Below are 56973 nucleotides of genomic sequence, written 5' to 3' on the forward strand. Positions count from 1 at the left end.
AAACTTCCTCCCGGAAATCTGTAGGCTAAACACCTCCAACCCATCAACTCAGACAATAAAGACACAACCACCATAACTAAAGTGATTCCCCCTCAACCGCTCATACAAACACCTTGAAACGGCTGGCTTTAAGCCCTGGGCTTTTTCCCCCACTGACAGAGGAGGCCCAGGGCTAAAAGCCCGTCTACCTTTAAGCTTTTATCAGCGGGCTGAAGCCCGCTGCTCCCACCAGTTTCAGTCATGCTTGTCAGATCAACTGAATTTGTCGATACGCCTTAGCTAAAAAGCCCTTCAACAAACGCTGCCGAGTCAAACTGCAGCAGGTCTTCCATCTTCTCTCCGATACCGCAGAAGACAACGGGCAGCTTCAACTCGTGCGCGATGGCAACGACGATACCGCCTTTGGCTGTGCCATCCAGCTTGGTGAGAACAATACCGGTGACGCCGGCACTCTCTGTGAACAGACGAGCCTGCTGCAGGCCGTTTTGCCCGGTAGTGGCGTCGATGACCAGAAATACCTGGTGCGGAGCGCCTGCAACGAACTTCTGGGCGATACGGCGCATCTTGTCGAGTTCAGCCATCAGACCTGCCTTGGTGTGCAGGCGTCCGGCGGTATCGACCAGTACCACCTGAGTCTCACGCTTCTTTGCGGCATCGAGAGCATCGAAGAGCGCTGCTGAAGGATCGCCGCCCTGGCGTGTCTTGACGATCGGAACTCCCGAGCGCTGTGACCAGACCTCGAGCTGTTCAATGGCGGCGGCGCGGAAGGTATCGGCGGCACACAGCAGGGTGGAACGGTTTTGGGATTGGAAGAAGGCTGCGAGTTTGCCGGAGGTAGTCGTCTTGCCGGTGCCGTTGACGCCCACCATCAGGATGACCTCCGGCGGCGTTGCTGGCGGGCGTACGACGCGCTGCACATCATCCAGGATGGATTTGATCTCCTGCTTGAGCAGATCTTTCAGCGCCGCGCCGGATTCGATACCTTCGCGTTTGGCTCGCTCGCGAAGACGATCGATGATCTCAGTAGTGGTGGAAAGGCCGATATCTGCCGTCAGCAGAATCGCTTCCAGGTCTTCGAGGTCGCTCTCATCGACTGTCCGGGTAAACGAGAGGGCCTGGTCAAGCTGCGCGCTCAGGTTCTCGCGCGTGCGGGTGACCGCCTGCTTCATGCGGCTGAAAAAGCCGCGCGATGTTTCGAGTGCTTCCTCTTCCTGTTCCGGTTTACGGGGTTCGTCGTCCTTCAGCGAACCGAAGAGTGTCTGAATAGCCATCCCTCTTAGTGTATCGCTCCCACAGGGGACCGACGGGCAACCCGGGCAGGCCTTTACTCAGCCCGCAGAGACCGGGTCATCAGCTCGCGGATCGCCTCCATGGGGGCCTTGCCCTCATGCAGAATTGCCTCCATCTGCTGGGTGATCGGCATTTCCACGTCATGCTTGCGCGCCAGACCCAGTGCCGCGGAGGTGGAGAGGACGCCCTCGGCGACTTTGCCGTTGAGCGAGGCGATGATCTCCGGCAGTTTACGGCCCTTGCCGAGCTCGATGCCGACGGTGCGGTTCCGTGAGAGCGAGCCGGTACAGGTCAGCACCAGGTCGCCTACGCCAGAAAGGCCGGCCAGCGTCTCAGGACGTCCGCCACAGGCGACGGCAAGGCGGGTGATCTCAGCGATACCGCGTGTCATCAGGGCGGCGGCGACGTTGTGTCCGAGTTCAAGACCGGCAACGACTCCGGCAGCCAGAGCGATGACATTCTTCAACGCACCGCCGAGCTCGACACCGACGACATCATCATTGGCATAGGTGCGGAAGGTCGAAGAAGAAAAGTCTGACTGTAACCGTTGTGCCAGGTCGCGGTCCTTCGATGCCATGGTGACCACGGTCGGCATCCCCTGGGCAACCTCCTGTGCGAAGGACGGACCAGAAAGTACAGCTAGCTTCGCCGGCGTCAACTCTTCGATCACCTGGCTCATACGCAGGTACGTGCCCTGTTCGATGCCCTTGGTCGCTGAGATCACTGCATGGTCAGGTGTCAGGAGCGAGGCGGCGTCGACAAAGGTGGCGCGCAGGTGCTCAGAAGGAACAACGCACAGCACAATCTCGGAAGAGGGAATCGCCTCCGTCAACGAGGTCGTGATCTTGAGGTCCTCAGGCAACGCAAAGCCGGGGAGAAATCTGCGGTTCTCCTGACGGGCGAGCATCTCTGTCGCGTCCTGTTCCGTATGCGCCCACAGTGTCAGCTCATGGCCGCCACGGCGTGCCAGCGACAACATGAGGGCAGTGCCCCATGCTCCTGCTCCCAGTACAGCGATGCGGCTCATCCTACGCTTCCTTCTTTTTGCCGAAGCGGTTTTCCGTTCCCCTGAGCAGCCGCTGAATATTCGAGTGGTGCTTGAAGATGATGACTGCGGGAATCAAAACGAAACTTGCCGCGACGATGGGGCTTACGTTGCCACGCGAGAACAGGAAGGCGAAGACTGGAAAGACCGCCGCTGCCACAATGCTGGCCAGAGAGACATACTTCCACAGCTGAAAGATCACGATAAAGACAGCCAGGCAGCACAACGTCGTCAGCGGTGAAATGGCGAGAAATACACCCAGGCCGGTGGCCACGCCCTTACCGCCGCGAAAGCCGAGCCACACAGGAAAGATATGGCCGAGTATCGCCATCGCCGCAGCGGCTGCCGCCATGTCCTCTGTATTCATGCCGTAGGCCGCAGCGATATGTCGGGCAATGATCACCGCGGCGACTCCCTTCAACAGGTCCAGCAGCAGGGTGGCAATCGCCAGCCCCTTTTTACCGGAGCGCGCCACGTTGGTGGCGCCGGTGTTGCCGCTGCCGGTCTTACGAATGTCCTGCTTGAGAAAGAGACGGACGAGGATATAACCGAAGGGAATCGATCCCAACAGATAGGCGAGGACGAGAGTGAGAAGCCAGGGGTTCATTGCGTCAGTTGAAAGTGTAGCAATCAACTTCAACTAAGTAATTCTTCTTCCAAAGGGGTAATCTCGGCACCCTCGTAAAGCAAGGCCTGCCTCGATCGCCACGACGGATCAAATCCATCCTCCCATGGGAAGACATTGCTAAGGTCAGGACAGATGCACTGGTAGGCCGGAAAACGGAAATCTCTTCCGTAGAACCATGCGCAAGAGAGCATCGTGGGTTTAACGAATCGTGAGAGCATGGGACGGAAGACAACGTCTGCACCGCCTCCCAGAAAATCCGCATATCGGATATCAGACTGCGGTATGAAGCCATCCGCGTAACGTTTCGCCAGGTGATTGAGGATTGAATGCGCAAGTTCTACTGGGAATCCGGATAGTAAGGCTTCAGGCTGACCAAAGGTGTCGTAGAGACCAATGGAATAGCTGTAGTTCAAGCCTTCTTCATTCTCACGAGGACAGACATGAACAATTGAAAGTCCATAACGGTCGATATTTGTAAGGATATTGGTGAAGTAGGCTCCACTCTTGTCTTCTGATGTGGTTTCGGACTTTAGAGAAGCGAGCCTGTCTGTGAATCGTTGTGCCATTACATCAGCTTTCTGCGCAGCATATCCAGAGCATTCTGCGTGGCCCACCAGCGAATACGCTCACGGTCTCCGCTCAGGTTCAGCTTCTTCACATCGGTGTCCTGTCCATCGGCAAGCGCTACGAAGACCAGACCGACTGGTTTTTCGTCTGTGCCTCCGCCGGGGCCGGCGATGCCGGTAATGCCGATACCAATCTCCGCCCCGGTCCTGGTGCGAATACCTTCCGCCATGGCACGCGCAACGGCACCACTGACCGCACCGAAGGCATCGATGACTGATGCGGGGACATCCGTAAAGCTGCTCTTCAGGTCGTTGGAGTAGGCAACGACTCCCCCGAGAAAGGTACGCGATGCATTGGGAAGCGAGGTCAAACGCTGCGCCAGCCAACCGCCGGTGCAACTTTCAGCGGTGGCCACGCGCACACCTTTCAGACCCAGCAGCAGTTGCACCACCTCTTCCAGAGATTCTCCGTGCGAGGAGAAGACATCATCCCCCATCTCCTGCTCGCACCGGCTGGCCACTTCATCGACGCGGGCCTGCGCCTGGTTCAGAGATACGCCGGCGTACTGAAAGTGCAACTGGATTTCGCCGTTGTGCGCCAGGATCGTGGTCTCCACATCGCTGTAGCCCTTGTAGATCGGGGCGACCCGTGCATCGACGGTCGATTCTGGCACCAGTGCAATCCGCAGCATGCGCTTGGTAATGAACCGTGGCGGCAGAATGGAATGCAGGCGGGGACGGACCTCAGCGTCGTAGAGCGCTTTCAACTCCTTCGGCGGTCCGGGTAGAAGGATGATGAGCTTGCGATGTTTGCCAAAGACGGTGTCCAGAAACTGTCCCGGAGCAGATCCGGTCGCATTGGGCAACACCACTGCGCCGTCGATGACGTCAGCCTGTTTGGCGTTGTTATCCGACATGGCGATGCCGCGTTTGGCAAAGCGTGCATGCAGACCGGCGAGCAGATCGTTATTGCGTTTGAGATTGAGTTTGAGAACCGAGGCGACTGCCTCGCGCGTCAGGTCGTCCTCGGTTGGCCCCAGACCACCGGAGAGCAGCAGGATGTCAACACGCGACAATGCTGTCACAATAGCACCGGTGAGATGGGTGAAGTTATCGCCCACAATCGTTTTGAAGTCGACCGTAACTCCGAGGGAGTTAAGACGGTCAGTGAGAAAGAGCGAGTTGGTGTCCTGGCGATGCGGCGTCAGCATTTCAGAGCCGATCGCGATAATCTCTGCGTTCATGAATTTGTAGATGGAAGAAGCTGTCCTTCGATACCGAGTTCGACGTGATAGAGCGCGTTGTTGGTAGCGATGGCGGCACAGCCGTCTTCCAGGAAACAAAACCCGACAATCGAGTTACCGGAGACAAGCAGTGATGCCTCTCGCCTGGGTGTGATGCGCACAATGCCGCGCTGTCCGTTCAGTGATGCTGCGACATAGAAGTTGCCGTCGATATCAAAGGCAGAACCCTGGGGCCGTCCCAGGCCGGCGTAGAAGGTGTCCACCTCTCCGTTCCGGTTGATGGTGTACACGTGGTCACGGCTGGAGGTCGTCGGCGCCGTCACGAAGAGTGTGCCGGTCGTGTCAAAGGTAAGGTGATAGGCAGCGACGCTGGGTTCCAGCGTGGCATAGACAAAGATCTGGCGCTCGCGATCAATCTTGAAGATGGTTCCGCTGCGGTCGCCTACAAAGAGATTGCCGTCGTTATCGAAAGCGATCCCCGTGGCGACACCCATGCCTTCGGCGTAAACAGCCATCGCTCCAGACGGAGAGATTCGATAGACGATCCCTTCCGCACGAGAGCTGGCGTAGAGGTAGCCTTCGGCGTCGAAGGCAAGGCCGGTGGGGTTCATGAGGTCGCGCACAAAGGGGCGCACCTGGAAGTCGCGATCGATGCGGAAGATCGAGACTGGTGTCTTTTGATTGCGCGGTCCAGAGAGTGTGGCATAGACATTGCCCTGCGCGTCGACTGCCGGATTGGCGACAGGATGCAAGTTGTCCGCCATGGGGACAGCGACCCGCACAGGCAGGGGATTGCTGGTTGTGCCGTGAGAACGGACGACCAGGTCACCGGTGATGGAGCCTTCCGGGACTCGTACCGACAGACGGGAACTCCGCGAGAGAGCAAGCCTTGCAGGCACATCGCCGATGGTAACCGTCGGCAGATGTCCTTCATACACGCCCAGAGCTTTGCCCTGTACCTGGAACTCGCCATTCGGCAGGGCCGCCAGCGGTGTTACCGAGTCGAGGTGAGGAGCTTCGACATTTGACCCAAAACGAAAGGCTGGTGTCATGGATTAAGCCTAACGCAGGTGGGAGCCTTCGCGCCTGCGACAGGTATTCAAGAGGTTTTAGTGGCCCACCCAAACTCTGGGTGCTCCATCCATTGCATATCGGGGTTCCCGACGAACTTTGTTCGTTGGGGACCCCGGTATGTGGGGCATCCAGTTCCGGCGCCTAGAAATTAGGGAAGGTGTAATGTGCAATCAATACAAAGCAGATCAACGCGTATGCACCGGCCATCAGGTCATCGGCCATAATGCCTGCCCCTTTCGGCAGATGCTCCAACTGGCGCACCGGGGGCGGCTTGAGGATGTCAAACAGCCGGAAAAGCACCAGGGCCAGCACGTAGTGTTTCCAGATCGGGGCGGCGAAGAGTAGCGCGATCCACTGGCCGGCGACTTCATCGATCACCACGATCTGCGGGTCTTTCTGGCCGCTTTCGCGCGCAACGCGAGTTGCCGCCGGAATACCGGCCAGTGTCGCCAGAATCGCGAACACAAGGGTCAGGACCGTCAACTGGGGGCGGGTAAGGTCGAGAACATAAGCCGACAGACGCCAGATGAGCACTGCCGCTACCGATCCATAAGTTCCCGGGCCGGGCTTGAGCAGTCCCGCACCGAAGAATGTGCCAAGAATCCAAGCCCAGGGAGTTTTGCGTGTGTTTGCTCTGGCGTTAGTCGTCATCGTTGTCCCGCTGCGGACGCCGGGCATGTTCCGCAAGTCCTTCCAGTACCTCAGGATCCAGGATCGGGGAAGAAATACGGTAGTCTCCCGACGCCCATTTGCCGAGGTCGATACGGCGGCAGCGATCGCTGCAAAACGGGTAATCGGGGTTCTTTTCCAGCACCAGGGTGCGGCAAGTGGGACAGCGGAGTGCCTTCTTCGAAGCCATCGAGTTTCCTTTCTCCAAGGTACACCCTTGCAGGTTCGACCGCCGACCGTGAAAAAACGGCAAAAGAGCAGAAAAATAGCAGCGCCGACGCATTTGGCAACGTCTGTATCCCGGGCGTAGCATTTCACGCCGGAAGTAAAGCAGTGCGCAGTACGTCGTTGTTAGAACTAGAAAGGTAACACCGAATGAAGAAAACAACCCGTTTTATCACGCCGCTCGCAGTAGCGGCTATCCTTGCCAGCTCCTCGGTTATGACGCTGGCCCAGCAGACCCAGTCTCCCGCCACCGCGCAGTACAACGGCTCGTTCGCAGGCTCTCCGGAACAGGAGCAGGCCTACAAGGACGGCATGGAGGCGGCCAAACTGGATACGCTGGCCAAGCGTAAGATCGACGCCACAACCTCGCATCTGTACAAGAACCCGCCTGCCCGCGTGAAGAAGGATCAGCGTGACGCATATCGCACTGCCTTCACCGCCGGCTACAACAAGGCGATCAACGATGCAAAGGCAAACGGCGGTTTTTAAAGCAGGGAACGCAGGTAAAGGAAAAAGGCCCCATTAGGGGCCTTTTTCATATGCTTTGGTGATGTTGTTAGGAGCGCGTGGGAAGTAAGCCGGTGGGAGCAGCGGGCTTCAGCCCGCTGATAATGGACTTCCAAAAAGTTGGGCTTTCAGCCCTGGGCTCTCTCTGAGAACTGGAACAACGGTCCAGGGCTAAAGCCCATTTCCTTGAGGACGATAGACCGTGGGCTGAAGCCCACGGCTCCCACCGGTTCGAGCCGCGCGCTCGAACATTACATTTTGGGTATCGCCAGTTCCCACGTCTTACTCGAGAATGCGGGCGACTACATCGTAGTCATGTGACTCGGTGATCTCGGCGCGATAGAAGGTGCCGGGAACCAGGGTTTCGTGTGGGCCAAAGTCATTGATCAGCACCTTGCCGTCGATCTCAGGAGCGTGCAGCATGGTGCGTGCGTCCCATAGCAGCGGTGTCTCTTCGTTCGGACCCTCGACCAGGACCTCGACTTCACGACCAACCCATGCCTTCTTTGCCTTGGTGCTGAGCTTCTGTTGCAGGCGCATCAGCTTGCGGCGGCGTGATTCGATGGTGCGCGAAGGCACCTTCTCATCCAGATCGAAAGCCTTGGCGCCCTCTTCATCCGAGTAGGAGAAGACACCCAGCCAATCGATCTGAGCCTTCTGGATAAAGTCCATCAGCTCCTCGAACTCGGCATCGGTCTCACCGGGGAAGCCGACGATGAAGCTGGTCCGCAGTACGATGCCAGGCACCGTCGCGCGGGCACGTTCAATCATCTTGAGGAAGATCTCGCCGGAGCCGCCGCGCTTCATACGCTTCAAGGCAGAGGGCGAGGCGTGCTGCAGCGGAACATCGAGGTACTTGGAGATGTTGTCGTGCTTCGCGATGGTCTCGAGGAGAAGCGGTGTGACCTTGTTGGGGTATGCGTAGAGGAACCGCAGCCACTTGATGCCGCCTATGCGGGGCACGTTGATCTGCGCCAGGGCATCGAGCAGTTGCGCCAGGCCATCCTTCAGGCCGAGATCCTCGCCGTAACAGGTGGTTTCCTGGCCGATCAGCGTAATCTCGCGTACCCCCTGTTTCACCAGTGACTCGGCTTCAGTGATGATCGATGACATTCTGCGCGAGCGGAACTTGCCGCGAAGCTGCGGAATGATGCAGAAGGTGCAGGGGTGATCGCAGCCTTCTGCAATCTTGATATACGCCGAGGCCTTCGGCGTGGTGAGAATGCGCGGCGTCTCGTCAGAGTAGAGATACTCGGGCAAGGATGGCGATGCGCCATCCCATGCATCGCGGCTGAAGCGGCCCTGCTCTTCGCGCAGATCGCCCTCGGGGCGAGAGTGTTTCTTGACCGCCGAGGGAGCACGGTCGATCAGCTCAGACCCAACCGACGGCGATGCATTGATGATGTTGAAGGGAGAAGGCTCTTGTTTGATTGGAGCCATGCCTGCGGCTGCGAGTACAGCTTCCAGCTCACCGGTGCCGATGACGGCGTCGACCTCGGGGATGTTCTTGCGGATCTCGTCGCGATAGCGCTCGACCAGGCAGCCGGCAACGATGAGCTTCTGCGCGCGGCCCGAGGTCTTGTGCTGGGCCATCTCAAGGATCGCGTTGACTGACTCCTGCTTGGCAGAGTCGATGAAGCTGCACGTGTTCACGACAATGACTTCGGCTTGTTCTGCATGCGGTGTCAGCTCGGCGCCTGCGTGATGCAGCAGGCCCATCATGACTTCAGAGTCGACAAGGTTCTTCGGGCAGCCGAGAGAGACAAATCCGATGCGTGTTTTTTGCGTTGCGGCGTCGCGGTCGAGCACAGCTTCAGACGCGAAATCGCCAGATTTTACAGGGGTAGACACTTTAATATTCTACCCTGATTTCCACTGCTTCCCGGAGCTCTCAGGTGTGTCATCAGCAGGGTTTGCGAAACACTGCTAAACTAAACAAGTGCCGGGACCTACGCGACGTAATCCCGCGAACCCCGCCAGGTCCGGAAGGAAGCAACGGTAACGGGCCAGTACGTGCGCAGTAGGCTCCCCGGTACTTTTCAAAGCACTCTTCAATTGTCTTCCCCACTCTACAATCCATCGCTGGTCCGATATCCTTCCTATTGGAAGTGTGAGGTGACCGTTTGTCTCTTGAGTTGAAGCCACACGTCAGCGTGCGGGCGAAGATCAGTTCTCTTGGAACCTATGTCCCCCCTCGGCTGTTGACCAACGCCGATCTGGAGAAGATGGTCGAAACCAGCGACCAATGGATCGTGGAGCGCACTGGAATTCGTGAGCGCCACATTGTTGACAAGGGCGTAGCAACCAGCGATCTGGCGGCAGAGGCAGCAAAGAGGTGCCTGGAGGCGCGTGGAGTCTCTCCTGATGAGGTCGACGCCATCATCGTCGCCACCGTGACTCCGGACATGATGTTCCCCTCCACCGCTTGCCTCGTACAGAACAAGCTGGGCGCTCGCGGTGCATGGGGCTTCGATCTCTCTGCAGCCTGCTCCGGTTTTCCATATGCCCTGCAGGTGGGAGCCAAACTGGTAGAAAGCGGTGCTCACAAAAAAGTGTTGGTCATCGGCGCCGACACGATGTCCTCCATCATCGACTACACGGATCGTACGACTTGTATCCTCTTCGGTGACGGCGCCGGTGCGGTCCTGATCGAGCCCTGTGAGGGCGATGAAGTCGGGCTGGTGGACTTCTGGCATGAGGTCGACGGCGCCGGCGGAGTTTCGCTCAATATGCCCGGCGGCGGCAGCCTGCATCCTTCCAGCCACGAGACCATCGACCAGAAGATGCACTATGTGCATCAGGATGGACAAGCGGTCTATAAGTTTGCCGTACGGAAGATGGCAGAGGCCGCTGAGGCGGTACTCACGCGGAATGGCGTGAAGGGCGACGAGCTTGGCTGCTTTATTCCGCATCAGGCGAACAAGCGCATTATCCTGTCGACGGCGGATCGTCTCGGGATGCCCGAAGACCGCGTCATCATCAATATCGATCGCTACGGCAACACCACCGCCGGAACCATTCCTCTTGCCATGGGGACGGCCGTCGAGGAAAAACGGCTGAAGAAAGGCGACCTGGTGCTGTTGGCCTCCGTCGGGGCAGGGTTTACCGTCGCTTCTACGCTTCTACGCTGGGAGATCTAATCGCATTTTCCCTGTTGCTGGGTATCCCGGAAGAGAAGTGCAGCGGCGTTTTCATTGCGGAAAACGCCCATAGATCCGGAGGCCCTACTTTACACCTACAGGGAGATGCCCCAGCAGGGAGACAAATGACACCGGCGCCTCTTCTGGGGCGCCGGCGCGTTTTTAAGTGCTAACTCTGAAAGCACGCCAGACGATTGACAGCGTCGTCGATGTCATTGAATCAAGGTAGTCTGTTGTCATTCATGCGCCGATTCTGGGCTCATCTGCGGCTGGCTGCGCGCAACGGCTTCTACCACGATGTCTTTGGCACCGCCAAAGGCTGTGCCTATTCCGCTGTCTTTGCGTTGTTCCCGGCGCTCATCGTCACTGCTGCGGTGATTGCGCGACTACCGGATAGCTCTCTCTTCCGGCAGCAGTTTTCTCTGATCTTTGTACGGGTGCTGCCGCCCCAGGTATTGGGGTTGCTGGCATCGTACTTTCGGCATACCAGTGAGACGAGTGCAGGCTTGCCTGTAGGCGCTTCCATTGTGAGTTTGACCGGCGCCTCGGGTGTCCTGCTGACTCTAATGGAGGGCTTTCGTCGCGCCTACGATGTCCCGCAGGGGACATGGGGATTCTGGAGACGTCGCATCACCTCGTTTCTGCTGGTGCCGATTTCCATACTGCCGCTCGGCCTGGCCAGCGTGCTGGTCGTCTTCGGCCATTACATCGCTCTCTGGTTTTACGTTCTTGCTCCGTATCATTCACGCGACATCATCTATTTCGTGGCAACTGCCGCACGTTGGGTGATCGCACTTACAGGCACGGTGAGTGTGCTGTCGTTCATCTACCACTTCGGCACGGCGAGTTCAGTCTCATGGCGGAGGACTCTCCCAGGAGCTTTGTTCGCGACGCTGCTCTGGTTTGCATCGACGCTTGGGTTCGGATGGTATGTCACGCACTTTGCCAACTATTCGCGGGTCTACGGATCGCTGGGCGCAGGTATTGCGCTGCTGGTCTGGCTATATCTGGCAAGCATCAGCGTGCTGCTTGGAGCAGAGCTCAATGCCGTGCGTCAGGCTCATCACGTTCTGGTGCATCGAACGGCCAGCAGTCCACTTCAGGGCCGATAAAATATGGTGGTCGAACCAGTCACAAGGGCAAAGCAGGTAGAATGGCTGCGGACTACTGCTGTATTGCCGCATATAGGGGACTGAATCGCACATGTTGAATGGTTTGAGCCTGGGAGAGAGCGGCCAGCGCCGCGCAAAGATCGTCGCAACGCTGGGACCCACGTCGAGTGATGAGCTCATCTTCGGGCAACTCGTCCGCGCCGGGCTTGATGTTGCCCGCCTGAATTTTTCACATGGCACCCATGCCCAGAAAGCCGAACTGATCCGGATGGTCCGCCGCGTCTCCCAGCAGGAGAAGAAGGCCATCTGTATCCTGGCTGACCTGCAGGGGCCGAAGATCCGTACCGGCAAGCTGAAGGGCGGCAAGCCCGTCCTGCTGGAGCAGGGAAAGCTGCTCACGATCTCTCCCAAGATCAAGGAGGGTACGGCGGACGCTGTCGGAACCACCTTCACCACGCTGGCCGAGAACCTCGAGCCTGGCGCCCGCATTCTGTTGAGCGACGGCCTGATCGAGCTGATCGTCCGCGAAGTCAAGGGTGAAGATGTCGTCTGCGACATCCTCAATGGCGGCATGCTCGGCGAGAACAAGGGCATTAACCTCCCGGGCATTCCGGTGAAGGTTCCCTCGCTGACCGAGAAGGACGAGGAAGACCTCGAATTTGCGATTGGCGAAGGCGTCGATACCGTCGCGGTCTCATTTGTTCGGACGGCAGATGATGTGCGTCACGTGAAGACCCGCCTGGCGGCGCTGAAGAGCGATGCCTGGATCATCGCCAAGCTGGAAAAGCCGCAGGCGATCGAGCACCTGGATTCGATTCTGGAGGTTGCTGACGGCATCATGGTGGCCCGCGGCGATCTGGGTGTCGAGGTCCCACCGGAGAAGGTCCCCGCGATCCAGAAGCACATCATCGCCAAGGCGAATGAGGCGCGTAAACCGGTCATTACGGCAACCCAGATGCTGGAGTCGATGATCGAGAATCCGCGTCCGACCCGCGCCGAAGCCAGCGACGTGGCCAATGCCATCTACGATGGCACCGACGCTGTAATGCTCTCGGCTGAGACGGCAAACGGTAAGTATCCGGTCAATGCCGTTGCGATGATGGCCAAGATTGTTGCCGAGACGGAGCTGCAGATCCGCAACAATCCTGCACCTAAGGTTCGTTCTTCGCGTCGTGGAGCGTTATCGGTTACCGAGACCATCTGCGAGTGCATGGCCCTGGCCGCCCAGGATCTTGATCTGACCGCGATTGCAATCTTTACCGAGAGCGGTTACTCGGGCCGTCTGTTGTCGAAGTATCGTCCTGAGACTCCGATCTACGTTCTCTCGCCGGACCAGGCAGTCATCAATCGCTCGATGCTGCTGTGGGGCACAACGCCGGTGCTCTGCGCCCGCTTCCATGACACTGACGTTCTGGTCAGTATGGCCGACGACATTCTGCGCGATCTTGGTTATGTGCAGGATCGTCAGATTCTCGGTATTGTTGCCGGCACCCGCACCAAGTCCGGCGGCACTAACTTCATGCGCCTGCATATGGTCGGTGACCAGGAGTCGACTCTTAAGACTCTTTCTCTTAAGACTCTCTCGAAGAAGAAGTCCAAAAAGGACAAAACAAAGGACAAGTCCAAAGGGAAGTCGAAGTCCAAGAAGAAGTAAAACAAGAAGAAGTAAAATAGGGCGTGTCATCCAGTGGAAGACACGCATGGCCTTCGCAGGCAGCAGGCCATCCATGTAGGATGGCAGAAGGAGATTATTACCGCGATGTCGCACGCAAACGAATCGTTCCTCGAACGCTACTGGCAGGTATTCCTTATTCTCTTCGGTGCTTTCTTCGCCTTCTTCTGCGGTACCTTCAAGTAGAGTTGATGACCGCGTCCGCATCCGATGCTCCGGATGCGGGCGTTTGTATTTAAGCCTGTCTTTCCTCAAACCTGGGGTGTGTCATCCAATTCCTGCCAGTCAGCGCCGGGAGCAGATTTTTCTGAGATTGAGGAACGAGGAGAGAACTGTAGCTGGTCTACTGGAACGACGAGTGATAACGAGATCGGGCCATCGGGGTCCCCAGCTAGCTTCTGCTGGCTGGGGTGAAGAAAATCTGCCCGGCCCTTGGGTTTCGGCGCAAATTGGTCCATACGTCGTTGTCAATCTCGACTGTGGACCCGCCACAGCCTTCGGCCTCCGCCTCGTCTGGACCAATTTGTGCCGAAACGCTGACGGCAGGAATTGGATGGCACACCCCGACCCCATAAAATATCCGGATGGGCCGTATCCGTGTGCTGTCAGACCAGGTAGCGAATCAGATTGCTGCCGGTGAGGTGGTAGAGCGTCCAGCGTCCGTCGTTAAGGAGCTGCTGGAGAACGCCCTCGATGCTGGCGCTGCGCGGATCCGGATCGAGGTCGAAGCAGGCGGGCGCAAGCTTATTCGTATCGCCGACGACGGACACGGCATGGGGCGCGATGACTCTCTGCTTGCTTTCGAGCGGCACGCGACCTCTAAGCTGCGCAGCTCCGATGACTTGCTGCAAATTGCTACACTCGGCTTCCGCGGCGAGGCGCTGCCTTCTATCGCTTCGGTCTCCCGGTTGACGATGGAGACGCGCGCACCGGAGGACGAAGCCGGCACGCTGCTGGAGATCGCAGGCGGCAAACTCCTCCGGGTAGAGGATCTCGGGCGCCCGGCGGGCACGACCCTGACGATCCGGGACCTGTTCTTCAATACTCCAGCGCGCCGGAAGTTTCTGCGCAGCGAATCGACTGAGCTGCAGCATGTCGCTGCTCTGGTGACGCACTATGCCCTGGCGAATCCGACCAAGCACTTTGAGCTGCACTCGGCCACACACGCGCTGTTGGTGGCTCCTGCGGTGACCTCCGCGGCGGACCGCATGTTCCAGATCTTTGGCCGCGAGACCGTGGACCAGATGATCCCGGTGGCCGCCGAGACTGACTTTGCCCGCGTCGGAATTCCGGAGCCACCGCCATGGAAGCGGGACGAGAACTACGAACCGCCCGAGCCGGGCGTGATGCGCATAAGTGGTTTTGTATCAAAGCCAGAGCTGCAGAAGCTCAACCGAAACTCGATCTATGTTTTCGTGAATGGGCGGCTGATTCGTGACCGGTTGGTGCTGCATGCCCTCTCAGAGGCTTATCGCAACGTCATCCCGCCGACCAGCTTTCCGGTAGTGCTGCTGTTTCTCGAAATCCCACCTGCCGAGGTGGACGTGAATGTGCATCCGGCGAAGACGGAGGTGCGCTTCCGGCAGCAGTCCATCGTGCATGACTTTTTGCGCGATTCGGTCCGGACGGCGTTGATGGCCGCAAGGCCGGTGATGAGTTTTGCGATGGCGCTTACGGATTCTCCGTTAGCAGCCGAGGCGCTGCGTATCGACGTCAGCCCCATGCCAGGGGCGCCCGATCTTCCGCCAGCCTCCGAAGGAGATCCGCAAGCGGGCGATGCCTCGGCATTTTCGCTGCAGCCTGATCCGTTTCTGGCTACCGAGCAGCGTATTGTCTTCCCCCCGCAGGCGGCGGCCTCTGTCGATGAGCCGCCATTTTTACGCGAGCCGGAACAGCGGGTGTCAGGGCGGCACTCCTGTTCTTCGGCAACGCCGGAGGAAGGAGACGAGCGTTCGGAGACCCTGCATTCGCTGGCGACCTTGCGGCCGGTGGGACAGTTACGCAATTCCTTCATCCTGGCGGTGAATGAAGACGGTCTTTGGATCATTGACCAGCACGTGGCTCACGAGCGGGTTCTGTTTGAGAAGATCCTGCGTGAGCGCCGTACGGAGTCGGTGCAAAGGCAAAGACTGCTGATGCCGCTGCTGGTCGATCTGCAGCCGGCGCAGATGCTTGCCTTTGCGGACTTGGCCGACGAACTGGATCGCAACGGTTTTGAAGCCGAGCCCTTTGGTCCGCGGACTCTGGCTGTCAAAGCAGCTCCTGTCGGTCTGGAGGGCAAGGAACTGGAGCATCTGCTGGACGAGGTGCTGGCGGATGATCGTACGGGGCAGGTTGAGAACGCCGAGGCACGTCGCAGGCGGATTGCGGCTTCGATCGCCTGCCATGCGGCCATCAAGATCAATATGCCGCTCGATCCGGCAAAGATTGAGTGGCTGTTGGCGGAGCTGGCGAAGACGCAGCATCCAACCAGCTGTCCGCATGGACGGCCGATTGCGTTGCGCTACTCGCTCAAAGAGATTCAGCGGGCCTTCAACCGCATTTAGAGCATTTTTCCTGTTGCTGGGTATCCCGGAAGAGGAGTGCAGCGGCGTTTTCATTGCGGAAAACGCCCATAAATGCGGAATCCCTACGCTACACCTACAGGAAAAATGCTCTAGTTGCTTTGTATTGCGGGATAAAGGCCATGCTGGCGGCACTGGACAGCAATTGCCGATAGACTTAAAAGGTTATGACTCGTGAGCAATTGGATCTTGCGCGGCGTCGTGCCTTCGGGCTGGACAGCAATGCGCTTTTAATTTTGGAAGACGCCCGTGCGTGGGTTGACCGCATGGGACTCGTTCTGTGGACGCCGAAGACGCAGCTTGCTGCCCCCGCCCCCGTCTTCGTTTCGGCGGTAAGTGGAGTTGCGGAACCTGGAGTGGCCGAGGCAGAGGCTGCAAAACAGATGCTGGGCCGTCTGGTCCGTGAGGGAGCGGCCGTACCGCTGCTCCTGCTGGGAGGCGCCGCCCCCGGCGATATTCCGGATTTCGTCGTGAGCGCAGCCGCGTTGCCTTATCTCTACACACTGCGCGGCGACAAGAGCTGGAAGGCAGCCCCGGCGGCATCGTCGCTCTCCCCGCTCGCACTGAAGGTCTGGGGCGTGTTGAAGTCCAAGGGACCGCAGACCGTCTCCAACCTGCTTCCCGAGCTTGGCCGCGAGCTGACGCATGCCGCCGTGCTACGGGCGCTTAGCGAGTTGTGGGCGATGCTGCGCGTAATTCCGGTGTACCAGGATGGCGAAGAAGAGACCCAGTGGGAGCTGCTCACTGCTCGGTTTACCAAGCAGATCAAGGCCGGCGGCAATGCCGGTGTGCCGACCGCTCTCTCCGCCATGATCTCGCTGTATCTGACTGCGGTGTTGGTTGCGGAGCTCGATGAGATTGAGGCGTTCCTCTCGCCGCTGGTGGCGCGTTCGAAGGTACGGGACGCCGTTAGCGGCTTGAACGCCGCCCGCCAGCTCGACGAAGTGGTGCTCGAAGGCAAGACGTTGCTGCACATTCGCGGCGAGCTGCCGGAGATGCCTGAGATCGTTCCTGTTGAGGTGAGTGCAGAGGGCGCAAGCGAAGAAGGCGACACCATCGACGTGGGCGATGTCGGCGAAGCTGAGCCCGATCGTGAAAATCTGCTGGAGCGCGCTCGTCAGCGTACCGAGAAGACCTTTACAGAAGACCGTCGCCGCGTAGAACGCCGGCCGGCGGCCCGAGAAGGCGAGCGTCCAGCACGGAGAAGCTCCCGCGCCGAGGAAGGTACTGAAGGCGCAGAGCGTAAGCCGTTCCGCCCACGCAAGGAGTTTGGCGATCGCAAGCCCTTTGATGGGGAGCGGAGACCGTTCCGTCCTCGCGAAGCCGGTGAAGGCAGTGAACGCCCAGCGCGTCGTAGCTTTGGCGGAGATCGTGACCGCAAGCCGTTCCAGCGCAAACCGTTCGATGGAGAGCGCAAGCCCTTCCGTCCTCGCGAAGAAGGTGAGGGCAGTGAGCGTCCGGCGCGCCGCAGCTTCGGCGGCGACCGTGACCGTAAGCCTTTCCAGCGCAAGCCATTTGATGGAGAGCGTAAGCCGTTCCGTCCGCGCGAAGAAGGTGAAGGTAGTGAGCGTCCGGCACGCCGCAGCTTCGGCGGCGACCGTGATCGGAAGCCGTTCCAGCGCAAGCCATTCGATGGCGAGCGTAAGCCATTCCGTCCCCGCGAAGAGGGTGAGGGTAGCGAGCGTCCGGCCCGTCGCAGCTTTGGCGGGGACCGCGACCGGAAGCCCTTCCAGCGTAAGCCGTTTGATGGCGAGCGTAAGCCGTTCCGCAAGCGGGAAGAGGGTGAGGGTGGTGAGCGTCCTTCACGTCGTAGCTTTGGCGGCGACCGCGAGCGTAAGCCGTTCCAGCGCAAGCCATTCGACGGTGAGCGCAAGCCGTTCCGCAAGCGTGAAGAGGGTGAGGGAAGTGAGCGTCCTGCACGCCGCAGCTTTGGCGGCGATCGTGATCGCAAACCCTTCGACGGAGAGCGTAAGCCTTTCCGTAAGCGTGAAGAGGGAGGAGAGGGTGGCGAACGTCCGGCACGCCGCAGCTTCGGCGGCGACCGTGATCGTAAGCCGTTCCAGCGCAAACCGTTTGATGGGGAGCGCAAGCCGTTCCGCAAGCGCGAAGAAGGAGCAGGGGAAGATCGTCCGCGCCGTACCTTCAAGGCTGACGGAGGTAAGCCATCCTTCGGCGGCAAGAAGTTCGGTGGAGCTCCTAAGAAGTTTGGCGGGGCGCCCAAGAAGTTTGGGTCGAAGCCGGGCGGAAGATCCGGAGCTCCGAAGAAGTTCGGCAAGCCCGGCGCCGCGAAGCCGTTCCGCAAAAAGCGGGAGAGTGATGAGTAATGGCGGATCGCAAGCCCGTCGTTGCCATTGACGGACCATCCGGCGCCGGTAAAAGCACGATCGCCACCTTTCTCGCAAAGCGCTTCGGCCTGTTGAACCTGGAGAGCGGTGCGATGTACCGCGCTGTCGCGTTGAAGGCTCTCCGTCTGGGGCTTCCCCTTGACGATGAGCCGGCGCTCGCGTCGATGGCCGAGACCATGGTCATCGAGCTGCAGCCGACCGAGAACGGAAACCGGGTGCTTCTGGATGGAGAGGACGTGACCGCGCAGTTGCGGGAGAAGGATGTGACGCAGGCCGCCTCAAAGGTCAGCGTTCATCCGAAGGTCCGCGCCCTGATGGTCGCCGCGCAGCAGCGGATGGGAGCCCAGGGTGGCGTGGTTATGGAAGGCCGCGATATCGGTACGGTCGTCTTCCCGCATGCTGAGGTGAAGATCTTTCTCGATGCCTCGGCCGATGCACGCGGGCACCGCCGTTTTGTGCAGACCGGTCCCAGTGAAGGCCAACCGACAGAAGATGCCGTCAAGAAAGAGTTGCGGGAACGCGATGAGCGCGACCGTAATCGCACCGAATCACCGCTGCGGCCTGCCGAAGATGCTGTACTGGTGGACTCCACCGCGCTGACGCTGGATGAGGTTAAGGCCCGGGCGGAGGCGATTGTGCTGGAGAAGTGGCCGCGATAGAGACCGTTTCAGCGAACTGCCGATCAGATGGAGAAGGTACGCGATTTCCTTGCGCCATCATTCGAATCAATACGACTAGACCAAGAAGGCCGTACAGCACAAACACGGCGTCCACCACGCTCTGTTTGCTCAGCAACGAGAGCGGCGCGTTGACGCTGGCGTGGGCCACGGCGAGCACGAAAATATTCCCGTTCACGCGCTCCCACAGTGCCGTGAAGAGAAATGACAAGCCGAATACGCCGAACAGAAACGCAGACGCTGTTCGTAAGCCGCTGAGAAGAATGAAAACGTGCCAGCAGCCCCATATCGCCGCTACGATCATGGTCGCAACAATGGCCCGGTGACGAGTCATCAGTTGCGGAAGCAGCCATCCGCGCCATCCCAATTCCTCCCCGCATCCGGCGAACACAAACTGCAGCAGTGCGTGCGCCGCAAACAAGGGCCACGCATGAGCGGTGCGGGCGAGGTCTCCCGGTTTTACTCCAACTACGAGCGACGCCACGACTATGCACACCACGCCCGCGGTCAGTAGCACGGGCACCCAGAGCCATTGCCCACGCGGATTGAGTTTCCGCAGCAAGCTGCCGGCGCCCTCTCTTCCGGTGACCAGCAGGGCAGCTATCGCCGGCGCGTAGACGACGCCGGTCCTTGGAAGGTATTGCCGAGCCAGACCCGAGGCCGGGGGCCAAAGCCACAGCAGACCGTACCCCACCGTATACGCGATCAGGAACGTTAGCAGAACAAATTTCAGTGTGGGGTCTATGCGCCGAAGCCGTTCGATTGGATTTGCCTCTTCGCCTGATACCTGCCCGCCAGGCAGGCACGCTGAATAATCTCGATAGCCCGCAACGATAAAGCCCGCCTGGAGCATTTTCCCTGTAGGTGTAGAGTAGGGCTTCCGCACCTAGGGGCGTTTTCCGCATGAAACGCCGCTTCACGCCATTCCGGAACACCCAGCAACAGGGAAAATGCTCTACATGGCGGGCGGGTGGTGGATATCGATCTCCTCGGGCTCAGAGGATTCCTTCGGGTTAACGAGGTCGCGCAATTCCTTGGCCGGCTTGAAGTACGGCACCCGCTTTGCGGGGACGTCGACTTTGGCGCCGGTCTTCGGATTGCGGCCGATGCGTGGTTTTCTCTGGCGCGTGCGGAACGATCCGAAGCCGCGAATCTCGATCTTGTCGCCGGTTTTCAGGGCGCCGATCACGGAGTCAAAGAGGGTATCGACAATAATCTCTCCGTCGCGGCGGGTCAGGTCTCCGAGAGCAGTGACTTTTTCAACGAGGTCGGCCTTGGTCATCGGCATCCTTTCGGGGCTTGCGTGTACGGGGGATCCGAAATCACGCGTAAATGCGAGACAGCTTTAGCTTTACACGTTTTTGACGAACAACGGCAAAAGGTGGTTTCAACATTTTTTGCCGGGTTACTTCCACATGAAATAGAAACCGGGTGCCTCATTCAGCAGTTTGCTCGGGTTTGGGAAGATATCGTCCGGATCGGAGTCCATCAGTGCCGAGAGCAGGCCCGTCTTCTCCTTCCTGGGGCGAACGATGCCAGGCTCGCCCGAAATTCCAACCTCTTTCGCGGTTTCCATCAGAGCGTCGCGATAGCCGCCCTGGCGGTCGATCAGGCCGAGCGGAAGAGCCTGTTCGCCGGTCCAAACCTGTCCCGTAGCCAGGGGTTTGATCTTGTCATCGGCAACATGACGCCCCGTGGCGACATCGTGAATGAACTGGACGTGCATGTTGTCCACCAGCGTCTGGAAGTAAGCCTGTTCCTGGGGTGTGAGATCGCGGGCGGGGTTTCCGGCGTCTTTCAACTCGCCGGCCTTGAGAACGACGTTCTTCAGCTTGGCCCAGCGCAACAGGTCGCCGTAGTTCATCCACTCCATGATGACGCCGATGGAGCCGACGACCGAGGCCTGGTTGGCGTAGATACGGTCGCAGCCCGAAGCGATGTAGTAGGCGCCCGACGCACCGACAGACTCGATGCTGGCAATGATCTTCTTGTGCTTGGCCTGCTTGACGCGCAGGACTTCGTGGTAGATCTCCTGCGAGGCCGCAGCTCCGCCGCCGGGTGAGTTGATGCGCAGGATGATGGCTTTGACGTCGTCATTGTCCGCCATCTTGCGAAGCTGCTCATTGAACTTGTCTGACGAAAGAATGACGCCGTTGACTTCAATGACACCGATCTTGCCGCCGGAACCGAAGCTGCCCGCCGTGGACTCCGTGTCAACGCCGCCGGCCTTGATGATGGCATAGACAAAGAGCGAGAAGAGGCAGACCAGGACGATTGCGGCTCCGCCGAGGATGCCGATCCAGAACCACGGAGAGCGCGGCCGCCGCGGCGGGCGAGCGGCATAGTAGCCATAGGGCTGCTGTGGAGGCGGTGGAGGAGGAGGCGGAGCGTAGGTATAGGCCTGCTGTGCGGCCGGGGCAGGTTGAGACTGCGGCGGAGGTGGATCCTGTGGCGGCGGGCTCTGGAACTCGTCCTGCATAGATGTCGTTGAGTGTACACCGCAAAACTGCGTCTGAGGGTATGTCGCTCACGTCTAAAAGGAAGAGTATGATAAGCGGCGACAAACCCTTATCATTGCGAAAGCCGGCTATGCAGCACCCGAAGATCAGTATCGTCATCCCCGCGTTCAACGAACAGGCGCGTATTGAAAGAACCCTGGACCGCGTTCTGACGTGTGTGAACGATCGTGGATGGGATGCTGAGGTACTGGTCGTCGATGACGGCTCTACCGATCAGACACCCGCCATCATTAAGCGGTGGATGGAGCACCATCCGGGTCTCAAACTCATCCATAATCGCGGCAACCGGGGGAAGGGTTACAGCGTCCGAAATGGACTATTACAGGCCGCGGGCGAAGTCGTGATGTTTACGGATGCCGACCTGTCGGCCCCGATGGAGGAGGCGGAACGGCTGTTCGCCGCTCTGAATGCCGGCGCCGATGTCGCCATCGGTTCGCGCTGGCTGGAACGCCAGCGGCAGACGATCCATCAGCCGTTCTACCGGCGTTTCTTCGGACGCTGCTTCAATGCCATGACACGGCTGGTGATGGGGCTTCCGTACAAGGACACCCAGTGCGGTTTTAAGGCTTTTCGCCGCAGCGCCGCGCAGGTCATCTTCCGGCTGCAGCGCATCGAGCGCTGGGGATTCGACCCCGAGATCCTTTTCATCGCCCGCAAGCTGCGTTACGTCGTCCGCGAGGTTCCAGTAACCTGGGGCCACGACGAGCGGTCACAGATGAGCTACCTGAAAGACGGCGCCAAGATGCTGGAAGAGCTGGCCATCATCCGCTGGAACTCGCTGGTCGGCCGTTACGACAAGGACATTGCCGCCATGAAAGACACCAGCGGCATGGTGACACCGCAGGTTGAGCGTCCAGTGCCGGTCGAGGCGGCAAGACGGTAAGTTTTCCTTTCAAAAGAGGGAAGTCGATGGGTTCGGTGTGACCGGACATCCGTTCACGACTTCATCGCGAAGGGTGGGGTATCGAGCGAAGCGAGACCGTCTTTCGCTTGAGAGACCGAGTAATCATCCCGTTGAAATTCATCTGAAATGAAGAACCATCGCGCGGAGCGCGATACCCACCTTTGCTGCGCAAAGAATGGGGCAATGAGAGTACGGGCTGCCCGACTTGTCTACGAAGCGAAACGACAGCAACTGATCCAGCATGTTGTCGGCTGGGTGAGCAGCCCTTTATCGCTGAACCGCTGAAAAAAGTCTTCCAAGGCATTCACAAACGCCGCATGACGCGGGTCGCCGGGGAGAGGAGCCATGGAGTATGACATCGCTTGGCCCCGCAGGGCATCCAATGTCAGCTTCTGCTCGCCCGCGATCGCCGTCTGGCGAATCTCTCCTCCAGGAAAGAGTGATTCCAGCTTGTCATGCACACGATAACCGTCACGGACGTAGCGGTAGTCGGTTCCATAGGTGGTGAGCAGCGACTCAAACGCCTGCGAGAGGGGTGAATCGTCCTTTGACCGCCCGATACTGACCAGAGCTACCCAGTGCCGGGGCTTGAGGATGCGCTGAAACTCCGGAATTGCCCGTGCATGATCGAACCAGTGAAAGGCTCTGCCTGCTGCGATCAGATCGGCGGAGTGATCGGGCAGCGTTGTCGCTTCGGCAGTGGCGTCGATCAGGGTAAGCGCCGGATACCCGCCGTTCTGCGTCGCACAGGCTGCTCGCATCTCAGCATTTGGCTCGATGGCGATGGTGGGGTTGCCGTTATCGAGGAAGAGCTCGGTCAGCATGCCGGTGCCGGCGCCGATATCGGCAACCGTATCGCTCGATGTCAGGCCAGTCCACTCACGCAGCGTGCGTATGATGTCGGCTGCGGGATAACCAAGCCGGTATTGCTGATAGGCACCGGCGCGGCCTGTGAAACGATCCGTGTGGCCCATGGCAGTTGGACGCTAGCGCGACTTCCGCCAGCGATTCAGGGCGAAGAGGAAGTAAGCCGCCTGGGCGCCGATCACAAATGCATAGATGAGTACGAGATGCCTGTGCGCCACTAGAGAACAACCTCCAACTCGGCCTGACGTTCGCGCCGTGCGCTGATGTAACGCAGCCCCATTACGAAACATCCCCAAAGGAACCAGGCAGTCAGATTCCAGAGGAAAGCGGGGTACATGGACTTGTCCATACCTGAACCATCGCCCCCACCAAAAACGGGAGCCGGATGCTGGGTACGGAACCAGCGGATCGAGAAGTAAACAATCGGAATATCTACCGCAGCAAAGACCGAGAGCACAGAAGCAAGAGTGGAGGTCTGTCCCGGCGGGCTGAACCTGCGCAGCAGAAGATAGCTGACATAGAGCAGCCAGAGCAGCAGCGTCGTGGTCAAGCGCTCATCCCATGTCCACCAGATGCCCCAGGCGACACGTCCCCAGAGAGAACCGGTCACGAGGCAGACGGTGCAATACACGACGGTCACTTCCGCACCTGCAATGGCGAGCGCATCCCATGCTGCTGCTTTGAGCGGGTCGCGGCTCCTGAAATACAGAACCCCCAGGGCTCCGATCAGGTTGACGTAGCCAAAGCAGAGAGCCCAGATCGCGTTCGGAACGTGATAGTAGATAGCGCGGTAAATCTCGCCCTGCTGTGCATCAACGGGGGCAACCATCGCCTTTTGGAAACCAATGACGAGGACGACTAACGTTGCCACAAAAAAGGCAAATACGAGAGCTTTTTTCAGGCCTTGCACGGTGTCATCAGTGTATCAACGCAACGCTGCGGTATTCAGGGGACGGCCCACATTGTGTGCGCTAAGCGGACAGCGCGGAAGGCGCAGAGCTATATAAATTCGAGGTCATCTCCGCCCAGCCTAACGTTGTGAGGGAGGGGCATCCGGCAGGATAAGCGCAGATGCTGACCTCATTCCGCCGAAAGGATGGTCTCAAACAGCAGCAGGGAGACGGTGGTGTAGACCGTGTCATAGATGCCCAGGATGCGCAGTCCTGATTGTGGCTCGGTCTCTCCCGTCAAGATTCCCGTAGCCGCCGAGATCATCGCCAGCAGGGCAGGCAGGGCAATCGGAAAGAGGATAAGAGGCAACAGCAGCTCCCGGCTGCGTGCGCGGAGGCCAAGTGCGGCAAAGAAGGTGCCGTTAACCACGATGGCCCAGGTGCCCAGGGGGAGCAACGCGAGAAGCATGCTGGCTTGCCCTAAGATGTGCAAATTGAAAAAGATAAAGAAGATTGGTGCAAGTACTACTTCTACGATTGTGACGAACAGGAAATTCGCCAGCGCCTTGCCGAGGAAGAGTGCAGACGGCGGTGAAGGCGACATCCGCTGGGCATCGAGTACGCCGTTTCGCATCTCGCGCGACCAGGACTGATTCAGTGCCGTCGTGGAGGCAAAGAGCAGGCCGACCCAGAGCAGGCCGCCGGCGATCTGCCGGGCGAGCGTGGGCTGCGAGGTGGGGTCGAAGGCCAGTGAGAACACGACCACGACGAGCAGGGTAAAGAAGAGCATGCCCATCAGGGCATCGCGCGAGCGGAACTCGAGGCGAAGCTCCTTTTCCAGGTGCAGCCAGACCGTGCGGAGATAGTTCATGCCTGCTGCACCGGGGCTTTCGTGAGGTCGACGACTTCAGCTCCGGAGGCGCGCAGGTAATCTGCGGGGGACATCAGGAGCTGCATACCGCGCTGACCGGCGGAGACGGAGATGCGATCCCAGAGCTCAAGTGTCTCGTCAGCGAAGGCGCGGAAGGCTTTCTTTGCGCCCATCACAGTTACCCCGCCGCGGATATAACCGGTGAGCGGCTCTACATCTTTGAGCGAAGCCAGTTCGGCCTTCTTTTCGCCGGCGGCGGCTGCGAGCTTTTTCAGGTCAAGCTCGGCATCACCGGGCACAACGGCAAAGACGTATTCGCCTGAGTGCAGACGGGAGAGCAGTGTCTTGTAGACCTGCTCGATCGGCATCTCGATCTTCTTCGCGACGGAGATGGCGGTGAGGTCGTTGGGGTCGACCTCGTAGGTACGAATCTCGTAGGAGATGCCAAGCTGGTCGAGGATACGGGCAGCGTTTGTTTTGGAGACGTGTGGAGAGCTCATGCTGTCTGGGTAGCCTCCATCGAGACAAACTCCCCGGCCTGAATACGCAGGACATGATCAGCCAGAGGCATGGCCAGCTCTGCCTGGTGGGTCGTGAGAACGATGGTGCGGGGGTGACCGTTGGCCAGCGGCCAGGTGCGGAAGTCTTTCAATAGGTCGAGCATCTGGGCAACGGAGTGGACATCCAGGTTGGAGAAGGGCTCGTCGAGTAAGAGCATTTCGGGATCTGCGGAGAGGACACGCGCCAGCGAGACCCGTTGCCGCATTCCCTGCGAATACTGGCTGACTGGTTTGTTGAGGTGCGGATCAAGACCAACCGCGCGCAAGGCCATCTCGGGAGATCCCATGCATGCGCAATCTCCTGCGCTCTTGCGGAGTTTGGTGTAGTAGGTCAGATTCTCCATGGCGGTCAGCTCGTCATAGAGCATGGTTGCGTGGCTCATGTAGGCGACGCGCCGCTGTTGCCTGTTGGCAGGCCCATCAAGAACGGTAAGCGTGCCGCGGGTCGGCAGTGAGAGCCCCGCGAGCAACCGCAGCAGCGTGGATTTGCCGGCTCCATTCTCGCCCAGGACAAGGTAGACGGCGCCTGCCTCCAGCGTGACCGAAAAGCTCTTCAGGGCGGCGAAGCGGCCATAGAGTTTCGTGACGTTGGTGAGGACGGCAGCTTGCATGCGCTAGAGAAAGTATAGGTGCTTCGATGGCAGGGTGTCTGATGAGTAGGATGGTGCCTGAGGGAAATGCACGATGAAGACAGCGGCGGGAATAGTGCTGGGGGTAGTTTGTACGATTGGCGTTTCTGCGCAATCCACCGGTGTTAGCGCCGGAAGTAGTGAAGTGGCCGAAGCGAGGGCGATCTTTAAGCAACTGATCGAGATCAATACGACTGACTCCGTCGGCAGTGTTACGAAGGCAGCAGAGGCTATGCGGCAGAGACTGCTGCATGGGGGCTTTCCTGCCGAGGACCTGAAGCTGCTCGGCCCCAATGACCGCAAGATGAACCTGGTGGCGCGTTATCGCGGCAAGGCGGGATCGACGCTGAAGCCCATGCTGGTGATCTGCCATCTGGATGTGGTGGAAGCGAATCGCTCCGACTGGACGACCGATCCATTTGTCTTTACGGAGAAGGATGGCTACTTCTATGGCCGCGGAGCCTATGACGTCAAAGACGGAGACGCCGCAGCCATCGAGGCCTTCCTGCGCATGAAGCGTGAGGGCTTTGTGCCCAGCCGTGACATCATTCTGGCGCTCACCGCAGATGAAGAAGGCGGCGCCTCGAATGGTGTGGGTTGGTTAATGAAGAATCATCCGGAGGAGATGCAGGCCGAGTTCGTCATCAATCCGGATGGCGGCGGAATGACCACCGTGAACGGCAAGCCGTACTCTCTCAATGTTGAAGCGACTGAAAAGACCTATGCCGATTACGTGCTGATTGCTACCTCGCCCGGAGGCCACTCCTCAGAACCGATGCCTGGGAATGCGATCTATCGTCTGGTGGCGGCCCTCGCAAAGGTAGAGAAGTATCAGTTTCCGTTCGAACAGAATGAGGTCACGCGGGCACAGTTTGCTGCGCTGGCAAAGTTGGATGGCGGACGTGCTGGTGCAGATCGAATGGCTGTCCTGAAGACTCCTCCGGACCCGGGGGCGTTGAAGCGGCTCAACGAGAATCCCGAGATCTATCCCGCACTGCACACCACCTGCGTGGCGACGATGATCCAGGGAGGACATGCTCCCAATGCCTTGCCGAATAAAGTACAGGCGAATGTGAACTGCCGCATCCTTCCAGGGCATACGCAGGAGGAGGTCCGTCAGGAGCTGGCCCGTGTGATTGGGGATAACGAGGTGAAGGTGGCTTATAAGAGCGACGGAGGCCAGGTGAGCGATACCGCGCCCAATCGCACCAGTGCGCCGCCTCCTCCTCCGCTACCGGCGGTCTTCGATCCGCTCAAGCAGGTAGTCGGGCAGATGTGGCCGGGGCTGGTGATTGTGCCGTCGATGGAGTTCGGCGCGACCGATTCCATCTACACCATGGCTGCAGGTATTCCGAGCTATGGTATTTCCGGCATGGGAATGGATCGCGACGAGAACCGTGCGCACGGGAAGGATGAACGGATCAAGGTCTCGGATTTCGATGCGGGCTGTGAATTCTTTTATCGCTACCTGAAGGCGGTTGCGAAGTAACCCGGGTACCCTCGGGGTCCATTTTTTTCTTCGCCGTGTGCCCCCTCGCAACGCTGAGGTGGGTTCGGAACCGATGCGTTTTTCACTGCAAGCTTGGGCTGCGGTCATTGACCGCAGCCCAAAGCAATTTGGATCGTGTATGAACTGGAAAATCGGGCCTTAGATTCCTGCGCCGCCACCGACCTTGATGATCTCGCCGGTGATCCAGCGCGCATCGTCAGAGACAAGGAAGGCAGTCGGAAGGGCAATGTCCTCCGGCTGACCGGCACGTCCAAGCGGGGTAATCGAGATGAAGAACTCTTCCTGTGGGGAACCGGTGACCCCGACCTTTTCGGTGCCTTCCGTGACGACATAGCCGGGATTGATGGCATTGACACGGATCTTCTTCGGCGCAAGCTCCTTCGCGAGCACCTTGGTGATGGTGTCGACCGCACCCTTGGTTCCGCTGTAGATGCTGGTCGTGGGGGGCGCGAAGGTGCTGGCAATCGAGCTGATGTTTACCACGCTGCCGCCCTCCGCAGGGAAGTGCTTCACTGCTTCGCGCGTGGCCTGCAGAAGGCCAAGAACGTTGGTGTTGTACTGGCGGGCGTACTCTTCGGCAGTGATCTCCTCAAGCGGTACGAACGCGTAAACACCGGCGTTGTTGATGAGGATATCGATCTTGCCGTAAGTCTTTTTGGCCTCTTCAAAGAGTTTTACGGTCTGGCCGTTGTCTGCGACCGAGCCGCCGATGGCAACGGCGTTTCCGCCCGCAGCCTTAATCTCGGCGACGACCTTGTCCGCGCCTTGTTTCGACGATGCATAGTTAACGACGACGCTGGCTCCATCCTTTGCAAGCTGTTTTGCAATCGCTGCGCCAATTCCTTTGCTCGCTCCTGTGACGACGGCAACCTTATTCGATAGCTTTCCCATGAAATCCTCCGTGTCGAATGTTGTGAAAGTATTTCGACAGTCATCTAATTGATGTCATGCGAAGAATGAGGATTCATAAAGTGCGGTGACCAGGCGTATGCGGAAAATTTTGCTGATCCGTAGAGTGCTGGGAGGCATAGCACTGGCAATGGTTTTGTCGCGAGTGCTGAGGTCTTTCCTTTTGAGGTACAGCCTGGCGATCCTGCGACCGTAGCCTACTTAGTTCAAGGCTGGAATCACAGTCTCGAAATATCGCACGTGATCGAGATCTGAAATGAGGCCAGGCTGTCTCGGGCGCCATCCCAACAATTTCTGAGTGGCCTTGCTGGAAGCCGGCATATCGAGATTCAGGAGGCGACCGAGAAAGCCGAAATGTTCAATTGCTTCGCCTGCCGATTTGCCGACGATGGGCAATCGCAGCCGCCGGCCGATCACCTCCGCAATCTCACGTATCGGCACTCCTTCGTCTGCGATTCCGTTATACGTGGTTCCCGCTGTTCCTTTCTCCAGTGCCAGCCGGAAGAGGCGAGCGGCATCGAGCCGATGCACCGCAGGCCAGCGATTGAAACCGTCGCCTACATATGCTGAAACGCCGCGCTTTCGAGCTATGGCGACCATCTCCGGGATGAATCCGTTATCGCCTTCACCGTGGACGGTTGGAGGAAGGCGAACCACAGAAGCTGGTACCCCCTGTGCTGTCAGGGCTTGCACGGCCTCTTCTGACGCTGTGCGGGGAATCCCGGTGGAGATGGATTGCGGATCGTCTTCAGTTGCGAGCTGGCCCGCGACGCGTGCAACTCCAGTGCCAGAGGCAGCTACCAGAGGGCGATTGCTGCCGGCGAGTCCGGAGCCAAGGGCCTCGATTGCCTGGCGATCGATCTCGCAGCTCATCTTCCAGTTTGTGAAGTCGTGGACGAAGGCTGTGTGGATCACACCATCGCACATCGATGCTCCAAGACGGAGGCGTTCCGGATCTTCCAGATCCCCCAGATGTACCTCGGCGCCGGCGGCGATCAACGATTTTGTGCCGGCAGCAGAGCGGGTAAGGCCTAATACCTGATGCCCTGCATGGACGAATTCCCTAACGATTGCGGAACCGATAAAACCCGTCGCTCCTGTGACGAAAACGCGCACAAGCCCATCCCACCCTCATTGTATGAGCTGCAACGCTGATTCTCTTACTATCGGGTTTCAGGTTTTGAGTCAGCGATACACAGGGAGTCCGCGGTTCATTTCGATGCTGCTTACTCCATGCGGAGTGCTTCAACCGGGTTGACGGATGCGGCGCGCCTGGCGGGCAGAAAGGCAGCGGTGAATCCTCCGATAGCCAGCAGGAGAGCGACCGCGATCAGGGTTACGGTGTCGTGTGCGCGAACTCCATAAAGATAGCTGGAGAGAAAGCGGCTGCTGAACCAGGCCAGGGTAAGACCAGTGCAGGCGCCGGCAAGAATCATGCCTCCTGCTTGACGGAGGACGAGCCAGACGACCTGGCTGCGGCTGGCTCCGAGGGCAACGCGGACGCCGATCTCGCGGGTGCGCTGGGTGACGAGTTGAGCAAGCAGCCCGTAGAGTCCGGAGAGACAGAGGAGCAGCGCGGAGCCTCCGAAGACGATGAGAAGCCGGGAGATGAGCTGCTGGCTGCCATAGGAGTCCTCGACGATCTGGGTCATGGTGCTGAACTCCGTGTTGGCGAACTCGGGGCTCGCCTGGGTCATGATGGAGCGCAACTCCGGAACGATGGAATCGGTGCTGCGGCTGGTACGGAGTGCAAGCGACATGGCGATGCCGCCGGATACCTTGTAGGTGCCCGAGTCAGGCGTGAGCTGCGGGAAGTAGACCTGGATCTCAGGCGCAGGTTGTTCGGTCACAGAGACCTGGCGCGAGTCATCGAGGACACCAATGACGATCGCGCGACGCTCTTTTCCAAAGTTCATAATGTTCTGGCCGATGATCTTGTCGGGATCATTCGACTGGGAGAACTCCTTGACGAACTCATGGTTCACGACGACGACTGCCTGCGAGCCGGCGGTGTCGTCCTGGTTGAAGTAGCGCCCACGAAGCATGGTGAAACCGAAGACACGCTGAGCGTCAGAGTTGACCGCGCGGAAGTTGGCGCGAATGTCACGCCGGCGAATAGCGTCGGCGGAGTTCCCTTCCGCGGAAAAGCTGAACATCATACGGAAGCTGTGGCCGAGGGGAACCTCGGTCATGAGGGTGGCTGCCTCAACTCCGGGCAGAGCGCGGACTCTTTTAAGGATTGGCGCATAGAGGGTAGCGTTGAGGTCGTGATTGACGAACCGGTATGAGGGGATGGCCATGCTGCCGACGAGGATGTTGTCGGTACGGAAGCCAAGCGGAACCTGGCGAAGAGCGTAGATAGTGCGTAGCAGAAGACCGCAGGAGAACAGAAGTACGAGTGCGAGCGAAATCTGGCTGACGACGAGAAGCGAACGGGTACGGTGCTGGCTCGGGCTGATGCCGGACTGCCGTGCTCCCTGACGAAGGGCAGGCTCGATAGAGGCGCGGGCACTGGTGAGGGCAGGCCAGAGAGCAGAAACGAGCGCGCTGCATACCGTAAGAGCGAGAAGTACAGCGATGGACTTCCAGCCAGGAGAGGCATCATGGAGGTTCAGCTGCAGGGAGAGGCCATGCGCAAAGAGGCGTAGAAGACCGAAAGCGATCACAAGGCCGAGAAGCGAACCGCCGATGCTGAGCGAGAGGCCTTCGAGAATGAGCTGTTGGACAATGCGAATACGGCTTGCGCCAAGGGCTCCGCGAACTGCAATTTCGCATTGGCGGGTGACGCGGCGGGCAAACAGCAGGCCACCGACGTTAATGCAGGCGATGATCCATAGAAGAGCGGAAGCGGCGAATAGTGCGAGCACGGCGCGCCGAACCTCGGGCTCCACCAACGAAGCGGCGTAACTGCTGACAGAGGCAGAGGAGACCAGCTCTCGCAGGTACATGTCAGTGTATTGTGCGGCGACCGAGGGCTGGATCGCCTTTATCTCTGCGTCGGCAGATTGGATGCTGGCTCCGGCACGAAGCCGTGCAACAACCATGTATGTGGGCGTTTCACTGGTGTGAGTCTTGCTGGCTTCCGTAAATGGCGCGGGAGTCCAGACCTCGGCCGTTGTGGTGGAGAGAGGAAGGGCAAAGCCACGGGGCATTACCCCGACGACGGTGTAGGATTTCCCATTGATCCTGGCGATACGGCCGATGATATCGGGGCGAGCGCCAAAGAATTGGCGCCACGCCGTGTCGCTGAGGATGACCGTACTCTCTTCGCCAGTATTTGCGAAAGTGTCCGTAGTGCCGCTGAAGCCGGAGCCCAGCGCGGGGCTGACGCCAAGGACGTGAAAGAGGTTGGTGCTGACGAGTTGATTCCTGATCTGTTGCGCCCCGCCGTCACCCTCAAGAAAGAAGCGGCCATTTGCGGGTGTGTGAAAGCCGAGGGACTCGAAGGAGCGGGCTTTGAGCCGCCACTGCTGGATGTCGAGCCAACAGATGTTAGGAGAGTCACCGCGACGGCCCGACTCCTGAACTTTGACCAGCCGTTGAGGTGAAGCGTAAGGGAGTACCTGGAGAAGGACGCGCTCGACAACGGTGAACATGGCAAGCGTTGCACCAACGCCGAGCGCGAGGGTGGCAATGACTGTAATGCTGAAGGCGGGGGAGCGGCGCATCTGACGCCACGCGTATCGAATATCCTGCAGGACGTGTTCTAGCCACTCGCCGGGCCACATGCGCTGAGTCGTCTCGCGGACGAGCAGTGGGTTACCAAACTCGCGATGCGCAGCCCGGCGAGCCTCTTCAGGAGACGCGCCCTGGGCGACGCGGTCGGCAATGGACATGGCGATATGGCTGGCGATCTCTTCGTCAACCTCGTTGGCTCGGCGGCGCCAGAATCTCATGGTGTGCTGCTCCTATCCTGCGTGGCGTCAAGACTGTCTCCTCCGGTTCCCCCGGGGAAGATGTAGACACTCTACATGGAGAGAGGTAGGACGTCTACATCTGTCCTTAGCGCGCGGATAAACCTTATCCAGCACAAGGACCTGGAACGAACCCGAGTCCCTACGAAAGAAATTGTGCTGACATACACACTCATTGTGAGTCTCTCAGCGAGCTACTCTCAATCTCGATACGATGAGCAAGTGGACGTGGCTTACTCCATTCGCGATGATCGGCCTGTACTTCGACTTGTTCGGCCCTTTATGCGCTTTGCACAGGTCGAGTCGAGTAGCAGTATTGTGCTGCTACTCGCGACATGCATCGCCCTATACCTCGCAAATTCCCGGTTCGCTCCGCTATATCAGGACATCCTGAGACTTCCGCTCAAAGCCGGTGTGGGTGGGACGGCATTTATCTGGCCTGTTGAGCTTTGGATCAATGATGTCCTGATGGCGGTCTTCTTCCTTATGGTTGGACTCGAGGTTAAGCGAGAGATCCTGATTGGCGAACTAGCGTCGTTCCGTCGTGCCATCCTGCCGGGGTTCGCGGCTCTGGGCGGTATGGTCGTGCCTGCCGGAATCTACCTTGCTCTGAATCACTCCACGTCCACTGCGCAGGGCTGGGGAGTTCCGGTTGCGACAGATATTGCATTCTCGCTGGCTGTTCTAGGTGCGTTCGGCAAGCGCATTCCGCTGGCGCTGCGAGTATTCGTTGCGTCCCTTGCGATTGCTGACGATATCGGGGGAGTGTTCGTCATTGCTGTTGCATATACGCGAGAGTTGCACCTGGCGTGGATAGCGGCCGGTGCGGGCATCTTTATGATCTGTCTTCTGCTGAACCGACTCGGCGTTGCTGACCTGCCGGCATATCTGATCCTCGGTGCACTGCTCTGGGGATGCCTACAGCAGTCCGGGGTCCACCCTACGCTGGCAGGAGTCCTGCTTGCCTCGACCATTCCATCCAGGAGCTTCCTTCCGGCTGACCATTTTGTTGAAGGCGGGCAGGTTCGGCTTAGGGAGTTCAAGAGAGCCAGGGACGTTGCGGGTCACAGCCGTGGCGCCCGTGAATCGTTACAGGGACTTGCACATTACCTTCGGCTGGTGGAGTCGCCGCTCGACCGGCTGCAGGCAAAGTTGCAGCCGTGGGTCAGTTATGGGATCCTGCCTCTTTTCGCCCTGGCGAATGCCGGAATCTCGTTTCATATCTTCCAGCCCACGCTGTTGAAGCAGCCTGCATTCACTGGGGTGGCATTAGGTCTGCTACTCGGAAAACCAATCGGAATCATGTTGTTCTCATCGCTCGCGGTACGGCTCCATATCGCCGATCTGTCGCATTCCATGACCTGGAAGCAACTACACGCAGTCAGTTGGATTGCGGGTATCGGCTTCACCGTCTCAATCTTTATAGCGGGATTGGCCTTCGGAGATGGGCCGGAATACATGCAGAGCCGGATGGCGATTCTGTTCGCTTCTATCTGCGCCGCAATGATCGGGGCCATCCTGCTTCGGTTTGCTCCGAGTGCAGTATCGCCCCAGTGTGAGGCTCACAGCATTGACAGCGCATTGGCATGACCAATACAGTTGGGCTTCAACTGTTCAGTCACGGCTGCTGTGCCCTTTTTGTTCCTCGGGATTCAACCTTAAATGTATACGTGTACATATGTTGCCGCGGTCGCGGCTCTTCTTGTCTCTTCTCACCTTGGCGCGCAGGTAAGCGTCCTTACCCAGCACAACGACCTGGAACGAACCGGTGTGAATGCGAAAGAGACGGTGCTTACGCCGGCCAATGTCAACACCAGCCACTTTGGTTTGCTCTTCAAGCGTCCGGTTGACGATCAGGTTTATACGCAACCGCTGCTGGCGACGGGAGTCCAGATCAATGGTGGAACGCACGATCTGGTCTATGTCACCACGGTCAATAACAGTGTCTATGCCTTCGATGCGAACGATCCGGAAGCTTCAACACCGATCTGGCATGTGAACTTCGGTACACCTGCTGGGCTGCATGACGCGGAGTTCGGCTGTCTCGACATCAATGGCAAGATGGGCATTCTCGGAACGCCCGTGATTGATGTGGCTGAGCACGCCCTCTATGTGGTCGTTTTGACCAAGGCGGGCGACGGCTTCATGCAACGCTTGCACGCACTCGATCTGGCAACGGGAGCCGATCTTCCGAACAGTCCGGTGACGATCTCAGCTCCCGGTTTTGATCCGTTATTGCAGGCCCAGCGGCCTGGGCTGGTGCTCGCGAATCAGACTATCTATATTGGCTACTCCTCGCACTGTGACAAGGGACCGTACCACGGCTTTCTGCTCGCCTACGACCAGAAGACGCTTCGTCAGACAGCGGTTTTCAATGCGACTCCCACCGGGCAGGCAGCGAGTATCTGGCAGTCCGGCCAGGCGCCGTCAGTCGATGCGCAGGGAAATATCTATATCGTTACAGGGAATGGCTCCTGGGACGGGGAGCAGAACTTCAGCGAGAGCTTTCTCAAGCTGAGCCCAGATCTAAAGGTGCTTGACTGGTTTACGCCCACAAATCATTTCGACCTAGACAAGCGGGATATAGATCTCAACTCTTCGGGCGCCACGCTGGTTCCGGGGACGAATCTGGTGCTCGGCGGCGGGAAAGAGGGTGTGCTGTATCTGCTCGACCGTGGCAGTTTTGGCCATCTGGGAGATGAGCATGCACTGCAGCACTTTCCAGCGACCGGTTCACATCTGCATAGCCTGGTCTTCTGGAACAGCGCACAGCGTGGATCGCTACTTTATATATGGGGACAGCGGGATCGCCCTCGTGTCTATCGGTTGCAGGGCGACAGGATCGATTCCACACCGGTGATGAGCCGGCCGGAGGTCAATGACGGACATCCGGGCGCGATGCTTTCGCTCTCGTCGAACGGTGGACGGGATGGCATTCTGTGGGCTGCGATTCATGCGAGCGGAGATTCGTGGCATGAATCTCGCCCTGGGATACTGCACGCCTATGACGCGAATGACATTGGTCACGAGCTTTGGAACTCGCTTGAGAACCGGTCGCGCGATGACTGTGGCAACTACGCCAAGATGGCTCCTCCGACTATTGCCAATGGGAAGGTCTATCTAGCGAGCTTTGGAACGAAAAATATCGGCACAGGGCAGTTCTGTGTCTACGGTTTGCTTCCCGACGGAGCTCCTCCGGCTCGTCCGCTGAAGGTGAGCGCAGCAAAGCAGCCTTCCGGAGTAGCGCTTAGCTGGGATGCTGCCGCGGCAGGCTCCATAGGTCATGTGACCTATCGTGTGAGCAAGGCGGAAGGTAACGGCGCCTTCAGGAATATCGCGCTGGGGCTCACAATGCCGGCCTATTTCGACAATTCCGTATCTACAGGCCACAGCTATCGTTATGTGGTTACGGCTCAGGATGCAAATGGCGTCGGCGCCCGCTCTGACGAGGCCGCGATCGCTATTCCGAAACAGAGGGAGGCAGCCAATCACGTGGCACATTGAGATGGTCAAACAAACGGTTGTTGATGAGCGGTCTGGCGTTTGCGTTCGTCTAAGAAGCATTCGTCGAAACCGAAGCGGGCCCTCAGGCATCAGGTTGTTGGAGAGTGTTATAAAAAGTCGACGGTAATCCCGGCCTGTCTGGTGGAAGCAGGGCTTGCTGGCGCCTGGTTAATCCATACCAATCGAGGAAGACGTGATGAAACAGTTAGTGTTCGCGGGAGTTTCTCTCGCGCTGGCGGCGTCCCATGCCATGGGGCAGATCAATGCGGGTGACCAGAAGCCTGAGGCGAGCGTGCCGTTCAATATGGTTCAAGTGACAACGCTCGATCTTCCCTGGCGAATTGCGTTCCTCCCTGATGGGCGGATGTTGATTACGGAGAAGACCGGAGCTCTGTGGCTGGTAACACAGCAGGGCGCCAAGATGCAGGTGTCGAATGTTCCTGCTGTTCTTTATGGAGGACAGGGCGGCATGCTGGGCGTCTTTACCTCACCGCACTACGCCAAAGACCATAGCGTCTATCTCACCTATTCCGAGCCCGGCGAGGGTGGATCGAGCCTGGCGCTTGCGCGTGCACAACTGAAGTGCAGCCAGGACGCGGCGAGTCTGGAAGATCTGAAGGTGATCTGGCGTGATGGCGAGCGTGGCAAGGGCGGCCAGTTCGGTGCGCAGATTGCGTTCTCTCCGGATAAGAAATATCTCTACCTGACCATTGGCGACCGGCAACGCATGACACCGGCCCAGGATCCGAATCAGCCGTTGGGCAAGATTCTCCGTCTGACGCTTGATGGTAAGCCTGCGCCTGGCAATCCGATGGCAGGCAAGACGGGCGCGGCGAGTGTGCCTGTGATTGATCCGCCCGAGGATACCGAGGCTGCGAAGGTCGCTCCTGTAGTGAGGACCTACACCTTCCCCGGCCCAAACCTGACGCCATCGGAGACCTGGAGCATTGGACATCGCACTCCTTATGGACTTGCCTTTGCGCCTGACGGCAAGCTGTGGGAGGTGGAACATGGTCCGCGCGGCGGCGACGAGCTGAATCTGATTCAGTCGGGTAAGAACTATGGCTGGCCGTTGGTCTCGTATGCAGTCAACTACAACGGTGTGCCGATTCCCAGTCCGGATACGCGGTCTGATCTGACCAAGCCTGTCATCTACTGGACGCCGATCATCGCACCGGGAAACCTGATGTTCTATACCGGCTCAATGTTCCCGCAGTGGAAGGGATCCGCTCTGATCAGTGCACTGGCAGGGAAGTCGTTGATCCGGATTACCTTTGACGGTAAGGGCGGAGCCAAGCCGGCTGAGCGCTGGGATGTTGGGCACCGCATCCGCGACGTGGAGCAGGCGCCCGATGGCGCATTGTGGCTGCTGGAGGATGCCAGAGGGGGCGGCGTCTATCGTGTGACGCCGAAGTAGTTCGAGCTATTTGGAAAAGGAAACGGGTGACGAGAATTCGTCGCCCGTTTTGTTTTGTACCTGGTGTATCTCAGAAGTGTTCTTGTTATAAATTTTGTCGTCCTGAATGTTCGGGGTCCCCGGCGAACTTGTTCGCTGGGGTGATTAGTGAAGGACCTGCTTGTTGAAGCTTCGCGCCTGTGCCCTTAAGCAAAACAGGAGCGGGCTTCGGTATAGCACGAGAATCTGGCTTGCCGCAGGCTCGTATCCGCCTAACGAACGTGTTCGTTGGGGACAGCCAAGGGATTTAGCGAGCGGGAATAACTGCGGCAGCCGCTTTTGGAGTAGAGACTGCGGGCTGCTGACCTGGCTGCTGCTGTCCGGGTTGGGCCGGAGCGTACTTGCTGGCGCACTTGGCCTGGATCTGAGTGGCGTGGAAGACGCCGTCGCGGCCGTAGGTTCCCATGGCGAGCGCCTGGGCATCGTCCTTGAAGGTGTCGGGAAGCGGCTCCATGCCCTGGTAGCTGACGCGAACCGTCTTATCCAGTTCCACGAGCGTGAAGTCGGCGTGAGTTCCGCTGCGAACGACGGAGCCGGGCTGTACGTTGCCGGCAACGCGCAGGTGACGCGTATAGGCCTTGTTGCCCATCTTCTGCAGCTCACTGATCGTGACGTAGTAGCTCTTCGAGTCGCCGATACCGGAGAGGGCAAGGTACACCACTGCGGCGATGACGACGGCACAGGCAAGACCGATTCGGGTAGTGCTGTTCATAAGGCTCCCGGAATCATTTTACCGTTTCCTGGCCGCCGTGGGGGCAATGCTTCGCAGGCTGTGCGGGCGTATACTCAGAGTTTCATACCCAGTCATCGGGAGAGGTAGATAAGACAATGAGCGCAAACGGAAACGGCCACACTGTACACGCCAACGGCAACGACTATGTCGTGCCGAAGCCGCGGGCGGAATGGATCGTGAACCGCAGGAAAGAGGCCGAGCGCACGGGCGACTGGAACATGAGCCAGATGCACTTTGCGCGTAAGGGCCTGGTGACAGAGGAGATGAGCTTCGTCGCCCATAAGGAGAAGCTGGCGCCGGAGTTTATCCGCGATGAGATCGCCGCCGGCCGCATGATCATTCCAGCCAATATCAATCATCCCGAGCTGGAGCCGATGGCGATCGGCGTCGGATCGCTCTGCAAGATCAACGCCAATATCGGAAACTCGGCGATCACGTCGAACGTCGACGAAGAGCTGCGCAAGCTGCACACCGCCGTCCACTATGGCGCCGACACCGTGATGGACCTGTCCACCGGCGGCGATATTCCGATGATCCGCGAAGCCATTCTGCGCCATTCGCCCGTGCCAATCGGCACGGTGCCGTTGTATGAGGCTCTGAGCCGGGTGAAGAAGGTCGAAGATCTGAGTATCGATCTGTACCTGGAGGTCATCGAGGAGCAGGCATTACAAGGTGTGGATTACTTCACGATCCATGCCGGTGTTCTGATCCAGTATGTACCGATGGTCTCCAAGCGCATTACCGGCATTGTGAGCCGCGGGGGCGCCATCATGGCGCAGTGGATGACTTCACATCACAAGCAGAACTTTCTTTACGAGAACTTCGACCGCATCACGAAGTTGATGGCGAAGTACGACGTCAGCTACTCGCTGGGCGACGGCCTGCGTCCTGGTTGCGTGGCCGATGCCAGCGACGAGGCGCAGTTTGCCGAGCTGAAGACCCTGGGTGAGCTGACACAGCAGGCGTGGAAAGACGATGTGCAGGTCATGATCGAAGGCCCTGGCCACGTTCCGATGGACAAGATCAAGGAGCAGGTCGACAAGGAGGTCGAGCTCTGCCACGGAGCTCCTTTCTACGTTCTCGGTCCCCTGGTTACGGACATCGCTCCCGGCTACGACCACATCACCTCGGCCATCGGTGCTGCGATGATCGGTTGGCACGGCGCTGCGATGCTCTGCTACGTCACCCCGAAGGAGCACCTCGGCCTGCCGAACGAGAAGGACGTGAAGGACGGCATCATTGCCTATAAGATTGCCGCACACGCGGCCGATATCGCACGGCACCGTCCTGGCGCCCGCGATCGCGATGACGCCATCAGCCATGCCCGCTATACCTTCGATTGGGACAAGCAGTTCGCGCTCTCGCTCGATCCGGATACGGCTCGTTCCATGCACGACGAGACGCTTCCAGATGACTATTACAAGGAAGCTGCTTTCTGCTCCATGTGTGGTCCGAAGTTCTGCTCGATGAACTGGTCCAGTAAGGTGGACAAGTACAACGAAGAGGTTCACGGCCTGAAGAAGAGCGACCTGACTCAGATCGTGACCGAGCAGATGGCTCTGCGCGGATAGCCTCTCGCAAACATAAAAGAAGGGCCGCTTCCGATTCGGGGCGGCCCTTTCTACTGCAATGGTTTTCTTTGTTTAAAGTTCATTTTCCGGAGCAGCCTCGGACCTGACGACTAAAACTGGTACCCAGATCAGGGCTAAAATCACAACGCCGAAGATGAGGGTATGAGGCATGCCGGTTTTCCTTACAAGAATCATCCGCCTTTTTCCTGTGGATCGTTATCCCTGAACCGGGCTATCGGGATACACCGAAAGTTGCAAAGTTGGAGTATTTTCCCTGTGGGCGTAGTCCAGAGCATCCGCATGTATAGGCGTTTTCCGCAATGAAAACGCCACTGCACGCTCTCCGGGATACGCAGCAACAGGGAAAAATGGTCTAATGCATCGTGGCGCGGGCCAGGAAGGTTTTTGGCTGCTCCTCTTCCGTTGACCAGGCGACATAGACCGAGCCATCCTGACCGAGGGACGTAGCGGGATACCGTCCTCCCAAAACGACAGAAGGCAGCGCCGAGGCACGCGAGACGGCGCCTTCGGCGGAGACGCCATAGACATACGGCACCAGTGGAGACCACTCGCCAGTCTGGCCTGCAGCGCGTCCTGAGAAGGAGACGGCGATGGAGCCGTCTTCCCGTTGCGCCAAATAGGGATGATTGGCCGAGAGACTTCCGTCACTTACCGGTCTCGCCGCTTGGAAGGTCTTTCCCCTGTCGGAGGAAACTGCCAGGCGGATGCCCGGTTTCTGCTCTGACGCGGTGTACCAGCTCACGATCGGGTTGTTCTTCTGAATGGCGATCACCGGGCCGGATTCAGGACAGCCGAAGAGCTTCCAGCGGTCGGTCGAGACGCGAATCGGGGAGCTCCAATGTTGTCCACCATCGTGCGAGCTGACCATGGCGATATCCCGCTCATTGTCATCGTAGACATGTCGGTAGACCACATACACCGTGCCGTCCGGTGCAACCGCAGCCGCCGGACGGCAGCAGGGGCAGGAGAGATCTGCCACACGGACGTTGGGCTGGAAGGTCATGCCTTTATCGGTCGATCGCGCCAGGTAGACAGAGAAGGTTCCAGCGGCCGAAGCCGGCGCGCGGCCGTCGAGCCAGACTGCATAGATATCGCCGTTTGGGGCGACCGTGAAGCTGGCAAAGCCTGTGTAGCTCGTATCGCCGGCGGGTTTGTCCACCGGCGAGACGACATGCGGTGGCATGTGCGCCATGCCGGGCGAGGTGCGGGCAAACTGCAGCGTCGTTGAACCTGCCTCATCGTGCTGCTGCCACAGCGCATAGGCATACATGCCGCGTGCCGCTATCTGCGGTGCGTTTTCCGCTGCGGTGGAGACCATGGTTCCGGCGGCGTTGAGCACCGCTGGTTGGCCCCAGTGATCGCCCGCGTCGTTGCTGATTGCTAGTGCGAGCTTCGACCCGCCCTGGGAGCGGTCAACGCCCAGCAGATAGAGGTCTCCGTTGACCGCCGAGGCCACGACCGGCCTCATCAACGCGAACGGCAGCTGATGCGGCTGTGGCTCGAAGCGGAAGCCTGATTCGGCTGTCGCCGCACTCTGCCCATGCCGGCATGCAGTTGCCAGCATGGACAACAGCAGCGCAGCCGTGGGTGCGAGGCAACGAGCCATCATCAGTGGGCAACGCCTTCCAGAATCTGTGCGGCCTGGTTGAGCGCTTCGGTCAGGACTCCAAGCTGCGCCTGGGCAAGAGCCGCATCCGGCTTGTTGTTGATGCCGCCTTCCATGGCCTCATTCACTCCTGGAATCACCACCGCGGCATAGCCGGTGTACTCACCCGGGGCGTAGATGACGTGCTTGTACCAGGGGCGATTGGGCAGGCCCTGTGAAGAGATGAAAGCGCCTTCGACAGCTCGCAGGCTGTCATTCAGCGCCTTCAGGTTGCCGCTGAAGCTGTTCTGCCGTGTGCGGACTGCCGAACCGGCAGCCTCAAACCGCTTGGCCGCGGCGGCTGCGGCGTCGAAGTTCAGTGTCAAACCATCGGTCGATGCCTTCTTCTTCGCGGTGGAGATGTACTCCTCTACCGCCTTTCCATACGCCTGATAGTCATACGGCAGCACGTCGGCATCGGCCATGTGCAGAATCTCCAGCCCGAAGACGCGGGCCTGCTGCTGCTCGTAGACGAAGGTCGGGTCAGCGTTCTTGACGAACCATGCGTAGTTATCGAACACCGAATGATAGACGCCGTAGCGGCCGCTGGAGCCGATATCCGTCGCCGGCACGCCGATATGCTGAATAAACGGGGTGTAGTCGGAGCCGGAGCCAAGAGCGTCGACCTTTACGTCATTATCGACGGAGGTCACGACGTTGCTGGCGCTGGTGGAGGTTCCACGTCCGCGACCCTCTTCCTGTGACTTCTTCCATTGGTCGTAGACGCTGCCGCCCTTGGGGCTGGGGACAGACTTGGTAACTTCGCGAACAAACTGCTGCAGGGAGGGGACAGAAGAGGCTCCGAAATCCGGACCGCTGACACCCACGTCCGTATTGAAGTAGGCGACGGCATGCTGGAGCTCGGCAGCGTGTTCCTCGGCCCACTCGGTCGACCCGACCAGACCCTCTTCTTCCGCGTCCCAGCTTCCGATGATGACGGTGCGCTTCGGCTTCCAACCCTGTTTGAGCAGCTCGCCCAGACCGTGAACCGTCTCCAGCATGGCGGCTGTTCCGCTGTTCGGGTCAACTGCTCCGTAGACCCAGGCATCGCGGTGATTGCCGGCGATCACCCATTCATCCGGAGCGTCCGTGCCAGGGATCTTGCCGATGACGTTCCAGATCGTACGTACGGCGTAATCCTGCTCCAGATGCATGTGTGCGGTAACGCCTTTGCCGCCGAGATGGTAGGTGAAGGGAAGTGCGCCCTGCCACGGGCGGGGTGACTCCGGCCCGCCGAGAGCACGCAGAATTGGCTGGGCATCCTGGTAGCTCAGGGGATTGGCCGGGATGCTGGGCTGGTCGTCCTGCAGCTTGTTCTCGGGCAGGCGGGCGGAGTCCGGCAGCTTCTCGGTGGAGGCGACTCCGGGCGTCTCGGGATCGCCGGTGTATTTGGCGATGAACTGCACGCTGCCACGTTGGACGGCGTTGTCCGGACGGAAGGCGCCTTGCGGATACTTGTCACCTTTGACCCAGCCATCGTCGGCCGGATCGGAGTAGATCAGCACACCGGAGGCCCCCATCTGCTGGGCGATATAGACCTTTACGCCGCGGAAGTTCTGGCCGTAGCGCACAAGGGCAATCTTGCCGTGCATATCGATGCCGAGTTCCTTGATCTTTCGGAAATCGGCAAGCGTGCCGTAGTTGCAGTAGATGACCTCGCCGGTGACATCACCCGAAGGGGAGGAGCCGTTGAAGGCCGGCAGAACGCGCGGATCGTCCTGGAAGGGGTCGCCGTCGACATGCTCTTTGGTCGGGCCGGACATCAACTTTTTGCCCTTGCTGTCGAAGGCCTCGATGCTGATCTTCTTTGGTTTGTTCAGAAGCACGCGATAGGGGACGATCTCGGTTTGCAGACCGGCTTCTTTGAACTTAGCCGCGACGTACTGTGCTGTCTTCAGGTCTTCGGGGGAACTGGCCCAGTGGGGCTCGGCCGTAAGAGTCTTGAGGTGCTGGCCGGCGAGTTTGGGGTCGGGCACGGCAAGAAAGGTCGTATCCCACTTCTGCTGCTGGGTGAAGTCACGATACCCGAAGACGGACGGCGACTGCGCTACGGCGGCGAGGCTGACAAAGGCAAGAGAGATGGCAACAGCCTGGGTGCGATGCACTCGTGAAGATCCTTCCTATCGTGAATCTTGTATGAAGGACAGAGTACAGCACCCAGGCCACGCTTGCCGACCGCGACGCGAGCTAGGCGGCAGTTACTGGCTGCGTGCAGTACCTGCAGCGTGTGGCGTCCTTGGGAATGTCGCTTTTGCACTCCGGGCAGGCGCGGGTATCGGCCGGAGGAGGAGGATTGAATCGCCTGAGCAGGTACTGCATGGGCAGCACCATAAAGAAGTAGACGACGGCGGCATTCAGCAGGAAGGTGATGATGGCATTTAGAAAGTTGCCGTATTTCACGACACCGCTACCGACGTGCAGCTCCAGGTAACCGAAGTTCGGTTTGCCCACCGTAGCGGCGATCAGCGGGGTAACGACATCACCAACCAGGGAAGTGGTAATTGCGCCAAATGCCGCACCGATGATGACGGCGACGGCAAGGTCAACGACGTTGCCACGAAGAATAAAGTCGCGAAAGCCTTTCAGCATGCCAGGTCTCCTTACGCGTATTCAACGCGTGCCGACGATAGCCATCAGCGCGCGTTAGTAAGCCAATGCGCATAAGGATACAGAAGAAAGAAGAGCAATAGGGTGATAACCAGCAGATCGGCGTATATCAGCAAAAGTACGCCTCCGTGATACCAGGACCATTGGCGGCGCATGCAGCGGAGGCAGTCGACGGTTCCGAGGAAGGAGGCCAGCGTTGGCAATATGAGCCACAGCGTTGCCCGGCTATTGGGGAAGTCGGAGAGCCAGATGCCGATGGCAAATGATCCAAAGACCAGCAGACCCCCACGTAACAGCGACTTGTGACGAAGGTCGAGCAAGGCCGGTACTGCCATCTTTCCATGGTACTGCTCTCGCGAGGAAGGCGCTTGCTGCTACCAGGCTGCACAGGGCAACCAGTGAGCATAGGGATACAGCAGAAAGAGGAGCACCATCATCAGCACCATCAGAGCGGTGTAGATACGCAGCAGCACGCTTTCGCGATAGCAGCCGGAAAGAAGAAACCCTGCGCAAAGCTCAGCATGGACAGCAGCGAGCCTCGCAGCAGGGATTTCAGATGGGGTTGAAACAGGGCAAAGAGGGCTTCGCTCTGGGGATAACTAATCGGCCGACACCGCAGACTCCGCATCAAGCATCTCCTTCATCGACATCTCGTAAGGTGCCTGAAGGACGCCGCGCTCCGTTATGATCGCCGTCACATACTTCGCGGGAGTGACGTCAAATGCGGGGTTTTCGATGCCCACACCGTGCGGGGTCATCTGCTTGCCGTTCGAGTGCGTGACCTCAACCGGAGAACGCTGCTCGATCGGGATCTGGTCACCGTGCTCTGTCGCCAGATCGATGGTCGACCATGGGGCGGCTACGTAGAACGGAATGCCGTGTTCCTTGGCCAGAACTGCGACGGAGTACGTGCCGACCTTGTTGGCGACGTCGCCGTTGGCGGCGATGCGGTCCGCGCCGACAATCACGGCCTGAATGCGGCCCTGACGCATCAGGGTGCCGGCCATGTTGTCGCACAGAACGGTGGTGGGGATGTTGTCCTGCATCAGCTCCCAGGCGGTGAGACGCGCGCCCTGGAGATAGGGTCGCGTCTCGTCGGCGAGAACGTCGATCTTGTGGCCACGTTCTACGGCGGCGCGGATAACACCGAGCGCGGTTCCATAGCCGCAGGTGGCCAGAGCGCCGGCGTTGCAGTGGGTCAGTACGGTGCCTTTCCGCGGAAGCAGGGCAGCGCCGTGAGCCCCCATCTCCCTGCAGGCTTCGATATCGGCGTCGTACATGGCCTGTGCCTCTGCGATGAGCGCGGCCTTGATCTTCGGAATGGTGATGCCGGGCTTTGCGAGCAGCTCCTTGTACTTCTCATTCATGCGATCGATCGCCCAGAAAAGATTCACCGCGGTGGGACGGGTAGCCGCGAGCACCTTGCTCATCTCTTCGACTTCAGCGCTGAGCTGGTCAAGCGTGGCGGCGGAGCTGCGGTCGACACCGAGGGCGATGCCCATGGCGGCGGAGACGCCGATGGCAGGAGCGCCGCGCACGATCATGTCGCGGATGATGGTGGCAACGTCCTGATAGCTGGTCGCGGTGACGTAGATTTCATCAAGCGGCAGCTTCGTCTGGTCGATAAAGCGGACGCCTTCGGGTGTCCATTCGAGGGTAGGAATCATGTCTATTACAGTTTACCGCTCAGGAAGCCGGGTCGGGGCGGGATGGAGATGCAGGGAATGTGCGGAGGAAGGCTTCTATTTCAGAACGGGTTATGGCCCATTCGGAGATTTTGTCTCCACTGTCTTCGGAGATCGTTCGACGATTGTGGAGGAGAGCGAACGGAGCATCCAGAGAAAACGGCTCCCGAAACCGATCATGCCAGGGCATCTGGTTTTGAAAATAGACGATATCTCCGTCGGGATACATCGGCCACCATTCCATATTCGAAGAGTGCTCGGGGCTAACGTAGTACACGATAAGAGCCGCCTTTTGGCCGGAAAGAACCGTCTCCAGTGCGAGCTTCCAGAGTGCTTCGTAGTCAGCCCTGCTCAGTTCAAACACATTGGCGTAGAGCTCCTCATGAAATGTTCCAATAACGAGATCGCCATGGGCTAAACGCAGCTCTTCGTCAATCACATCTGGTTCACCGCGGAAGCTGATCGAGAAGGACATATCTAAAGGCCGGGCCCATGTCCCCGAGGGACATGGGGCACCCAGAGCATGGTCAGATCTTAGGGTATCGGCGAACCTTACCTATTGCTACTTTTGAGTTGGAAGCGCGATATGCGCGGCACGCACGTCATTTGCGGTGAAGGTGCTAATGAACGGCGCACCCGCTGCAGCAGCCTCGATGTTGGCTCGGCCGCCTTGCTCGCGGTCTACAAGGCAGAGAATGCCGATAACGTCCATGCCTGCCGCCTTTACGGCATCGATGGCGGTGATGGTGCTGCCGCCGGTGGTGCAGACGTCATCCACAACCACGACCTTGGCTCCGTGCTTCAGGAAGCCTTCGATCTGGCGTCCCGCGCCGTGTCCTTTGGGCTGCTTGCGGACGAGGAAGCCATTGAGCAGCGGTGTGCCTGGATGCTCCTTGGCGTACCAGGCAGAGGCGCTGGCGGTGTTGGAGACGACCGGGTCCGCACCCATGGTCAGGCCGCCTACCGCTTCAGCCTGAGGAAAGTGTTGCCGGATCAGATCGTAGAGCACCAGGCCGGTCAGACGGCCGCCTTCAGCGTGCAGCGTGGTGATACGGCAGTCGATGTAGTAGTCCGACTTGGCGCCGGAGGAGAGCGTGAAATCGCCCAGACGGAAGGAGAGTGTGGCGATGAGGTTCAGAAGGGCTTCGCGGTCGTTCATCTCAATGGAGATTGTAGAACCTGGAGTATGCCCTAGTGCTGCAGCTTCTCCAGATGCTGGTAACCGCCGGTAGCAATGAAGGTCACCATAAAGAGCGTGGCATTGTACGAAGCGTGCAGCAGCGTGGAGGCCGCCAGAGAGTTCAACCGCACGCGGACGCTGGTAAGCACGCAACTGACACAGAAGAGAAGAAACACCGCACCCCAGGTGTTGGCCAACTGAGAGGCATGCAGCGCGGCAAATCCAATGCTGGTAAAGATGCCCGAGAAGATCACCGCCTGCAGGCTGACGGTACTGCTCGATTCCCAGTGAGCGCGAGCGGCATCCGAGCGTTCAAGCCGCAGCCAGTCAAAGGCGATGGCCACGCCAGGAAGAAAATAGCCGCGAAACATCATCTCTTCGAAGAAGGGCGCGACGGTGGAACCGAAGATTGTGATCAGCCATAGATCGGCACGATCTTTGAAGAAAGCATTCATCGGTGCGGTGTCCGGTACAGAGACAAAGCGCTCGGCAATTCCCGCTGCAACGGATAGGCCCACTCCGCCCGTGAGCAGCAAAGGCCAGTAACGGCGTACTGCTGCGAAGTTCCACTGCAGCACATCGAAGTAGGGCCGCTTCCAGAAGTGAGGGTAAAGAAAGAAGCTCCAGACCAAGGTGCCTAGATAGCCGATCCCCATGGCATAGACGGACATGCGAGGCAGACTCGCAATTCTCTCCAGACTATCCTTCTGTACCTTGCCGTCGTGGCTTCCGATGACAAAGGACAGGACGAGGGTTGCGACGACCAACAACAGGAAGGCGGAAGCAGCAAAGGCGACTCCGTAGCCGAGATGCGGCTGGCGGACTACCGGAGCTCGGGACTGAAGAGCCTCCTCCAGGCGCCGGAAGTTCTCTTCTGCCCGTTCCTTGTCGATGTCGTTCACTTCCTGGCCTTCTTTCCGGACTTCACCGCCGGTGCGAAGTAGCGCATCAGGAATCCAGCCGTATGCGATGTCTTCACCTTTGCCACCTCAGACGGCGTGCCGGCCGCTACCACGGTACCGCCGCCTGTACCTCCTTCGGGGCCCATATCGATGATCCAATCGGCGTTGCGGATGACATCGAGATTGTGCTCGATGATCAGGACTGTATTGCCAAGGTCAGCGAGGCGGTGCAGCACCTCCAGCAGCTTGCGAACATCGTCAAAGTGCAGACCAGTCGTCGGCTCGTCGAGCATATACATCGTACGTCCGGTTTGCCGTTTGGACAGTTCGCGGGCCAGTTTCATACGCTGCGCTTCGCCGCCGGACAGCGTCGTGGCGGATTGGCCCAGATGGATGTAGCCAAGGCCAACGTCAACCAGCGTCTGCAGCTTGGTTTTAACGTTAGGAATGTCTTCCAGGATGGGCAGTGCGTCTTCGATCGCCAGGTCGAGGAGGTCGGCGATGGAGTAGCCCTTGAACTTCACCGCCAGCGTCTCCTGGTTGTAGCGGCGGCCGTTGCAGACCTCGCACTGCACATAGACGTCGGGCAGGAAGTTCATCTCGATGCGGCGCTGGCCATCGCCCTGGCACGCCTCGCAGCGGCCGCCCTGCACGTTGAAGCTGAAACGTCCCGGCTTATAACCACGCTCGCGCGACTCCGGCAGCATGGCGAAGAGATCACGGATGGCGGTAAAGACACCCGTGTACGTCGCCGGATTGGACCGGGGAGAACGCCCGATAGGGGACTGGTCGATCTGAATGACCTTGTCGAACTCATCGAAGCCTTTGATCGACTTATATGATTCCGGCTCCTCACGGCTGCCGTAGAGCTTCTGTGCCAAGGCACGGTAGAGCGTGTCGTTGATCAGGGTCGACTTGCCCGAGCCGGAGACGCCGGTCACTACGGTCATAATGCCAACCGGCACCTTCACGGTGACATCCTTCAGGTTGTGCCCGCGAGCGCCTTCCACCGTAACCCACTTGCCGGTCAGGGGACGGGGTTCGGTACGCGCTGAGATTGCAATTTGATTCGACAGATAAAGGCCGGTCAGCGAATGAGGGTCTTCCATCATCTGCTGCGGTGTGCCTTGCAGCAGGAGATGTCCGCCGTTCTTGCCGGCGCCCGGGCCGATGTCGATCACATAGTCGGCTTTGCGGATGGTGTCTTCGTCATGCTCGACGACCAGTACGGTGTTGCCGATATCCCGCAGGCTCTCAAGTGCGGAGATCAGGCGCTGGTTGTCGCGCTGGTGCAGACCGATGGAAGGCTCGTCCAGCACATAGAGCACGCCTCTCAGGCGCGAGCCGATCTGGGTTGCCAGACGAATGCGCTGGCCCTCGCCGCCGGAGAGAGTCGCGGCAGAGCGATCCAGAGAGAGATAGCTGAGACCGACGGCGTTCAGGAACTCCAGGCGCTCGATGACCTCACGCTGCAGGCGGTCGGCGATGATGCGCTCGCGTCCGGTGAAGTTGAGTGTTCTGGCGGTATCGAGAGCACGGTCCAGAGAGAGCGCCGTGAATTCGGCGATCGATCGTCCATCGACCCGGACAGCCAGCGACTCGGGCCGCAGACGGGCCCCCTTACAAACAGGGCACATGCTCGCCGACATGTACTGCATCATGTACTCGCGATAGCCCTCGGACCTGGTCTCTTCCAGGGAATCGCGCAGGTAGGCAAGGATGCCGTGGAAGCCGGTGCGCCCGGTCTCTCCCTTCGGAGGCCCATAGAGGAGCAGCTTCTGATGAGCATCCGGCAGCGATTCGAAGGGCTTCTTCAGGTCGATCTTGTACTTCTCGGCAGCCAGCTTGATGAGCTTCAGCAGGTACTGCGAGGCCGATCCTGGTCCCATGGCGCCGTCGAGTAGTGGTTTGGACCAGTCGGTGATGGTTTTGGCCGGATCGAAGTCGTAGATGGAGCCCAGGCCGTGGCACTCAGGGCAGGCGCCGTAGGTGGAGTTGAAGCTGAAGCTGCGGGGCTCGAGCTTCGGTACATTGATGCCGCACTCCGGGCAGGCCATGGAGGACGAGTACAGGGTCTCGTCCATGCCGGCTATCCCGATCAAAACAAGGCCGTTGGCCATCTGCAGGGCTTTTGCGACAGAAGCTTCCAGTCGCCGGGTATCCGGTTTTCCATCGGGACCAAGCTTGAGGATGACGCGATCGACGATGGCTTCGACCGTGTGGTTTTTGCGCTTTTCCAGGCGCATGCCCTCGGTGATTTCGGTGATCTCGCCGTCGATGCGGGCGCGGAAGCCCTGCTGGTCCAAAGCCTCCAACTCTTCGCGGAATTCTCCCTTGCGGCCGCGCACGATGGGGGCGAAGACGGTGATGCGTTCACCCGGCGAGAGGGCGACGATGCGCTCGACGATCTGGTCGGCAGACTGCCGGCTGATCGGACGGCCGCACTGCGGGCAATGGGGCTGGCCGACCGAGGCGTAGAGCAGGCGCAGATAGTCGTAGATCTCGGTAATGGTCCCGACGGTAGAGCGGGGCGAGCGGGAGGTGGTCTTCTGCTCGATGGAGATGGCAGGGGACAGCCCCTCGATGGCGTCCACATCGGGGCGCTCCATCTGGTCGAGGAACTGGCGGGCGTAGGCCGAAAGAGTCTCAACGTAGCGGCGCTGGCCCTCGGCGTAGATGGTGTCGAAGGCGAGAGAAGACTTTCCCGAGCCGGAAAGGCCGGTTACGACCGTCAGGGTGTTTCGGGGAATAGAGACAGAGATGTTCTTCAGGTTGTGCTGACGAGCACCGCGGACCGTAATGTGAGTGATGCTCATAGGCGCCGATTTGCGGTCAGGCCGCAAAACTCTAGAGTACATCCTCCGGAAACCGGAGGTATTCATCGGCAGGCAATGCTATTTCGGGAAAGTCGTATCTGAAGCGGCAATAGTATGGGGTAATGTCGTACTTGCTTAACACACATGTGTTGAAATAATAGGGACGCTGACCACACAGGTGCGTGTTCAGCAGGGAGTGGTCGTGGTGACATCAGTCATGATTCTGTGTGCGGTTCTGGCATCACTGGCAGCAGGTGTTTTGCTGGCTTACGGCATTTGCCAGGCGTTGTTCGCCATCTTCCGTGTGCATGCGCGTTCGGTTGCGGCGACACGTGTCTCCGCGGCGCCGGCACGGACGATTGCCGGATAGAGAGATTCGAAAGTATTCAACAGAAAAGGGAGCCCCTGGGCTCCCTTCTTTCGTTTTTTGTTTGTCATTTCGTAACGATAGCGGAGAAATCTGCTCTCTACCGACAAACAGGCTTCGCTTCATCAACCCAGACAGCAAGCTGTCTGGGGACCCCTTTCGTTCAGCAGATGACAACATTTCTGACAAGAACTTCTGAGACAACGCCCTAGCTATTTCGGAGTTTGCTGTTGGCGCATCTGCATGAGCTGCTGCAGGAGCTGCTCCGGCGTCTTCACACCGTTCGGCGTTTGTTGCTGTTGGGGTTGCTGCTGAGGATTCGAGTCGGGTGTTGACGAGTCAGATGGTGTTGGCAGGGGCTGCTGGGCGCCATCCTGCTGTTGGGCGGGCTGCGGCTGTCCGCCGGGTCCATACCCGAGGGGACCGGGTTGGGGCTGCCCCGGGCGTACGGCGTCGGACCGGGGAATGACCGGCTCATCCTCATTGCCGGCGCGCTCGGCTGCCGCTGAAAAGACATTAGGCGGCGTTGCTGTACCCTGGCGCGCGGTAAGCGTCAGGTGCGCCGGAGAGGCCGCCGTGGCCTCCTGGTACAGCATGTTGCTCTTTGTGCCGTCGAGCAACTGGCGCAGGACCTCGCCGGCAGGCGCCGGCCCGTAGGTGCCGAAGACCCGCTCTTCGCTGACGCCTCCGGTGATGCTCATCCCGGTTTTGCGGGAGATCTCACGAAGAATCTGGTTCAGGCTGGAATTCTGGGTCTTTACCGTCAGAGTGCCGTTGTCAAACGTAATGGACGCTGGCTCCGCCGGCGGAACTGGTGTGGCCTGAGGGACGGGTGCGGGAGCCGGTGCAAGGGCCGTCGGCGCCGTTGGCGGAAGCGTGGCAGATGGTTTCTGCTGCGCTGATTTCTGCTGCGCCTGGGCAAAGGTGACGAGCACAGGCGAGGCCAGCAGAACGAGAAAAACGCCGGAAACAGTAGGATTGCGCGGCATATATAGGGATTAGACGCTGATCGGGCGCGAAATAGGCGCATTTCGCGTCTATTCCAATAGACTATCAATGCTGCGGGCTGGCCGGAGGCAATGGCCGAAACATCCGCAGGCGGGGTTCCGAAATGAAGCGTTTGTCTGCGCTGTTTGCTGTTCTGTTAGCCGCCGGTCCGTTGATGGCGGAGACGTGCACGACCCAGTCTCAGATGCAGGCGGCCGAGCGCGACGGCATTGCCACAGTTGCCCGTACGGTAGCCGCCGCGTTGCAGGCAAACGATGCGACTTCCATCAAGGCGCAGAGCAGTGCCCAGCTCGCGGGCAACTTCGCTGCAGTAGCGTCATTGACCGGGGATACGGCTCCTAAATTGAAGGGCGCGGCGCTGGCCGTGGAGAGTGTGTGGCTTCTTGACGCTACTTCCTTGAAGCCCAATGCGGATGGGTCTCCTGCAACGGGGCAGTTTTTCTGCACGCTGAACCAGAGCTCGGCGGAGACGGATTTCACGATCGCCGGGTTGCCGGCGGGCAAATATGCCTTCGCCATTGTCAATGCATCCGGTACGAATCCATGGCGAATCAGCATGCTGCTACGCGACGAGAGTGGATGGAAGCTTGCCGGCCTGTATCCCAAGGCGTCGACCTCGGCAGGGAAGGATGGCCTGTACTACTGGACGACGGCCCGCACGATGGCCAAGCAGAACCAGCCATGGAATGCGTGGCTGTACTATCAGCAGGCTGCGGCGCTACTGCAGCCGGTAGGGTTTATAAGCAGCACACATCTGGAAAAGCTGCAGACAGAGGCGTCCACCGCTGCGCCGCCGGTACTACAGAAAGGTGTCTCCGTGGACCAGCCGCTGGTACTGCGTGCGACCGATGGGACAGAGTACCGGATTACGGGCTTTGGTTTCGACGATAGCTCCAGCAAAGAGAAGGTGGACTTGGTCGTACATCTCAAGGTAGATACGGCCGGTGATGCCGCGGCCACCCGAAAACGAAACTCTGAGGCTGCGCGAACGCTCGTCCTCGCGTATCCTGAGCTTCGTTCAGCGTTTCATGGAGTATGGGTATCATCGGAGACGCCGGGGGCAAGCCCATTTGCCACCGAAGAGCCGATGGAGAACCTGCGTTGAGCAGTACGGGCCACGGCCACGTTTTTGAGGGAGTAGAAGAACAGGAACGCATGAGCCGCGCCGAGATCAAATCACTCGCCCAGGCGATTCGTGACCGCCGTGCAAGCCAAAGCTTTGACGGCGAACCGATGCCGCAGGACGATCTGCGGAAGATTCTGGAAGCGGGGTTGCAGGCCCCCAGCAGCTATAACCTGCAGCCCTGGCGTTTCATCGTGGTGCAGCAGCCGGAGCAGAAGCGCCGCCTGCGTGGAGCCTGTTTCAACCAGGCCAAGGTGGAAGAGGCCAGTGCAGTGATTGTCGCCTGTGGTGATGCCGACGCCTGGCGTAAGGATCTGGATGAAGTGATCACGTCCGGGCTCCGCGGTGGCATGTCCGAGAGCCTGGCAGCGGCATCGCGAGAGAGCATTCCCCACTACTTCGCCGAGTTCAACTCCGACCAGATGCATGGCTGGCTGAATAAGCAGGTCATGGTGGCCTTTACGCACATGCTGTTGATGGCCGAGGTCTTGGGCTACGACACGGCTCCGATGGAAGGCTTCGAGCAGGATAAGGTGCATGAAGTACTGCGCCTGCCCATGAGCTACTGGGTTGTCGCCGTACTGGCGCTCGGACGGATGCAGGGACCTGACAAATTCAATGGTGGCCGTTTCCCGTTCTCGCACACGGTCTTCTGCGAAGAGTTCGGCAAACCGCTGAAATGAGCGACACACGCGAGTATCCCAGCGTTCCTGTTGTTGGGGTAGGGGCTATCGTCTTTCGGGACCGCAAGGTCCTGCTGGTGCGGCGCGGACGAGAACCGCTCAAGGGCGAGTGGTCGTTACCTGGCGGCCGTCTGGAACTAGGAGAACACCTGGAAGCCGCAGTGATCCGCGAGGTCAGGGAAGAGACCGGGCTGGACGTCCGGGTGGTACGCCACGCCGAGACCCTGGAACGGATCTTCCGCGAAGAAGATCGTGTTCGATACCACTACGTCCTGGTGGATTTTCTCTGTGAAGTCACAGGAGGTGAGCTGCTTTGCGGAGATGATGCCGCAGATGCGGCCTGGTTTCCGCTGGACGCTGTCTTGCGCGGCGAGATCGCGGTTGCGCAGTTCACCCTTGAAGTTCTGGAGAGGGTGGCAGCTGGAACATTTTCCGTGTAGGTGTAGAGTAGGAATTCCGCATCTATGGGCGTTTTCCGCAATGAAAACGCCGCCGCACGCCTCTTCCGGGATACCCAGCAACAGGGAAAATGCTCTACTCGATCGCTTTGACCGTAATGGCGGTCAGATTCCGCACCCAGCGCGCGGGCCGCTTCTCTTCCGTGGAGACCAGCTTGAAGGCTCCGTCGGCGGCGAGGCGCTTCCCGTCGATCTGGTCTGCAACCAGGACATCGCCGGTATGGTTGGCGGAATCCACTTCGGCAAGGGAATAGAGCACGCGATAGTGGTCTGTGCCCTCGGCGATGACTCCCAATAGATAGAGTTTGCCGCGGAGCTTCTCTCCGGTAGGTGCATCGACTTGCTTCAGCAAGTCAGTCAGAGGCACACCCGTGTAGGTTTCCTTTACCTTTCTGTGTTCGTTGAAGAGCTCCACAGACTTGTGCGGCATGGCTTTCAGATCGTCCGGGGACAGCTTCAGAACCTTGCCGGTTGGGCCGGTTACCGTCAACGAGGTAGAAGGAGTGGCTGGTTCGTGCGCATGGGCCATCGCCGGCTGCTGACCGGCCTGGGCGAAGACGGGCAAGCCGATGAAAATGCAGGCGAGAGCAAGGATGGTTGGGCGCATGGCGAATACCAGCGTAACCCCGGTGTGGCATATACTCAAACTATGTCTATCGTCAGCAACGTCGCCGCGATTGCCAAAGGCATGAGCATCACCTTCAAGGAAATGCTGCAGCCCACCGAGGTAGAAAATTACCCCGACGGTCCTGGACCGATGCGCGGCGCTCAGTTCCAGGAGCGCTTCCGCGGTAAGCACCAGTTACAGCGTGACGAGAACGGCCTGGAGAAGTGCGTGGCATGTTTCCTGTGCGCTGCCGCTTGCCCTTCCAACTGCATCTTTATCGAAGCGGCGGACAACACGGAGCAGAAGCGCATTAGCTCTTCGGAGCGGTACGCCAAGGTCTACAACATCGACTACAACCGCTGCATCTTCTGCGGTTATTGCGTTGAGGCTTGCCCGACGGACGCGATCACGCATGGCCACGGCTTTGAGCTGGCCAGCCTGAACGCTACCTCCCTGGTGATGCGTAAGGAAGACCTGCTGGTGCCGATGCAGGCTCTGCCGGCGCATACCGGTTCCGCGGAAGAGAAGTCCGAAGTCCTGGCCTAAGGGTCTTTGGTGAGCCCTTCTTTGCTGAAAGAAATAGCATTCGTTCCCCCAACCAGGCAAGCACCTCCCTTATGGATTCACCCCATCGGAAAGCTATTCTTCATGTCTGTAAGCGAGACATGCTGCGCCCCCTGCGCGATCAGATCCTGCGCCTCTCAGGCTATGAAGTGGATTCGGTCATGAGTGTGGACGAAGGACGTTCGAGCTTCTGGCAGAAGCACTACGATCTCGTGTTGATGGATGTAGAAGGCGACCCGGGTATCGCCGAGGCGGAAGCGTTCTGCAGCGAGCTTAAGACAGTGCAGCCCGATCAGCTTGTGGCCTTTGTATGCAACTGGCGCGTGGCCCTGATGACGGATTGCCCCGACGACATTCTCCGCATGGAGTTCGATCCAGCCAGCTTCGTTGAAGGTGTAAAAGAGATGGTCAAGCTGGATTAGAGCATTTTCCCTGTCGCTGTATCCCGGAAGAGGAGTGCAGTGGCGTTTTCATTGCGGAAACGACCATAGATGCGGAAGCCCTACACTACACCTACAGGGAAATGCGCTCGCTGGGCGTTGATCCTTCAGGGTGTCATTTTGTAGGGAAGCGGAGAAATCTGCTTAGGATCAGATCCAAATACACTTCCTCCTAGCCTCAGCGGCTAAAGCCGGTTCTTTCAGTCCCTGATACGGGACAGCTGAAGCCGTCCCCTTAAGCAATGCATTCGCGCTACGCGCGAATCGGGTGGAATGACCCGGGAGCCACCAATTAGGTGATTAGCCCGCGATAGTGCGATATCACTCCATTCCATAGAAGGCGCCGAAGAATTTATAGATGGACCAGTGGTCTACCTTTGAGCTCATCTCGTAAGTCGCATGCATGCTGAGCAGCGGAATACCGACGTCCAGCACTTCCATGTTCCGCGCCGAGAGGAAGCCTCCAATCGTGCCTCCTCCACCAACTTCGACACGCGGCGTCTGCGTCTGCCATGCGATGTTGTTCTTGTCGAGCAGAGCGATGATGCGGGCGGTGAACTCTGCGTTCGGATCAAAGCCTGCGCCATAGCGTTTGATGGTCACACCATAGCCGACGACCGCCGCATTCGATGCTTCTGAGTTACCGGGGAAGAGCGGGTTTACGCCGTCATTGCAATCGGCCGAGAGCACGGCGGCGTTGCGTAGCGCATGACGGACATCGAGTGCCGAAGCCCCTTTCTTTTGCGCGTCCATCAGTTCCGTAAAGACCGTGTCGAGGAATTGCGAGTTGGCGCCAGTGTTGTTGATGGAGCCGACTTCTTCGAAATTGGTAGCGTAGACCATCGCGGTCTTCTTCGGCGTGCCTTTCAGATCGAAGATGCCGCGTGAGGCTGCATAGCTGAGCGCCTTGTCATCCTGACCCCAGCTTCCGGTCAGTCCGCTGTCGATACCGACGTCGGCGGGTTGTGTTGCCGGCACAAGTTCCAGCTCAGCGGCAACAAGATCCTCGTCCTTGATGTTGAACTTCGCACGCAGGGCGGCCATCACCTGGTCGGCGACAGAGCTCTTCTCGCTGGGAATCGAACCGGCGACCGGATTCATTTCCTCGCCCGCGAGGACGGTGGTGTAGGTGCGGGTGCGTAACAGCGAGTCGGAGTGAGGCGCGGCATCGGCAATGACGAAGACAGGATCTCCGGGAGCGAAGCCGATATTTACCTGCAGGTGCCGGCCGTCGGTGGTATCGATGCGACCGACCAATGCCAGCGGAAGATT

53 protein-coding genes and 1 other RNA gene (1 of these 54 only partly in view) are annotated in these 56973 nt (G+C 59.1%); 21 read left to right on the forward strand and 33 right to left on the reverse strand.

The window, feature by feature from the left end; all coding sequences use genetic code 11:
* Window positions 1-275: 275 nt before the first annotated feature.
* The 8 genes from ftsY to OHL21_RS03285 form a co-directional block, all read right to left on the reverse strand.
* Window positions 276-1271, reverse strand: coding sequence for a signal recognition particle-docking protein FtsY (gene ftsY / locus OHL21_RS03250; RefSeq protein WP_263415808.1), 996 nt, complete (start codon window positions 1269-1271; stop codon window positions 276-278).
* A 53-nt stretch (window positions 1272-1324) separates the two neighbouring features.
* Window positions 1325-2317 (reverse strand): NAD(P)H-dependent glycerol-3-phosphate dehydrogenase, encoded by a 993-nt coding sequence (locus OHL21_RS03255; RefSeq protein ID WP_263415809.1) that lies wholly within the window; start codon window positions 2315-2317, stop codon window positions 1325-1327.
* A gap of 1 nt (window position 2318) precedes the next feature.
* Entirely contained in the window at window positions 2319-2975 is a 657-nt protein-coding gene (gene plsY, locus OHL21_RS03260; RefSeq protein ID WP_317889956.1) for a glycerol-3-phosphate 1-O-acyltransferase PlsY, read from the reverse strand.
* Window positions 2972-3529: a DUF4262 domain-containing protein gene (locus OHL21_RS03265; protein ID WP_263415810.1), complete on the reverse strand. Its 558-nt coding sequence runs from the start codon at window positions 3527-3529 to the stop codon at window positions 2972-2974. The genes plsY and OHL21_RS03265 overlap by 4 nt, the downstream gene beginning before the upstream one ends.
* Window positions 3529-4773: a competence/damage-inducible protein A gene (locus OHL21_RS03270; RefSeq protein WP_263415811.1), complete on the reverse strand. Its 1245-nt coding sequence runs from the start codon at window positions 4771-4773 to the stop codon at window positions 3529-3531. Before OHL21_RS03270 ends, OHL21_RS03265 begins: the two co-directional genes overlap by 1 nt.
* Window positions 4770-5825 carry a gluconolaconase gene (locus OHL21_RS03275; protein ID WP_263415812.1) on the reverse strand — a complete coding sequence of 352 codons (1056 nt, stop codon included), beginning with the start codon at window positions 5823-5825 and terminating at the stop codon, window positions 4770-4772. The genes OHL21_RS03270 and OHL21_RS03275 overlap by 4 nt, the downstream gene beginning before the upstream one ends.
* Window positions 5826-5988: 163 nt before the next feature.
* A complete protein-coding gene (locus OHL21_RS03280) occupies window positions 5989-6498 on the reverse strand; it encodes a phosphatidylglycerophosphatase A family protein (RefSeq protein WP_263415813.1) in 510 nt (169 codons plus the stop codon).
* Entirely contained in the window at window positions 6488-6706 is a 219-nt protein-coding gene (locus OHL21_RS03285; RefSeq protein ID WP_263415814.1) for a DNA gyrase inhibitor YacG, read from the reverse strand. The genes OHL21_RS03280 and OHL21_RS03285 overlap by 11 nt, the downstream gene beginning before the upstream one ends.
* Before the next feature lie 185 nt (window positions 6707-6891).
* Here OHL21_RS03285 and OHL21_RS03290 point away from each other — a divergent pair, with 185 nt between their 5' ends.
* A complete protein-coding gene (locus OHL21_RS03290; protein WP_263415815.1) occupies window positions 6892-7230 on the forward strand; it encodes a hypothetical protein in 339 nt (112 codons plus the stop codon).
* 300 nt (window positions 7231-7530) lie between these two features.
* Here the strand turns inward: OHL21_RS03290 and rimO are convergent, their stop codons facing one another.
* Entirely contained in the window at window positions 7531-9057 is a 1527-nt protein-coding gene (gene rimO / locus OHL21_RS03295; protein WP_263415931.1) for a 30S ribosomal protein S12 methylthiotransferase RimO, read from the reverse strand.
* Window positions 9058-9188: 131 nt separating this feature from the next.
* On the opposite strand from rimO, the gene ffs reads away from it, so the two are divergent.
* From ffs to cmk, 8 genes are all read left to right on the forward strand, one after another.
* Window positions 9189-9286: signal recognition particle sRNA small type (ffs, locus tag OHL21_RS03300), an RNA gene on the forward strand.
* A gap of 85 nt (window positions 9287-9371) precedes the next feature.
* Window positions 9372-10388: a beta-ketoacyl-ACP synthase III gene (locus OHL21_RS03305; protein ID WP_263415816.1), complete on the forward strand. Its 1017-nt coding sequence runs from the start codon at window positions 9372-9374 to the stop codon at window positions 10386-10388.
* Window positions 10389-10630: 242 nt separating this feature from the next.
* Window positions 10631-11500 carry a YihY/virulence factor BrkB family protein gene (locus OHL21_RS03310; RefSeq protein WP_263415817.1) on the forward strand — a complete coding sequence of 290 codons (870 nt, stop codon included), beginning with the start codon at window positions 10631-10633 and terminating at the stop codon, window positions 11498-11500.
* A 91-nt stretch (window positions 11501-11591) separates the two neighbouring features.
* Window positions 11592-13154, forward strand: a complete 1563-nt coding sequence (gene pyk, locus OHL21_RS03315; protein WP_263415818.1) for a pyruvate kinase — start codon at window positions 11592-11594, stop codon at window positions 13152-13154.
* A gap of 33 nt (window positions 13155-13187) precedes the next feature.
* A complete protein-coding gene (locus tag OHL21_RS03320; protein WP_263415819.1) occupies window positions 13188-13358 on the forward strand; it encodes a hypothetical protein in 171 nt (56 codons plus the stop codon).
* A 398-nt stretch (window positions 13359-13756) separates the two neighbouring features.
* Complete coding sequence (gene mutL, locus OHL21_RS03325) at window positions 13757-15718, forward strand: DNA mismatch repair endonuclease MutL (protein WP_263415820.1); 1962 nt, start codon at window positions 13757-13759, stop codon at window positions 15716-15718.
* 185 nt (window positions 15719-15903) lie between these two features.
* Window positions 15904-18060: a hypothetical protein gene (locus OHL21_RS03330; protein WP_263415821.1), complete on the forward strand. Its 2157-nt coding sequence runs from the start codon at window positions 15904-15906 to the stop codon at window positions 18058-18060.
* Window positions 18060-18740, forward strand: coding sequence for a (d)CMP kinase (gene cmk / locus OHL21_RS03335; RefSeq protein ID WP_263415822.1), 681 nt, complete (start codon window positions 18060-18062; stop codon window positions 18738-18740). Before OHL21_RS03330 ends, cmk begins: the two co-directional genes overlap by 1 nt.
* Here cmk and OHL21_RS03340 read toward each other — a convergent pair.
* The 3 genes from OHL21_RS03340 to sppA all read right to left on the reverse strand — a co-directional run bounded on the left by OHL21_RS03340 (window position 18694) and on the right by sppA (window position 21237).
* Complete coding sequence (locus tag OHL21_RS03340) at window positions 18694-19644, reverse strand: CPBP family intramembrane glutamic endopeptidase (protein ID WP_263415823.1); 951 nt, start codon at window positions 19642-19644, stop codon at window positions 18694-18696. The two genes, cmk and OHL21_RS03340, sit on opposite strands and share 47 nt — an antisense overlap.
* Before the next feature lie 69 nt (window positions 19645-19713).
* Window positions 19714-20040: an HU family DNA-binding protein gene (locus OHL21_RS03345; protein WP_263415824.1), complete on the reverse strand. Its 327-nt coding sequence runs from the start codon at window positions 20038-20040 to the stop codon at window positions 19714-19716.
* A 123-nt stretch (window positions 20041-20163) separates the two neighbouring features.
* Window positions 20164-21237, reverse strand: coding sequence for a signal peptide peptidase SppA (gene sppA, locus OHL21_RS03350; RefSeq protein ID WP_263415825.1), 1074 nt, complete (start codon window positions 21235-21237; stop codon window positions 20164-20166).
* 110 nt (window positions 21238-21347) lie between these two features.
* On the opposite strand from sppA, the gene OHL21_RS03355 reads away from it, so the two are divergent.
* Complete coding sequence (locus OHL21_RS03355; protein ID WP_263415826.1) at window positions 21348-22160, forward strand: dolichyl-phosphate beta-glucosyltransferase; 813 nt, start codon at window positions 21348-21350, stop codon at window positions 22158-22160.
* 230 nt (window positions 22161-22390) lie between these two features.
* On the opposite strand, the gene OHL21_RS03360 is transcribed toward OHL21_RS03355, so the two are convergent.
* The 5 genes from OHL21_RS03360 to OHL21_RS03380 form a co-directional block, all read right to left on the reverse strand.
* Window positions 22391-23155, reverse strand: coding sequence for a class I SAM-dependent methyltransferase (locus OHL21_RS03360; RefSeq protein ID WP_263415827.1), 765 nt, complete (start codon window positions 23153-23155; stop codon window positions 22391-22393).
* 110 nt (window positions 23156-23265) lie between these two features.
* Window positions 23266-23958 (reverse strand): cytochrome c biogenesis protein, encoded by a 693-nt coding sequence (locus tag OHL21_RS03365; RefSeq protein WP_263415828.1) that lies wholly within the window; start codon window positions 23956-23958, stop codon window positions 23266-23268.
* A gap of 170 nt (window positions 23959-24128) precedes the next feature.
* Window positions 24129-24809: a heme exporter protein CcmB gene (locus OHL21_RS03370; protein WP_263415829.1), complete on the reverse strand. Its 681-nt coding sequence runs from the start codon at window positions 24807-24809 to the stop codon at window positions 24129-24131.
* Window positions 24806-25309, reverse strand: coding sequence for a Cys-tRNA(Pro) deacylase (ybaK, locus tag OHL21_RS03375; protein WP_263415830.1), 504 nt, complete (start codon window positions 25307-25309; stop codon window positions 24806-24808). Before ybaK ends, OHL21_RS03370 begins: the two co-directional genes overlap by 4 nt.
* Window positions 25306-25980: an ATP-binding cassette domain-containing protein gene (locus tag OHL21_RS03380; protein WP_263415831.1), complete on the reverse strand. Its 675-nt coding sequence runs from the start codon at window positions 25978-25980 to the stop codon at window positions 25306-25308. Before OHL21_RS03380 ends, ybaK begins: the two co-directional genes overlap by 4 nt.
* 73 nt (window positions 25981-26053) lie before the next feature.
* Here OHL21_RS03380 and OHL21_RS03385 point away from each other — a divergent pair, with 73 nt between their 5' ends.
* Window positions 26054-27487, forward strand: coding sequence for a M20/M25/M40 family metallo-hydrolase (locus tag OHL21_RS03385; RefSeq protein ID WP_263415832.1), 1434 nt, complete (start codon window positions 26054-26056; stop codon window positions 27485-27487).
* 159 nt (window positions 27488-27646) lie between these two features.
* Here OHL21_RS03385 and OHL21_RS03390 read toward each other — a convergent pair whose 3' ends face one another.
* The 3 genes from OHL21_RS03390 to OHL21_RS03400 form a co-directional block, all read right to left on the reverse strand.
* Window positions 27647-28399 carry an SDR family NAD(P)-dependent oxidoreductase gene (locus tag OHL21_RS03390; RefSeq protein WP_263415833.1) on the reverse strand — a complete coding sequence of 251 codons (753 nt, stop codon included), beginning with the start codon at window positions 28397-28399 and terminating at the stop codon, window positions 27647-27649.
* A gap of 219 nt (window positions 28400-28618) precedes the next feature.
* Window positions 28619-29533, reverse strand: coding sequence for an SDR family oxidoreductase (locus tag OHL21_RS03395; RefSeq protein ID WP_263415834.1), 915 nt, complete (start codon window positions 29531-29533; stop codon window positions 28619-28621).
* A 110-nt stretch (window positions 29534-29643) separates the two neighbouring features.
* A complete protein-coding gene (locus tag OHL21_RS03400; protein ID WP_263415835.1) occupies window positions 29644-32313 on the reverse strand; it encodes an ABC transporter permease in 2670 nt (889 codons plus the stop codon).
* A 174-nt stretch (window positions 32314-32487) separates the two neighbouring features.
* Here OHL21_RS03400 and nhaA point away from each other — a divergent pair, with 174 nt between their 5' ends.
* The 3 genes from nhaA (at window position 32488) to OHL21_RS03415 (ending at window position 37252) form a co-directional block, all read left to right on the forward strand.
* Entirely contained in the window at window positions 32488-33921 is a 1434-nt protein-coding gene (gene nhaA, locus OHL21_RS03405; RefSeq protein ID WP_263415836.1) for a Na+/H+ antiporter NhaA, read from the forward strand.
* Between the two features lie 72 nt (window positions 33922-33993).
* Window positions 33994-35835 carry a PQQ-binding-like beta-propeller repeat protein gene (locus OHL21_RS03410; protein WP_263415837.1) on the forward strand — a complete coding sequence of 614 codons (1842 nt, stop codon included), beginning with the start codon at window positions 33994-33996 and terminating at the stop codon, window positions 35833-35835.
* 196 nt (window positions 35836-36031) lie between these two features.
* Window positions 36032-37252 carry a PQQ-dependent sugar dehydrogenase gene (locus tag OHL21_RS03415; protein WP_263415838.1) on the forward strand — a complete coding sequence of 407 codons (1221 nt, stop codon included), beginning with the start codon at window positions 36032-36034 and terminating at the stop codon, window positions 37250-37252.
* Window positions 37253-37538: 286 nt separating this feature from the next.
* On the opposite strand, the gene OHL21_RS03420 is transcribed toward OHL21_RS03415, so the two are convergent.
* Complete coding sequence (locus tag OHL21_RS03420; protein WP_263415839.1) at window positions 37539-38003, reverse strand: cytochrome c maturation protein CcmE; 465 nt, start codon at window positions 38001-38003, stop codon at window positions 37539-37541.
* A gap of 116 nt (window positions 38004-38119) precedes the next feature.
* On the opposite strand from OHL21_RS03420, the gene thiC reads away from it, so the two are divergent.
* The gene (gene thiC, locus OHL21_RS03425; RefSeq protein WP_263415840.1) at window positions 38120-39595 is read left to right on the forward strand and encodes a phosphomethylpyrimidine synthase ThiC; all 1476 of its coding nucleotides are present in this window, start codon (window positions 38120-38122) and stop codon (window positions 39593-39595) included.
* 373 nt (window positions 39596-39968) lie between these two features.
* Here thiC and OHL21_RS03430 read toward each other — a convergent pair whose 3' ends face one another.
* The 9 genes from OHL21_RS03430 to uvrA form a co-directional block, all read right to left on the reverse strand.
* On the reverse strand, window positions 39969-41225 hold the full coding sequence (locus OHL21_RS03430; protein ID WP_263415841.1) for a sialidase family protein: 1257 nt from the start codon (window positions 41223-41225) through the stop codon (window positions 39969-39971).
* The gene (locus OHL21_RS03435; protein ID WP_263415842.1) at window positions 41225-43366 is read right to left on the reverse strand and encodes a M28 family metallopeptidase; all 2142 of its coding nucleotides are present in this window, start codon (window positions 43364-43366) and stop codon (window positions 41225-41227) included. Before OHL21_RS03435 ends, OHL21_RS03430 begins: the two co-directional genes overlap by 1 nt.
* Before the next feature lie 82 nt (window positions 43367-43448).
* The gene (gene mscL / locus OHL21_RS03440; protein ID WP_263415843.1) at window positions 43449-43850 is read right to left on the reverse strand and encodes a large conductance mechanosensitive channel protein MscL; all 402 of its coding nucleotides are present in this window, start codon (window positions 43848-43850) and stop codon (window positions 43449-43451) included.
* 44 nt (window positions 43851-43894) lie between these two features.
* Window positions 43895-44203 carry a permease gene (locus tag OHL21_RS03445; protein ID WP_263415844.1) on the reverse strand — a complete coding sequence of 103 codons (309 nt, stop codon included), beginning with the start codon at window positions 44201-44203 and terminating at the stop codon, window positions 43895-43897.
* 264 nt (window positions 44204-44467) lie between these two features.
* Window positions 44468-45535, reverse strand: coding sequence for an S-methyl-5-thioribose-1-phosphate isomerase (gene mtnA, locus OHL21_RS03450; RefSeq protein ID WP_263415845.1), 1068 nt, complete (start codon window positions 45533-45535; stop codon window positions 44468-44470).
* 19 nt (window positions 45536-45554) lie between these two features.
* Window positions 45555-46028 carry a hypothetical protein gene (locus tag OHL21_RS03455; RefSeq protein ID WP_263415846.1) on the reverse strand — a complete coding sequence of 158 codons (474 nt, stop codon included), beginning with the start codon at window positions 46026-46028 and terminating at the stop codon, window positions 45555-45557.
* An 87-nt stretch (window positions 46029-46115) separates the two neighbouring features.
* Window positions 46116-46712, reverse strand: coding sequence for an orotate phosphoribosyltransferase (pyrE, locus tag OHL21_RS03460; protein WP_263415847.1), 597 nt, complete (start codon window positions 46710-46712; stop codon window positions 46116-46118).
* 32 nt (window positions 46713-46744) lie between these two features.
* Window positions 46745-47635 (reverse strand): CPBP family intramembrane glutamic endopeptidase, encoded by an 891-nt coding sequence (locus OHL21_RS03465; RefSeq protein ID WP_263415848.1) that lies wholly within the window; start codon window positions 47633-47635, stop codon window positions 46745-46747.
* Window positions 47632-50451 (reverse strand): excinuclease ABC subunit UvrA, encoded by a 2820-nt coding sequence (gene uvrA / locus OHL21_RS03470; protein ID WP_263415849.1) that lies wholly within the window; start codon window positions 50449-50451, stop codon window positions 47632-47634. Before uvrA ends, OHL21_RS03465 begins: the two co-directional genes overlap by 4 nt.
* A gap of 202 nt (window positions 50452-50653) precedes the next feature.
* Here uvrA and OHL21_RS03475 point away from each other — a divergent pair, with 202 nt between their 5' ends.
* The gene (locus OHL21_RS03475; protein ID WP_263415850.1) at window positions 50654-50821 is read left to right on the forward strand and encodes a hypothetical protein; all 168 of its coding nucleotides are present in this window, start codon (window positions 50654-50656) and stop codon (window positions 50819-50821) included.
* A 209-nt stretch (window positions 50822-51030) separates the two neighbouring features.
* On the opposite strand, the gene OHL21_RS03480 is transcribed toward OHL21_RS03475, so the two are convergent.
* Entirely contained in the window at window positions 51031-51807 is a 777-nt protein-coding gene (locus OHL21_RS03480) for a hypothetical protein (RefSeq protein ID WP_263415851.1), read from the reverse strand.
* Window positions 51808-51929: 122 nt separating this feature from the next.
* Between OHL21_RS03480 and OHL21_RS03485 the strand changes: the two genes are divergently transcribed.
* From OHL21_RS03485 to OHL21_RS03495, 3 genes are read left to right on the forward strand one after another with little or no spacing between them, the layout of a single operon-like run.
* A complete protein-coding gene (locus tag OHL21_RS03485; RefSeq protein ID WP_263415852.1) occupies window positions 51930-52931 on the forward strand; it encodes a hypothetical protein in 1002 nt (333 codons plus the stop codon).
* Window positions 52932-52981: 50 nt separating this feature from the next.
* Window positions 52982-53632 (forward strand): nitroreductase family protein, encoded by a 651-nt coding sequence (locus OHL21_RS03490; RefSeq protein ID WP_263415853.1) that lies wholly within the window; start codon window positions 52982-52984, stop codon window positions 53630-53632.
* Complete coding sequence (locus tag OHL21_RS03495) at window positions 53629-54072, forward strand: NUDIX hydrolase (protein ID WP_263415854.1); 444 nt, start codon at window positions 53629-53631, stop codon at window positions 54070-54072. The genes OHL21_RS03490 and OHL21_RS03495 overlap by 4 nt, the downstream gene beginning before the upstream one ends.
* Window positions 54073-54166: 94 nt before the next feature.
* On the opposite strand, the gene OHL21_RS03500 is transcribed toward OHL21_RS03495, so the two are convergent.
* Window positions 54167-54619 carry a molybdopterin-binding protein gene (locus OHL21_RS03500; RefSeq protein WP_263415855.1) on the reverse strand — a complete coding sequence of 151 codons (453 nt, stop codon included), beginning with the start codon at window positions 54617-54619 and terminating at the stop codon, window positions 54167-54169.
* Between the two features lie 120 nt (window positions 54620-54739).
* Between OHL21_RS03500 and nuoI the strand changes: the two genes are divergently transcribed.
* Both nuoI and OHL21_RS03510 read left to right on the forward strand, forming a co-directional pair.
* On the forward strand, window positions 54740-55243 hold the full coding sequence (gene nuoI / locus OHL21_RS03505) for an NADH-quinone oxidoreductase subunit NuoI (RefSeq protein ID WP_263415932.1): 504 nt from the start codon (window positions 54740-54742) through the stop codon (window positions 55241-55243).
* A gap of 119 nt (window positions 55244-55362) precedes the next feature.
* A complete protein-coding gene (locus OHL21_RS03510) occupies window positions 55363-55683 on the forward strand; it encodes a response regulator (protein ID WP_263415856.1) in 321 nt (106 codons plus the stop codon).
* A 339-nt stretch (window positions 55684-56022) separates the two neighbouring features.
* Here OHL21_RS03510 and OHL21_RS03515 read toward each other — a convergent pair whose 3' ends face one another.
* Window positions 56023-56973, reverse strand: the 3' portion of a protein-coding gene (locus OHL21_RS03515; protein WP_263415857.1) for a zinc-binding metallopeptidase family protein. Its footprint extends 510 nt past the window's final position; 951 of the gene's 1461 nt are visible here — the last part of the coding sequence; the start codon falls outside the window, past its right edge; the stop codon is at window positions 56023-56025.

It is taken from the genome of Terriglobus albidus (genome assembly GCF_025685425.1).
GTDB classification, from domain to species: Bacteria; Acidobacteriota; Terriglobia; order Terriglobales; family Acidobacteriaceae; genus Terriglobus; species Terriglobus albidus.

Excerpts from the sequence above, each read along its gene's own strand:
- ftsY (WP_263415808.1), bottom strand. The coding sequence starts at position 1,271 with ATGGCTATTCAGACACTCTTCGGTTCGCTGAAGGACGACGAACCCCGT.
- OHL21_RS03255 (WP_263415809.1), bottom strand. The coding sequence starts at position 2,317 with ATGAGCCGCATCGCTGTACTGGGAGCAGGAGCATGGGGCACTGCCCTC.
- OHL21_RS03265 (WP_263415810.1), bottom strand. The coding sequence starts at position 3,529 with ATGGCACAACGATTCACAGACAGGCTCGCTTCTCTAAAGTCCGAAACC.
- OHL21_RS03270 (WP_263415811.1), bottom strand. The coding sequence starts at position 4,773 with ATGAACGCAGAGATTATCGCGATCGGCTCTGAAATGCTGACGCCGCAT.
- OHL21_RS03275 (WP_263415812.1), bottom strand. The coding sequence starts at position 5,825 with ATGACACCAGCCTTTCGTTTTGGGTCAAATGTCGAAGCTCCTCACCTC.
- OHL21_RS03280 (WP_263415813.1), bottom strand. The coding sequence starts at position 6,498 with ATGACGACTAACGCCAGAGCAAACACACGCAAAACTCCCTGGGCTTGG.
- OHL21_RS03285 (WP_263415814.1), bottom strand. The coding sequence starts at position 6,706 with ATGGCTTCGAAGAAGGCACTCCGCTGTCCCACTTGCCGCACCCTGGTG.
- OHL21_RS03290 (WP_263415815.1), top strand. The coding sequence starts at position 6,892 with ATGAAGAAAACAACCCGTTTTATCACGCCGCTCGCAGTAGCGGCTATC.
- OHL21_RS03310 (WP_263415817.1), top strand. The coding sequence starts at position 10,631 with ATGCGCCGATTCTGGGCTCATCTGCGGCTGGCTGCGCGCAACGGCTTC.
- pyk (WP_263415818.1), top strand. The coding sequence starts at position 11,592 with ATGTTGAATGGTTTGAGCCTGGGAGAGAGCGGCCAGCGCCGCGCAAAG.
- mutL (WP_263415820.1), top strand. The coding sequence starts at position 13,757 with ATGGGCCGTATCCGTGTGCTGTCAGACCAGGTAGCGAATCAGATTGCT.
- OHL21_RS03330 (WP_263415821.1), top strand. The coding sequence starts at position 15,904 with ATGACTCGTGAGCAATTGGATCTTGCGCGGCGTCGTGCCTTCGGGCTG.
- cmk (WP_263415822.1), top strand. The coding sequence starts at position 18,060 with ATGGCGGATCGCAAGCCCGTCGTTGCCATTGACGGACCATCCGGCGCC.
- OHL21_RS03345 (WP_263415824.1), bottom strand. The coding sequence starts at position 20,040 with ATGACCAAGGCCGACCTCGTTGAAAAAGTCACTGCTCTCGGAGACCTG.
- sppA (WP_263415825.1), bottom strand. The coding sequence starts at position 21,237 with ATGCAGGACGAGTTCCAGAGCCCGCCGCCACAGGATCCACCTCCGCCG.
- OHL21_RS03355 (WP_263415826.1), top strand. The coding sequence starts at position 21,348 with ATGCAGCACCCGAAGATCAGTATCGTCATCCCCGCGTTCAACGAACAG.
- OHL21_RS03360 (WP_263415827.1), bottom strand. The coding sequence starts at position 23,155 with ATGGGCCACACGGATCGTTTCACAGGCCGCGCCGGTGCCTATCAGCAA.
- OHL21_RS03370 (WP_263415829.1), bottom strand. The coding sequence starts at position 24,809 with ATGAACTATCTCCGCACGGTCTGGCTGCACCTGGAAAAGGAGCTTCGC.
- ybaK (WP_263415830.1), bottom strand. The coding sequence starts at position 25,309 with ATGAGCTCTCCACACGTCTCCAAAACAAACGCTGCCCGTATCCTCGAC.
- OHL21_RS03380 (WP_263415831.1), bottom strand. The coding sequence starts at position 25,980 with ATGCAAGCTGCCGTCCTCACCAACGTCACGAAACTCTATGGCCGCTTC.
- OHL21_RS03385 (WP_263415832.1), top strand. The coding sequence starts at position 26,054 with ATGAAGACAGCGGCGGGAATAGTGCTGGGGGTAGTTTGTACGATTGGC.
- OHL21_RS03390 (WP_263415833.1), bottom strand. The coding sequence starts at position 28,399 with ATGGGAAAGCTATCGAATAAGGTTGCCGTCGTCACAGGAGCGAGCAAA.
- OHL21_RS03400 (WP_263415835.1), bottom strand. The coding sequence starts at position 32,313 with ATGAGATTCTGGCGCCGCCGAGCCAACGAGGTTGACGAAGAGATCGCC.
- OHL21_RS03410 (WP_263415837.1), top strand. The coding sequence starts at position 33,994 with ATGTATACGTGTACATATGTTGCCGCGGTCGCGGCTCTTCTTGTCTCT.
- OHL21_RS03415 (WP_263415838.1), top strand. The coding sequence starts at position 36,032 with ATGAAACAGTTAGTGTTCGCGGGAGTTTCTCTCGCGCTGGCGGCGTCC.
- OHL21_RS03420 (WP_263415839.1), bottom strand. The coding sequence starts at position 38,003 with ATGAACAGCACTACCCGAATCGGTCTTGCCTGTGCCGTCGTCATCGCC.
- thiC (WP_263415840.1), top strand. The coding sequence starts at position 38,120 with ATGAGCGCAAACGGAAACGGCCACACTGTACACGCCAACGGCAACGAC.
- OHL21_RS03430 (WP_263415841.1), bottom strand. The coding sequence starts at position 41,225 with ATGATGGCTCGTTGCCTCGCACCCACGGCTGCGCTGCTGTTGTCCATG.
- mscL (WP_263415843.1), bottom strand. The coding sequence starts at position 43,850 with ATGCTGAAAGGCTTTCGCGACTTTATTCTTCGTGGCAACGTCGTTGAC.
- OHL21_RS03445 (WP_263415844.1), bottom strand. The coding sequence starts at position 44,203 with ATGGCAGTACCGGCCTTGCTCGACCTTCGTCACAAGTCGCTGTTACGT.
- mtnA (WP_263415845.1), bottom strand. The coding sequence starts at position 45,535 with ATGATTCCTACCCTCGAATGGACACCCGAAGGCGTCCGCTTTATCGAC.
- OHL21_RS03455 (WP_263415846.1), bottom strand. The coding sequence starts at position 46,028 with ATGTCCTTCTCGATCAGCTTCCGCGGTGAACCAGATGTGATTGACGAA.
- pyrE (WP_263415847.1), bottom strand. The coding sequence starts at position 46,712 with ATGAACGACCGCGAAGCCCTTCTGAACCTCATCGCCACACTCTCCTTC.
- uvrA (WP_263415849.1), bottom strand. The coding sequence starts at position 50,451 with ATGAGCATCACTCACATTACGGTCCGCGGTGCTCGTCAGCACAACCTG.
- OHL21_RS03480 (WP_263415851.1), bottom strand. The coding sequence starts at position 51,807 with ATGCCGCGCAATCCTACTGTTTCCGGCGTTTTTCTCGTTCTGCTGGCC.
- OHL21_RS03485 (WP_263415852.1), top strand. The coding sequence starts at position 51,930 with ATGAAGCGTTTGTCTGCGCTGTTTGCTGTTCTGTTAGCCGCCGGTCCG.
- OHL21_RS03490 (WP_263415853.1), top strand. The coding sequence starts at position 52,982 with ATGAGCCGCGCCGAGATCAAATCACTCGCCCAGGCGATTCGTGACCGC.
- OHL21_RS03495 (WP_263415854.1), top strand. The coding sequence starts at position 53,629 with ATGAGCGACACACGCGAGTATCCCAGCGTTCCTGTTGTTGGGGTAGGG.
- OHL21_RS03500 (WP_263415855.1), bottom strand. The coding sequence starts at position 54,619 with ATGGCCCATGCGCACGAACCAGCCACTCCTTCTACCTCGTTGACGGTA.
- nuoI (WP_263415932.1), top strand. The coding sequence starts at position 54,740 with ATGTCTATCGTCAGCAACGTCGCCGCGATTGCCAAAGGCATGAGCATC.
- OHL21_RS03510 (WP_263415856.1), top strand. The coding sequence starts at position 55,363 with ATGCTGCGCCCCCTGCGCGATCAGATCCTGCGCCTCTCAGGCTATGAA.